Annotated in this window: 56 protein-coding genes and 1 riboswitch (1 of these 57 only partly in view); of the genes, 19 read left to right on the top strand and 37 right to left on the bottom strand. The window is 73.3% G+C overall.

Annotated elements, in window-relative coordinates; genetic code table 11:
* Positions 1-192, bottom strand: the 5' portion of a protein-coding gene (locus IEZ00_RS18275; protein WP_229795865.1) for a zf-HC2 domain-containing protein. 417 nt of this gene lie to the left of the window's left edge; only the first 192 of its 609 coding nucleotides appear in the window; its start codon is at positions 190-192; the stop codon falls past the left edge of the window.
* Positions 189-770, bottom strand: a complete 582-nt coding sequence (gene sigE, locus IEZ00_RS18270; RefSeq protein ID WP_189224477.1) for an RNA polymerase sigma factor SigE — start codon at positions 768-770, stop codon at positions 189-191. The genes IEZ00_RS18275 and sigE overlap by 4 nt, the downstream gene beginning before the upstream one ends.
* Positions 771-986: 216 nt before the next feature.
* Here sigE and IEZ00_RS18265 point away from each other — a divergent pair, with 216 nt between their 5' ends.
* Positions 987-1,613: an O-methyltransferase gene (locus IEZ00_RS18265; protein ID WP_189224476.1), complete on the top strand. Its 627-nt coding sequence runs from the start codon at positions 987-989 to the stop codon at positions 1,611-1,613.
* Positions 1,614-1,919: 306 nt separating this feature from the next.
* Here IEZ00_RS18265 and glgC read toward each other — a convergent pair whose 3' ends face one another.
* Positions 1,920-3,134 (bottom strand): glucose-1-phosphate adenylyltransferase, encoded by a 1,215-nt coding sequence (gene glgC / locus IEZ00_RS18260; RefSeq protein ID WP_189224475.1) that lies wholly within the window; start codon positions 3,132-3,134, stop codon positions 1,920-1,922.
* A 112-nt stretch (positions 3,135-3,246) separates the two neighbouring features.
* Between glgC and glgA the strand changes: the two genes are divergently transcribed.
* A complete protein-coding gene (glgA, locus tag IEZ00_RS18255) occupies positions 3,247-4,410 on the top strand; it encodes a glycogen synthase (protein ID WP_189224474.1) in 1,164 nt (387 codons plus the stop codon).
* 1,319 nt (positions 4,411-5,729) lie between these two features.
* Here glgA and IEZ00_RS18250 read toward each other — a convergent pair.
* Positions 5,730-7,013 carry an MFS transporter gene (locus IEZ00_RS18250; protein WP_189224473.1) on the bottom strand — a complete coding sequence of 428 codons (1,284 nt, stop codon included), beginning with the start codon at positions 7,011-7,013 and terminating at the stop codon, positions 5,730-5,732.
* A gap of 55 nt (positions 7,014-7,068) precedes the next feature.
* Between IEZ00_RS18250 and IEZ00_RS18245 the strand changes: the two genes are divergently transcribed.
* Positions 7,069-7,935, top strand: a complete 867-nt coding sequence (locus IEZ00_RS18245) for a LysR family transcriptional regulator (RefSeq protein ID WP_229795864.1) — start codon at positions 7,069-7,071, stop codon at positions 7,933-7,935.
* A gap of 66 nt (positions 7,936-8,001) precedes the next feature.
* Here the strand turns inward: IEZ00_RS18245 and IEZ00_RS18240 are convergent, their stop codons facing one another.
* Both IEZ00_RS18240 and IEZ00_RS18235 read right to left on the bottom strand, forming a co-directional pair.
* Complete coding sequence (locus IEZ00_RS18240; protein WP_372448513.1) at positions 8,002-9,462, bottom strand: leucyl aminopeptidase family protein; 1,461 nt, start codon at positions 9,460-9,462, stop codon at positions 8,002-8,004.
* A gap of 94 nt (positions 9,463-9,556) precedes the next feature.
* On the bottom strand, positions 9,557-9,724 hold the full coding sequence (locus tag IEZ00_RS18235; RefSeq protein ID WP_012783412.1) for a DUF3117 domain-containing protein: 168 nt from the start codon (positions 9,722-9,724) through the stop codon (positions 9,557-9,559).
* Positions 9,725-9,987: 263 nt separating this feature from the next.
* Between IEZ00_RS18235 and IEZ00_RS18230 the strand changes: the two genes are divergently transcribed.
* Entirely contained in the window at positions 9,988-10,767 is a 780-nt protein-coding gene (locus IEZ00_RS18230) for a PaaX family transcriptional regulator (RefSeq protein ID WP_189224471.1), read from the top strand.
* Positions 10,768-10,784: 17 nt separating this feature from the next.
* A complete protein-coding gene (locus IEZ00_RS18225) occupies positions 10,785-11,567 on the top strand; it encodes an enoyl-CoA hydratase-related protein (RefSeq protein ID WP_189224470.1) in 783 nt (260 codons plus the stop codon).
* A 48-nt stretch (positions 11,568-11,615) separates the two neighbouring features.
* Here the strand turns inward: IEZ00_RS18225 and IEZ00_RS18220 are convergent, their stop codons facing one another.
* The 6 genes from IEZ00_RS18220 to folP form a co-directional block, all read right to left on the bottom strand.
* Positions 11,616-12,155: a DNA-3-methyladenine glycosylase I gene (locus IEZ00_RS18220; RefSeq protein WP_189224469.1), complete on the bottom strand. Its 540-nt coding sequence runs from the start codon at positions 12,153-12,155 to the stop codon at positions 11,616-11,618.
* The gene (locus IEZ00_RS18215; RefSeq protein ID WP_189224468.1) at positions 12,152-12,568 is read right to left on the bottom strand and encodes an SRPBCC family protein; all 417 of its coding nucleotides are present in this window, start codon (positions 12,566-12,568) and stop codon (positions 12,152-12,154) included. The genes IEZ00_RS18220 and IEZ00_RS18215 overlap by 4 nt, the downstream gene beginning before the upstream one ends.
* Positions 12,555-12,926, bottom strand: coding sequence for a DivIVA domain-containing protein (locus IEZ00_RS18210; protein ID WP_189224467.1), 372 nt, complete (start codon positions 12,924-12,926; stop codon positions 12,555-12,557). Before IEZ00_RS18210 ends, IEZ00_RS18215 begins: the two co-directional genes overlap by 14 nt.
* A 72-nt stretch (positions 12,927-12,998) precedes the next feature.
* Positions 12,999-13,670 (bottom strand): permease prefix domain 1-containing protein, encoded by a 672-nt coding sequence (locus IEZ00_RS18205; protein ID WP_189224466.1) that lies wholly within the window; start codon positions 13,668-13,670, stop codon positions 12,999-13,001.
* Complete coding sequence (locus IEZ00_RS18200) at positions 13,658-13,990, bottom strand: PadR family transcriptional regulator (RefSeq protein ID WP_189224465.1); 333 nt, start codon at positions 13,988-13,990, stop codon at positions 13,658-13,660. Before IEZ00_RS18200 ends, IEZ00_RS18205 begins: the two co-directional genes overlap by 13 nt.
* A gap of 147 nt (positions 13,991-14,137) precedes the next feature.
* Positions 14,138-15,007 (bottom strand): dihydropteroate synthase, encoded by an 870-nt coding sequence (gene folP / locus IEZ00_RS18195; protein WP_189224464.1) that lies wholly within the window; start codon positions 15,005-15,007, stop codon positions 14,138-14,140.
* Between the two features lie 105 nt (positions 15,008-15,112).
* Here folP and IEZ00_RS18190 point away from each other — a divergent pair, with 105 nt between their 5' ends.
* Positions 15,113-16,591 carry a CocE/NonD family hydrolase gene (locus tag IEZ00_RS18190; RefSeq protein ID WP_229795863.1) on the top strand — a complete coding sequence of 493 codons (1,479 nt, stop codon included), beginning with the start codon at positions 15,113-15,115 and terminating at the stop codon, positions 16,589-16,591.
* A 115-nt stretch (positions 16,592-16,706) separates the two neighbouring features.
* Here IEZ00_RS18190 and IEZ00_RS18185 read toward each other — a convergent pair whose 3' ends face one another.
* The 3 genes from IEZ00_RS18185 to dapE are packed head-to-tail and all read right to left on the bottom strand — an operon-like array spanning position 16,707 to position 19,105.
* Positions 16,707-17,246 (bottom strand): LOG family protein, encoded by a 540-nt coding sequence (locus tag IEZ00_RS18185; protein ID WP_189224595.1) that lies wholly within the window; start codon positions 17,244-17,246, stop codon positions 16,707-16,709.
* A complete protein-coding gene (locus tag IEZ00_RS18180) occupies positions 17,246-18,016 on the bottom strand; it encodes an LOG family protein (protein WP_189224462.1) in 771 nt (256 codons plus the stop codon). The genes IEZ00_RS18185 and IEZ00_RS18180 overlap by 1 nt, the downstream gene beginning before the upstream one ends.
* 27 nt (positions 18,017-18,043) lie before the next feature.
* Positions 18,044-19,105, bottom strand: coding sequence for a succinyl-diaminopimelate desuccinylase (gene dapE / locus IEZ00_RS18175; protein WP_189224461.1), 1,062 nt, complete (start codon positions 19,103-19,105; stop codon positions 18,044-18,046).
* Between the two features lie 25 nt (positions 19,106-19,130).
* On the opposite strand from dapE, the gene dapD reads away from it, so the two are divergent.
* Positions 19,131-20,099, top strand: coding sequence for a 2,3,4,5-tetrahydropyridine-2,6-dicarboxylate N-succinyltransferase (dapD, locus tag IEZ00_RS18170; RefSeq protein ID WP_229795862.1), 969 nt, complete (start codon positions 19,131-19,133; stop codon positions 20,097-20,099).
* Between the two features lie 50 nt (positions 20,100-20,149).
* Here dapD and dapC read toward each other — a convergent pair whose 3' ends face one another.
* Positions 20,150-21,241 carry a succinyldiaminopimelate transaminase gene (dapC, locus tag IEZ00_RS18165; RefSeq protein ID WP_189224459.1) on the bottom strand — a complete coding sequence of 364 codons (1,092 nt, stop codon included), beginning with the start codon at positions 21,239-21,241 and terminating at the stop codon, positions 20,150-20,152.
* Positions 21,238-21,564 (bottom strand): ferredoxin, encoded by a 327-nt coding sequence (fdxA, locus tag IEZ00_RS18160; protein ID WP_189224458.1) that lies wholly within the window; start codon positions 21,562-21,564, stop codon positions 21,238-21,240. The genes dapC and fdxA overlap by 4 nt, the downstream gene beginning before the upstream one ends.
* Before the next feature lie 145 nt (positions 21,565-21,709).
* Here fdxA and IEZ00_RS18155 point away from each other — a divergent pair, with 145 nt between their 5' ends.
* Positions 21,710-22,483, top strand: a complete 774-nt coding sequence (locus tag IEZ00_RS18155) for a GNAT family N-acetyltransferase (RefSeq protein WP_189224457.1) — start codon at positions 21,710-21,712, stop codon at positions 22,481-22,483.
* On the opposite strand, the gene IEZ00_RS18150 is transcribed toward IEZ00_RS18155, so the two are convergent.
* The 10 genes from IEZ00_RS18150 to typA all read right to left on the bottom strand — a co-directional run bounded on the left by IEZ00_RS18150 (position 22,459) and on the right by typA (position 34,790).
* Positions 22,459-23,181, bottom strand: a complete 723-nt coding sequence (locus IEZ00_RS18150) for a hypothetical protein (protein WP_189224456.1) — start codon at positions 23,179-23,181, stop codon at positions 22,459-22,461. The two genes, IEZ00_RS18155 and IEZ00_RS18150, sit on opposite strands and share 25 nt — an antisense overlap.
* A 155-nt stretch (positions 23,182-23,336) precedes the next feature.
* Positions 23,337-23,717, bottom strand: a complete 381-nt coding sequence (locus tag IEZ00_RS18145) for a hypothetical protein (protein WP_189224455.1) — start codon at positions 23,715-23,717, stop codon at positions 23,337-23,339.
* Positions 23,707-24,561, bottom strand: a complete 855-nt coding sequence (mshB, locus tag IEZ00_RS18140; protein WP_189224454.1) for an N-acetyl-1-D-myo-inositol-2-amino-2-deoxy-alpha-D-glucopyranoside deacetylase — start codon at positions 24,559-24,561, stop codon at positions 23,707-23,709. Before mshB ends, IEZ00_RS18145 begins: the two co-directional genes overlap by 11 nt.
* A gap of 60 nt (positions 24,562-24,621) precedes the next feature.
* A complete protein-coding gene (locus tag IEZ00_RS18135; RefSeq protein ID WP_189224453.1) occupies positions 24,622-25,692 on the bottom strand; it encodes an ABC transporter ATP-binding protein in 1,071 nt (356 codons plus the stop codon).
* Positions 25,689-26,867 carry an ABC transporter ATP-binding protein gene (locus tag IEZ00_RS18130; RefSeq protein ID WP_189224452.1) on the bottom strand — a complete coding sequence of 393 codons (1,179 nt, stop codon included), beginning with the start codon at positions 26,865-26,867 and terminating at the stop codon, positions 25,689-25,691. Before IEZ00_RS18130 ends, IEZ00_RS18135 begins: the two co-directional genes overlap by 4 nt.
* Positions 26,864-27,811 (bottom strand): ABC transporter permease, encoded by a 948-nt coding sequence (locus IEZ00_RS18125; RefSeq protein ID WP_189224594.1) that lies wholly within the window; start codon positions 27,809-27,811, stop codon positions 26,864-26,866. The genes IEZ00_RS18130 and IEZ00_RS18125 overlap by 4 nt, the downstream gene beginning before the upstream one ends.
* Position 27,812: 1 nt before the next feature.
* The gene (locus tag IEZ00_RS18120; protein ID WP_189224451.1) at positions 27,813-28,811 is read right to left on the bottom strand and encodes an ABC transporter permease; all 999 of its coding nucleotides are present in this window, start codon (positions 28,809-28,811) and stop codon (positions 27,813-27,815) included.
* Between the two features lie 160 nt (positions 28,812-28,971).
* On the bottom strand, positions 28,972-30,792 hold the full coding sequence (locus IEZ00_RS18115) for an ABC transporter family substrate-binding protein (RefSeq protein WP_189224450.1): 1,821 nt from the start codon (positions 30,790-30,792) through the stop codon (positions 28,972-28,974).
* Positions 30,793-31,089: 297 nt separating this feature from the next.
* Positions 31,090-32,793, bottom strand: coding sequence for an ABC transporter family substrate-binding protein (locus IEZ00_RS18110; RefSeq protein WP_189224449.1), 1,704 nt, complete (start codon positions 32,791-32,793; stop codon positions 31,090-31,092).
* 95 nt (positions 32,794-32,888) lie between these two features.
* A complete protein-coding gene (typA, locus tag IEZ00_RS18105) occupies positions 32,889-34,790 on the bottom strand; it encodes a translational GTPase TypA (protein WP_189224448.1) in 1,902 nt (633 codons plus the stop codon).
* Positions 34,791-34,951: 161 nt separating this feature from the next.
* Between typA and IEZ00_RS18100 the strand changes: the two genes are divergently transcribed.
* A complete protein-coding gene (locus IEZ00_RS18100; RefSeq protein ID WP_189224447.1) occupies positions 34,952-35,161 on the top strand; it encodes a hypothetical protein in 210 nt (69 codons plus the stop codon).
* 72 nt (positions 35,162-35,233) lie between these two features.
* Here IEZ00_RS18100 and IEZ00_RS18095 read toward each other — a convergent pair whose 3' ends face one another.
* Complete coding sequence (locus tag IEZ00_RS18095; RefSeq protein ID WP_189224446.1) at positions 35,234-35,533, bottom strand: YciI family protein; 300 nt, start codon at positions 35,531-35,533, stop codon at positions 35,234-35,236.
* Between the two features lie 191 nt (positions 35,534-35,724).
* Here IEZ00_RS18095 and trpS point away from each other — a divergent pair, with 191 nt between their 5' ends.
* Positions 35,725-36,690, top strand: a complete 966-nt coding sequence (trpS, locus tag IEZ00_RS18090; RefSeq protein ID WP_189224445.1) for a tryptophan--tRNA ligase — start codon at positions 35,725-35,727, stop codon at positions 36,688-36,690.
* Positions 36,691-37,058: 368 nt separating this feature from the next.
* Here trpS and IEZ00_RS18085 read toward each other — a convergent pair whose 3' ends face one another.
* Genes IEZ00_RS18085 through IEZ00_RS18075 form a run of 3 tightly spaced genes read right to left on the bottom strand, consistent with a single transcriptional unit; the run spans position 37,059 to position 39,909 of the window.
* A complete protein-coding gene (locus tag IEZ00_RS18085) occupies positions 37,059-37,874 on the bottom strand; it encodes a (deoxy)nucleoside triphosphate pyrophosphohydrolase (protein ID WP_189224444.1) in 816 nt (271 codons plus the stop codon).
* 50 nt (positions 37,875-37,924) lie between these two features.
* Positions 37,925-39,193 carry an ATP-binding protein gene (locus IEZ00_RS18080; protein ID WP_189224443.1) on the bottom strand — a complete coding sequence of 423 codons (1,269 nt, stop codon included), beginning with the start codon at positions 39,191-39,193 and terminating at the stop codon, positions 37,925-37,927.
* Positions 39,190-39,909, bottom strand: a complete 720-nt coding sequence (locus IEZ00_RS18075) for a response regulator transcription factor (RefSeq protein ID WP_189224442.1) — start codon at positions 39,907-39,909, stop codon at positions 39,190-39,192. The genes IEZ00_RS18080 and IEZ00_RS18075 overlap by 4 nt, the downstream gene beginning before the upstream one ends.
* A gap of 143 nt (positions 39,910-40,052) precedes the next feature.
* Here IEZ00_RS18075 and IEZ00_RS18070 point away from each other — a divergent pair, with 143 nt between their 5' ends.
* Genes IEZ00_RS18070 through IEZ00_RS18055 form a run of 4 tightly spaced genes read left to right on the top strand, consistent with a single transcriptional unit; the run spans position 40,053 to position 43,547 of the window.
* Positions 40,053-41,180 carry a LolA family protein gene (locus tag IEZ00_RS18070; protein WP_189224441.1) on the top strand — a complete coding sequence of 376 codons (1,128 nt, stop codon included), beginning with the start codon at positions 40,053-40,055 and terminating at the stop codon, positions 41,178-41,180.
* Positions 41,177-42,193 (top strand): ABC transporter ATP-binding protein, encoded by a 1,017-nt coding sequence (locus IEZ00_RS18065; RefSeq protein WP_189224440.1) that lies wholly within the window; start codon positions 41,177-41,179, stop codon positions 42,191-42,193. Before IEZ00_RS18070 ends, IEZ00_RS18065 begins: the two co-directional genes overlap by 4 nt.
* Positions 42,190-43,029 carry an ABC transporter permease gene (locus IEZ00_RS18060; RefSeq protein WP_189224439.1) on the top strand — a complete coding sequence of 280 codons (840 nt, stop codon included), beginning with the start codon at positions 42,190-42,192 and terminating at the stop codon, positions 43,027-43,029. The genes IEZ00_RS18065 and IEZ00_RS18060 overlap by 4 nt, the downstream gene beginning before the upstream one ends.
* Positions 43,030-43,031: 2 nt before the next feature.
* Positions 43,032-43,547, top strand: coding sequence for a GNAT family N-acetyltransferase (locus tag IEZ00_RS18055; RefSeq protein ID WP_372448512.1), 516 nt, complete (start codon positions 43,032-43,034; stop codon positions 43,545-43,547).
* Positions 43,548-43,946: 399 nt separating this feature from the next.
* Here IEZ00_RS18055 and IEZ00_RS18050 read toward each other — a convergent pair whose 3' ends face one another.
* From IEZ00_RS18050 to IEZ00_RS18040, 3 genes are all read right to left on the bottom strand, one after another.
* Positions 43,947-44,915 carry an ABC transporter ATP-binding protein gene (locus IEZ00_RS18050; RefSeq protein ID WP_189224438.1) on the bottom strand — a complete coding sequence of 323 codons (969 nt, stop codon included), beginning with the start codon at positions 44,913-44,915 and terminating at the stop codon, positions 43,947-43,949.
* On the bottom strand, positions 44,915-46,546 hold the full coding sequence (locus IEZ00_RS18045; RefSeq protein WP_373293155.1) for an ABC transporter permease: 1,632 nt from the start codon (positions 46,544-46,546) through the stop codon (positions 44,915-44,917). Before IEZ00_RS18045 ends, IEZ00_RS18050 begins: the two co-directional genes overlap by 1 nt.
* The gene (locus IEZ00_RS18040; RefSeq protein ID WP_189224437.1) at positions 46,522-47,559 is read right to left on the bottom strand and encodes a thiamine ABC transporter substrate-binding protein; all 1,038 of its coding nucleotides are present in this window, start codon (positions 47,557-47,559) and stop codon (positions 46,522-46,524) included. Before IEZ00_RS18040 ends, IEZ00_RS18045 begins: the two co-directional genes overlap by 25 nt.
* Positions 47,547-47,663, bottom strand: a riboswitch (TPP riboswitch). Its footprint overlaps the gene before it by 13 nt.
* A gap of 33 nt (positions 47,664-47,696) precedes the next feature.
* Between IEZ00_RS18040 and IEZ00_RS18035 the strand changes: the two genes are divergently transcribed.
* A complete protein-coding gene (locus IEZ00_RS18035) occupies positions 47,697-47,990 on the top strand; it encodes a 4a-hydroxytetrahydrobiopterin dehydratase (RefSeq protein ID WP_189224435.1) in 294 nt (97 codons plus the stop codon).
* Here the strand turns inward: IEZ00_RS18035 and IEZ00_RS18030 are convergent.
* Complete coding sequence (locus IEZ00_RS18030) at positions 47,915-49,159, bottom strand: mannosyltransferase (protein WP_189224434.1); 1,245 nt, start codon at positions 49,157-49,159, stop codon at positions 47,915-47,917. The genes IEZ00_RS18035 and IEZ00_RS18030 overlap by 76 nt on opposite strands.
* A gap of 309 nt (positions 49,160-49,468) precedes the next feature.
* Between IEZ00_RS18030 and IEZ00_RS18025 the strand changes: the two genes are divergently transcribed.
* Positions 49,469-50,023 carry a Uma2 family endonuclease gene (locus IEZ00_RS18025; protein WP_189224433.1) on the top strand — a complete coding sequence of 185 codons (555 nt, stop codon included), beginning with the start codon at positions 49,469-49,471 and terminating at the stop codon, positions 50,021-50,023.
* 123 nt (positions 50,024-50,146) lie between these two features.
* On the opposite strand, the gene ychF is transcribed toward IEZ00_RS18025, so the two are convergent.
* Positions 50,147-51,226, bottom strand: coding sequence for a redox-regulated ATPase YchF (gene ychF / locus IEZ00_RS18020; RefSeq protein WP_189224432.1), 1,080 nt, complete (start codon positions 51,224-51,226; stop codon positions 50,147-50,149).
* Positions 51,227-51,305: 79 nt separating this feature from the next.
* Between ychF and IEZ00_RS18015 the strand changes: the two genes are divergently transcribed.
* From IEZ00_RS18015 to IEZ00_RS18005, 3 genes are read left to right on the top strand one after another with little or no spacing between them, the layout of a single operon-like run.
* Positions 51,306-52,568: an AlkA N-terminal domain-containing protein gene (locus IEZ00_RS18015; RefSeq protein ID WP_189224431.1), complete on the top strand. Its 1,263-nt coding sequence runs from the start codon at positions 51,306-51,308 to the stop codon at positions 52,566-52,568.
* Positions 52,565-53,062 carry a methylated-DNA--[protein]-cysteine S-methyltransferase gene (locus IEZ00_RS18010; protein WP_189224430.1) on the top strand — a complete coding sequence of 166 codons (498 nt, stop codon included), beginning with the start codon at positions 52,565-52,567 and terminating at the stop codon, positions 53,060-53,062. Before IEZ00_RS18015 ends, IEZ00_RS18010 begins: the two co-directional genes overlap by 4 nt.
* A gap of 41 nt (positions 53,063-53,103) precedes the next feature.
* Positions 53,104-55,038 (top strand): ABC transporter ATP-binding protein, encoded by a 1,935-nt coding sequence (locus IEZ00_RS18005; protein ID WP_189224429.1) that lies wholly within the window; start codon positions 53,104-53,106, stop codon positions 55,036-55,038.
* Between the two features lie 86 nt (positions 55,039-55,124).
* On the opposite strand, the gene IEZ00_RS36740 is transcribed toward IEZ00_RS18005, so the two are convergent.
* Positions 55,125-56,251, bottom strand: a 1,127-nt coding sequence (locus tag IEZ00_RS36740) for an SbcC/MukB-like Walker B domain-containing protein (protein ID WP_268248753.1), incomplete at its 5' end; no start/stop codon positions are given.

Below are 56,251 nucleotides of genomic sequence, written 5' to 3'. Positions count from 1 at the left end.
GGTCTCCGCGGAGCGCACCGCGGAGCGTGCCTGCTGCTGCGCGTACGCCTCGGCCGCGCAGAACGGGCAGCGCGACAAGTGCGCGGACGCCCGAGCGCGGGCCGACGGCGTGAGCTCGCCGTCGACGAAGGCGACCACGGCGTCGGGCAGCAGGTGCTGCTCGGGCAGTCCCCAACCACGCAGGTCGGTCATGCAGAGTCCTCCCGCAACTGCCCGCGACGGCGCTCCAAGGCGACCCTCAGGGCCTGCCTGCCCCGGTGGATCCGACTCCTCACGGTACCCAACTTCACCCCGAGGGTGGCACCGATCTCCTCGTAGGAGAGACCTTCGACGTCGCACAGCACCACCGCGGCGCGGAACTCCGGCGGCAGCTCGTCGAGCGCGGCCTGCAGGTCGGGGTCCAGGTGGGTGTCGGAGTAGACCTGCTCGGGGCTCGGGTCGTCGCCCGCCAGCCGGTCGGTGTCCTCGGGCAGGCCCTCCATGCGCAGCCGGGAGCGGCGCCGGGCCATGTCCAGGAACAGGTTGGTGGTGATGCGGTGCAGCCAGCCCTCGAAGGTGCCCGGCTTGTACGACGCCAGCGAGCGGAACACCCGGATGAAGGTCTCCTGGGTGAGGTCCTCGGCGTCGTGCTGGTTGCCGGTCAGGCGGTAGGCCAGCCGGTAGACCCGGTCAGCGTGATCGCGCACGACCTCGTCCCAGGTGGGCGGGGTCCACTCCGCCTCCTCGATCGGGGCGGTCGGCGCGGCGATGGAGATCGGCTGGGTTCGCATCGGGCGGTGTGGCACCTCCAGTGGGCTTGCTTGCCCTGTGCACGGGGTCAACGCCCGCGGCGGATCGTTTGTTCCCGTTGTCCTGCGCTGTCACCAGCGTGCCGGGTTCGCTTATAACGATGGTGAGAGTCGGCTGAGAGCACGCTGAGAATCCAGGGTTCCCACTTTCCCGCCGGGTTCACCCGATGCGGCCCCTCCGGCGCTAACCTCCTCGCTGTGGACGGGGCCCTGCGCGAGTACGTGGAGCGCTACCTGGTCGAGGACGAGGTCCTGCTCGCGGCCAGAGCCCGCGCCGAGGCGCTGGGCTGCCCGCCGGTCGGCGCGGGCGTCGGGGCGGCCCTGCGCTTCCTGGCGGCCGCGCTGCGGGCGCGGGCCGTGGTCGAGGTGGGCACCGGGGCCGGGGTCGGCTCGCTGCACCTGCTCAGCGGGATGCCCGCCAACGGGGTGCTGACCTCCATCGACGTCCAGCCCGAGCACCAGCGGGCGGCGCGGGTGGCGTTCGCCGAGGCCGGTGTGGCGGTCAGCCGCACCCGGCTGATCATGGGGCGGGCGCTGGAGGTGCTGCCCCGGCTCACCGACGGCGTGTACGACCTGGTGTTCGTCGACGCGGTCAAGCAGGAGTACCCCAAGTACCTGGTCGAGGCGGTGCGGCTGCTCCGGCCCGGCGGGGTGGTCGCGTTCGGCGACGTGCTGCGGCACGGGCGGGTGGTGGACCCGGCGCACCGCGACCCGGACACCCAGGCGGTGCGGGAGGTCGCGCGGGCGGTGCGGGACGACGACCGGCTCGTGCCGGTCATCCTGCCGCTGGGCGACGGCCTCCTGGTCGCCGCCAAGACGGACTGACCCCTCGCCCAGTGCGTCGGCAAGTACTACCCGGCGGGACTGAGAGGGCCGGTAACTACTACCCGGCGTGGCCGCCTGCCCTGGTGCGCGGGCAAGTACTACCCGAGGGGCGTCCGGAGGCCGGTAACTACTACCGGTGGACGCGAAAGTGCGGGTCGGGGTGCGTGAACGCTCGGTTCGTGGTGTCGGAACGCGCGACTCGCGGGGGCGACACGCCCGACACGCCCGCAACCGGGTGACACCGGGGCGGGCGTGGCCGTCCTGAGCGTTGAATTCGGGGGTCCTGAGGGTTCGACTCGCGGGGGGTTAGAAGGCTGTGACGCCCTTGCCGAGGACTGTGACGCCGCCCGCGCTCACCGTGTAGCGCTCGCGGTCCACCGCCGGGTCCACGCCGATCAGGGCGCCGTCGGGCACGATCACGTTCTTGTCCAGGATCGCCCGCCGCACCACGGCCCCGCGCCCGATCCGCACGCCGGGCAGCAGGACGCTGCCCTGCACCACGGACCCGTTCTCCACGACCACGTCCGAGCTGATCACCGACCCGTGCACGGTGCCGGAGATGATCGACCCCGGCCCGACCATGGAGTCCTCCGCGCTGCCGCCCGCGACGAACTTCGCGGGTGGCAGCGGCGGGGTGGCGGTGCGAATGGGCCACGCCTCGTTGTAGAGGTTGAACACCGGGTTCACCGAAACGAGATCCATGTGCGCCTCGTAGTAGGCGTCGATGGTGCCCACGTCGCGCCAGTAGCCGCGGTCGCGGTCGGTTTCCCCCGGCACGGCGTTGTCGGCGAAGTCGTAGACGTGCGCGCGGCCCTGGTCGACCAGCATGGGGATGATGTCGCCGCCCATGTCGTGGTCGGAATCCGGGTTCGCCGCGTCCGCGCGCAGCGCGTCGAGCAGCGCTTCGGTGGTGAACACGTAGTTGCCCATCGACGCGAAGGTGACCTCGGGGTCGCCGGGCACGTGCGGCGGGTCGGACGGCTTCTCCAGGAACCGGGTGATCCGGCCCCGCTCGTCGGAGTCGATGCAGCCGAACGCCTTGGCCTCGGCGCGCGGCACCCGGATGCCCGCCACGGTCACGCCCGCGCCGGTCTCCACGTGCTGGGCGACCATCTGGCCGGGGTCCATCCGGTAGACGTGGTCGGCGCCGAAGACCACCACGTGGTCCGGCCGCTCGTCGTTGACCAGGTTCAGCGACTGGAAGATCGCGTCGGCCGAGCCGGTGTACCAGCGCGGCCCCAGCCGCTGCTGCGCGGGCACCGGGGTGACGTACTGGCCCAGCACGTTGGACAGCCGCCAGGTGGTGGAGATGTGCCGGTCCAGCGAATGCGATTTGTACTGGGTGAGCACGCAGAGCCGGACGAATCCGGCGTTGACCAGGTTGGACAGCACGAAGTCGACCAGCCGGTAGTTGCCGCCGAAGGGCACCGCGGGCTTTGCCCGGTCGGCGGTCAGCGGCCACAGCCGCTTGCCTTCGCCACCGGCGAGGACAATTCCAAGTACGTGCGGTTGCCCTTTCACGGCAATGACCCTAACCGTGCGGGAGCCCGCCCACCAACGGCGGAGCAGGGGGAACGCCCGGCAGACCGCTCGTTCACCCGGCCGCCCCATTCCAGGGGGTTACGGTGAGGCCGTGCGAATTGGACTGCTGACACGGGAGTACCCGCCGGAGGTCTACGGCGGGGCGGGGGTGCACGTCGGTTTCCTGGTGCCGAGGTTGCGCGAACTGGTGGACGTGGAGGTGCACGCCTTCGGCGGGTCGCGGCCGGACGCCACCGCGCACGTGCCTGCGCCGGGCCTGGAGGGGGCCAACGCCGCCCTGGCCACGCTGTCGGTGGACCTGGGCATGGTCGCCGCGCTGGAGGGCGTCCAGCTGGCGCACTCGCACACCTGGTACGCCAACATGGCCGGTCACCTGGCGAAGCTGCTGCACGGCGTCCCGCACGTGGTCACCGCGCACTCGCTGGAGCCGCGCAGGCCGTGGAAGGCCGAGCAGCTCGGCGGGGGCTACCGGGTCTCCTCGTGGGTCGAGCGCACCGCCTACGAGGCGGCGGACGCGATCATCGCGGTCAGCGAGGGGATGCGGGCGGACGTGCTGGACTGCTACCCGGCGCTGGACCCGGCGCGGGTGCACGTGGTGCGCAACGGCATCGACACGGCGGCCTACCACCCGGTGACCGGGACCGACGCGCTGGTGCGCCACGGCATCGACCCGGACAAGCCGATCGTGGCCTTCGTCGGCCGGATCACCAGGCAGAAGGGCGTGGGGCACCTGGTGGCCGCCGCGCACCACATCTCCCCGGACGCCCAGGTGGTGTTGTGCGCGGGGGCGCCGGACACCCCGGAGATCGCCGAGGAGACCAAGGCCGCGGTGGACCGGCTGGCGCGGTCGCGGCCGGGGGTGTTCTGGCTGCAGCAGATGCTGCCCAACGAGGAGGTGCGCGAGGTCCTCAGCCACGCCGCGGTGTTCGTCTGCCCGTCGGTGTACGAGCCGCTGGGCATCGTGAACCTGGAGGCGATGGCGTGCGGCACGGCCGTGGTCGCCTCCGACGTGGGTGGCATCCCCGAGGTGGTCGAGCACGGCCGCACCGGGCTGCTGGTGCACTACGACGAGCGGGATGTCGAGGGGTTCCGGCGCGGGCTGGCGGAGTCGGTGAACGCGCTGCTGGCCGACCCGGAGCGGGCGCGGGCGTTCGGCGAGGCGGGCCGGGAGCGGGCGGTGCGGGAGTTCTCCTGGGCGAGCGTGGCCGAGCAGACGGTAGCCGTGTACGAAGCCGCGCTGAACAACGTTCAGTAATCGAGCGATTGCGGCATGTGACATTGCTCACAGGCCCCTCGGTGCAACTCAGGGCGTCTCCCACCGCCTTTAAGCAGTGGAGGACGAACTGCTGGGGGTCACATGCGGCACGCACTGCTCGTTGCGGGACTGGCGCTGGTCGCCGCCGTCGCGGGCTGCTCGACGCCACCCGCCAGGAGCGCTGAGCAGGTCAAGCTGACGATCAAGGGCCAGCCGGTGCTCGACGCCCAGGCGCTGCAGGCGCAGGCGGAGTCGGAGCTGAGCTACGCGCTCAACTTCGGCCTCGTCGCCCGCGCGGGCCGCACCGCCAGCTGCTGGTTCGCCCGCACCGGCGCGGAGTCCGAGGTGGACACCCGGCTGTGGTGCGGGCCGGTGCAGGTGCCCGGCACGGCCGCGGCGGGCGACTGGGTGCCGGTGCCGATGAAGGAGGTCGAGCGGAGCGAGGCGGGCGTGCGGCTGGTGGTCGAGCCCGCGCAGGTGCCCGAGCAGGGCAGCCGCAGCACGCCGGTGGGCAAGCTGGTGCGCACCGACGGCCTGGAGGCCGACCCGGCGAAGGAGGGCGTCAGCCAGGCCGGGCCGGACTTCCTGGCCGTGCTGCCCGACGACGGCCGCCCGCTCGACCCGGTGCCGGACGCCTGGATCAGGGACGACCAGCTGGAGGTGCGGGTGACCGGCTACGGCCGCCCGGAGTCGTGGCGCACCGAGCAGGGCGACCTGACCGCCGAGCACGGCGTGCGACTGCGGGTGCTGCGGCTGGAGGTGGACAAGCACACCGAGACCGACCCGGCGTTCGGCCAGTCCCAGTGGCACGGCTGGCAGCCGCAGCGGCCCGAGCTGGCGCTGGAGCTGCCGGGCAGGCACCACCCGCTGCCCGGTGACCGGCTGCCCGCGTCCGGCTCGGTGCTGGTGGTCTACACCGTGCCCGAGTCCGGCGGCACCGAGGCGCTGTCGCTGGCCACGGTGGGCGCGAAATCGCTGGAGCAGCGGGTCGAGGTGCCCTCGGGCAAGGCGCTGACCGACATCCCGCCCGCGCTGCGCCGCGCTCACAGCCCGGAGCGGCCGCCCACCGCCCGGCAGCAGGTGCGGGTGGGCGACAAGACCGGCTCGCTCGGGGTGAGCGGCCTCCGGCTGGGCAGGCAGCGGCCGGTCAGCTACGGCGCGCAGTACGAGCTGGTCACCGCCTCGCAGCCGGACCGGGCGCTGCTGGAGCTGCGGTTGGAGGGCCGGGACCTGCCTCGGGTGGCGGGCGCGGCGATCACCCAGGACCTGGTCGCCGTGACGCTGCCGGACGGCCAGCGCGCGCCGCTGGTCGGGGCCCGCTACGACGGCGACACCTTCCCGGTGGCCGTGGTGGTGGAGGTACCGGCGGACACGCGCTCGGTGACCGTCGGCGTCACCGGGGCCACGGTCGCGCTGCCGCAGCTGGGCACCGTGCCGGTCGCCGGCGAGGGCTCGCCCGTCGCCGTGCCGCTGGACTTCTGAGCGAGCACCGCCGCCGCCCCCGCGAGCGCCAGCCACCCGGTGACCACCGCGACCAGACCCGGCCAGCCCCACGCGCCGTACGCGGCGCTGCCCGCCGTGCCGCCCGCGCTGCTGCCCACGTAGAACGCGAACAGGTACACGCCCGACGCCTGGCCCCTGGCGTGCGCGGGGGCCCGCGCGCCCACCCAGCCGCCGGCCACCGCGTGCGCGGCGAAGAACCCACCGGTGAACAGGGCCAGCCCGGCGCACACCGCCGCCAGCGCGTCCGGCAGCGTGGCCAGCGCGCCCAGCACCGCCACGCCCAGCGAGGCCAGCACCACCGGTCCCCGGCCCAGCCGGTCGGCCAGCCGCCCGGCCACCGCCGAGCACACCCCGCCCGCCGCGTAGGCCAGGAACACCAGCGCGGCGAACCGGGCGGGCAGCTCCAGCGGTGGGCCCGCCAGCCGGAACGACACCACGTTGAACAGCGAGACGAACGCGGCCACGGCCAGCGCGGCGATCGCGTACTGGCACCACAGCACCCGGTCGCCCAGCGCCGCCCGCAAGCCGGGGCGGGGCGTCTGCGCCCGCCGCCGCCCGGCGGGCAGGAACAGCGCCGCGAGCACCGCGCACACCAGGCCGAACGCGCCCACCAGGGCCAGCGCGCCGCGCCAGTCCAGCCAGTCCGCGCCGACGCCCGCCACCAGCCTGCCGACCATGCCGCCCGCGCTGTTGCCCGCCACCAGCGCGCCGATGGCCGCGCCGACGCCCAGCGCGCCGACCTGCTCGGCCAGGAACGCCATCGCCACCGCGGGCACCCCAGCCGTGGCCACGCCCTGCAGCACGCGCAGCGCGAGGAACAGCGGGTAGCTGGGCGCGAGCGGCAGCAGCAGCCCGAGCACGGCGGCGGCCAGCACCGACCACACGATCACCCGCCGCCTGCCGATCCGCCCGGACAGGCTCGCCACCGGCACGACCACCACCGCCAGCGCGCCGGTGGCCGCGCTCACCGCGAGCGACGCCGAGCCGGGGCTGAGGTCGTACTCGGCGGCCAGTTGCGGCAGCACCGGTTGCGGCGCGTACAGCAGGGCGAACGTCGCGAAACCGGTCGCGGCGATGGACGTGGTCAACCGAGTGGGCACATACCGACGCTAACCAATACGTCCAATGCGCCAGTGGCGCACAATTGATGCTGTGATGGATGAGTTGGCACCGAAGTTGGCCGTGCTGCGCGCCTTGGCCGCCGACGAGCACGTGACGCGCGCGGCCGAGGCGGCGGGCGTGCCGCAGCCCACGGTCAGCCGCTGGCTGGCCGCCGTGGGCGCGCGGCTGGGCGCTCCGGTGGTGCGGCGGGACGGCCGCCGGGTGCGGCTGACCAGGGCCGGGCGGCTGCTCGCGGAGGCGGCGGACCGGGCCGCGGCGGTGCTGGAGGCGGGCTGGCGGGCCGCGGCCGAGGAGGTCGACCCGGAACGCGGGCAGGTGGCGCTGGGGTTCCTGCACCTGCTGGGCCGGTCGCTGGTGCCCGAACTGGTGCGCGGGTTCCGCGAGCGGCACCCGCACGTGCGGTTCCGGCTGGTCCAGGACTCGCGACAGGCCGTGCTGGACCACCTGGCGGCGGGCGTGGTCGACCTGGCGCTGGTGGCCCCGCCGCCGGAGGACCCGGAGTTCGCCTCGGCCGTGCTGTGGTCGCAGGAGGTGCTGCTGGTGGTGCCCGCCGATCACCGGCTGGCCCGGCGCGCGGGCGTGCGGGTGGCCGAGCTGGCCGAGGAGGAGTTCGTCGGCCTGGAGCACGGCTACGGGCTGCGGCAGATCACCGACGACCTGTGCCGGGCGGCCGGGTTCACGCCGAGGCTGGCGTTCGAGGGCCAGGAGACCGAGACCGTGCGCGGGCTGGTCGCGGCCGGGCTGGGCGTGGCGCTGCTGCCACCCGCCGAGCACCCGACGGGGCTGGTGGAGGTGCCGCTCACGCCGCCCGCGCGCAGGCAGATCGGCCTGGTGTGGCAGGCCGACCAGCCGCTGCCGCCCGCCGTGCGCGCCTTCCGCGACCACGCGCTGGGCAGCTGAGCCCCCGCACGGGTGGTGGTCAGCGGCCCGCGCGGGGGCGTCGGGTGGTACTTGCGGGCGCGGGGGTCAGCGGGTGTAGGTCTCGGCGAGTTCGACGAGGGTGCGGGCGGCGAAGCCGGTCGCGCCGGGGGCCACCTCGTCGTAGGGCTTCTCCGCCCTGGCCGGGCCCGCGATGTCCAGGTGCGCCCACGGCAGCCCGCCGGTGAACTCGCGCAGGAACAGCGCCGCGGTGATCGCGCCCGGCCCGCCGGGGGCCTGCTTGAGGTCGGCCAGCTCGCCGCGCACGTCGTCCACGTGCTCCTCCAGCAGCGGCATCCGCCACCACGCCTCGCCGACCCGCTGCCCCGCCTCGACCACCCGCCGGGCCAGCTCGTCGGAGCCGGTGAAGAACCCGCCGGTGCGCAGCCCGAGGCTGACCTTCATCGCGCCGGTCAGCGTGGCCACGTCCACCATCAGGTCGGGCGCCAGCTCGCGCACCGCGTAGGCCATCGCGTCGGCCAGCACCAGCCTGCCCTCGGCGTCGGTGTTGCCGATCTCGCTGGTCGTGCCGCCGAAGTGGCGCACCACGTCGCCGGGCCGGTAGGCCGAGCCGGACACGTGGTTCTCCGCGCACGGCACCAGGCCGGTCACCCGCAGCGGCAGGCCGCGCCGGGCCACCGCGATCAGCGCGGCGATCACCGCCGCGCCGCCGGACATGTCGGTGCGCATCAGGTGCATCCCGTCGGCGGGTTTGATCGAGATGCCGCCGGTGTCGAAGGTGATGCCCTTGCCGACCAGCACCAGGTGCGGCCCGTCGCCGCCGCGCCAGGACAGCTCCAGCAGCCGGGGCGGCCGGGCGGACCCGCCGCCCACCGCCAGCACCCCGCCGAAGCCGCGCGCGGCCAGCCACTTCTCGTCCCGGACCACGGCGTCCAGGCCGGGCACCGCGCGGGCCAGCTTGGCCGCCGTGGACGCCAGCCAGGCCGGGTCCTTGACGTTGGACGGCGCGTTGGCCAGGTCGCGGTTGAGCGCGGTGGCCGAAGCCAGCACGTGGGCCCGGCGGGCCTCCTCGGCCAGCACCTCGGTGTAACCGGGATCGGACACGACCAGCCGATAGGAGCGCACCCGTTCGGGGGTGGGCTGCTCGGTCACCTTGAACCGGTAGTCGCCCAGCACCGCGCCGAGCACGAACCCGCGCACCGCCTCGGCGTCGGCGTCCTCGGGCAGCAGCACGTCGCAGGAGGGCGTCGTGCCGTCCTCGCCCAGCGCCCTGGCCAGCGCCGCGCCCGCCCGCCGCCACTGCGCGGCCGTGCCGTCGCCGACGCCGAGCACCCACCGGTCGTCCACCCGGCGGGTCACCCCCGCCTGGGCGCTGACGTCCTCCGGAAGTCCCTCGCCGCCCGGTCCGAGCACCGGCGGTTCACCCGCCGCGACGAGCACGACCCGCGGCACGCCCCGTCGGGCGGAATCGGCCACCTCGACGGCGGCCAGCGGGGTGGGCAGCGGCAGGCGCACGGCAGCGTCCTCCAGGGTCTGGCTGGTGTTCACTCGGTCACGGCGGCGGTCACGGTGATGGCCGCACGTAGCGATGCCCCGGCTCCACTGTGGAACCGGGGCGTCTGGACTCCTGGGTTCCGGCTGGTCAGCCCGCGGCCGCCTTGAGTGCGTCGCCGAGCGCGTTGGCCTCGTCCGCCGACATCTCGACCACGAGTCGCCCACCGCCCTCCAGCGGAACGCGCATCACGATGCCCCGCCCCTCTTTGGTCACCTCAAGGGGACCGTCGCCGGTCCGGGGCTTCATGGCCGCCATAGCGTGCTCCCTCCGTCAACATCTTCCCCGCTCCGACCAGGGCCGGACACGAGGGCCATTCTCCCCTATGCGGACTCGACAGCGAAACCGAACCGATCTTTCGGCACGCCGGAAGGGGTGCCGATGATCTTGACGGGCGCGCCTGCCGGGTCCAGGACCGCCCAGCCGCAACGATTTTCCCCGACCGCGCCGACCGGCGCGCGTTCTCGACACGCCTCGGCGCTGTGGCGTGTCGCGGGGTCGCCCTGACAGACTCGGTCCTCGTGCGAGCCCGTTCCGCGCTCTTCGACGTCTACGGCGGCCACCTGCGCGAGCGGGGCGGCGCCGCGACAATCGCCGCCCTGGTCCGGCTGCTGGAGCCGTTGGACTTCGCCGCGCCCGCGGTGCGCACGGCGGTGTCGCGCACGGTCCGGCAGGGCTGGCTGACGCCCGTGCGGCTGCCCGACGGCCCCGGCTACGCCATGACACCCCGCGCGGAAAGGCGGCTGGACGAGGCCGCCGCCCGCATCTACCGCACCCGCCCGTCCACCTGGGACGGTCGCTGGCACGTGGTGGTGCCGCAGGAGCTGCCCGCCCGCGAGGCGCGCGAGCGGTTGTCCTCCTCTCTGCAACTGCTCGGTTACGGAGCGCTCGGACCGGTGACGTGGATCGCTCCCCGACCGTCCCCGGAGCTGGCCGACGTGCTGGCCGCCGAGGGCGTGACGGCCAGCACGTTCCACGGCGAGCACGAGGGCGACCCGGCCGAACTGGCCGCGCGGGCGTGGGACCTGGCCGAGCTGGGCCGCGACTACGCGCGCTTCGTGGCCGAGTGGGAACCGGCGGTGTCCGCAGTGGACGGTTCGTCGGCCGCGGAGGCGTTCGCCACGTCCCAGCGGTTCCTGCACGCCTGGCGCAAGTTCCTGTTCCGCGATCCCGGCCTGCCCCGCGAGCTGCTGCCCGAGGACTGGCCGGGCGCGGCGGCCGCGGAGTTCTTCGACCGGCACACCGCCCGCCTCGCGCCCGCCGCGCGCAAGTTCGTCGACGACTGCCTGGGCACCCACTGAGAACCGGAGGGCCTTTCGTGTCCGAACTCCTGACCGAGGACGCCGACGGCGTCCGCACCTTCACGCTGAACCGACCGGAGTCGTTCAACTCCTTCACCACCTCCCTCAAGGAGCGGCTGCTGGCGGCGGTCGAGGAGGCGGCCGGGGACGAGTCGGTGCGCGCCGTGGTGCTGACCGGGGCGGGGCGGGCGTTCTGCGCGGGGCAGGACCTCAAGGAGCACGTGAGCCTGCTGCAGGCGGGCGACCCCGCGCCGCTGCGCACCGTCGAGCAGCACTACAACCCGCTGATCAGGGCGATCACCGGGATGCCCAAGCCGGTGATCGCGGCGGTCAACGGCACCGCGGCGGGCGCGGGCGCCTCCCTGGCCTACGCCAGCGACCTGCGCGTGGTCGGGGAGTCGGCGAAGTTCCTGATGGCGTTCGCCAACGTGGGGCTGAGCGCGGACTCGGGCGCGTCGTGGACGCTGCCCCGGCTGGTCGGCCACGGCCGGGCGATGGAGATGATGATGCTGGCCCAGCCGGTGGACGCGGCGGAGGCGCTGCGCATCGGCCTGGTCAGCCAGGTGGTGCCCGACGGCGAGGTGGTGAGCACCGCGCAGGCGCTGGCCCGCAAGCTGGCGTCCGGCCCGACCACCGCCTACGCCAAGATCAAGGAGGCGCTGGGGGCCGCCTGGGGCTCCTTGGAGCAGTCGCTGGAGGTCGAGGCCCGCACGCAGGCCGAGGCAGGCGCGACGGCGGACCACCGCGAGGCGGTCGAGGCTTTCGTGGCCAAGCGCCCGCCCCGCTTCACCGGCCGCTGACCGCGCCCGGCAAGTACTACCCGACCCGCCGCGCGGGGCCGGTGACCACTACCCGGCGCGGAAGCAGGTGGCGATGTGGTCGTCCACCATGCCGGTGGCCTGCATCAGCGCGTAGCAGGTGGTGGGGCCCAGGAAGACGAACCCGCGGCGCTTGAGCTCCTTGGCCATGGCCTTGGACTCCGGGGTGGTCGCGGGCACGTCGGCCAGGGTGGCGGGGCGCGGGCGCGGACCGGTCGGCGCGAACGACCAGAGCAGCTCGTCCAGCGGCCGGTCCAGCTCGCCGACCGCGCGGGCGTTGGCGATGGTGGCGGTGATCTTGGCGCGGTTGCGCACGATGCCCGCGTCGGCCATGAGCCGGGCGAAGTCGTCGTCGTCGAACTCCGCCACCACCTCGGGGACGAACCCGGCGAAGGCGGCCCGGAAGTTCTCCCGCTTGCGCAGGATGGTCAGCCACGACAGGCCGGACTGGAACGACTCCAGGCACATCCGCTCGAACAGGGCCGTCTCGCCGTGCAGCTCGACGCCCCACTCCGTGTCGTGGTACTCGCGGTACAGGGGCGTGGTGTCGCCCCACGGGCACCGGTTCACCGGCGGTACTCCTTCGCAAAAGCGGCGAACTTGCGCAGCGACCACCGCACGCCGAGCAGGAAGGCGGGCCGGGCGAGGGCGGGCAGCGCGATGTCCTCGGACCAGACCAGTTCGCAGCGCTCACCCAGCGGGACGACGCGGAACTCGCCGGTGCCCCGCACCACCCGCCCGGTGTGCAGCACCGCGCAACGGGTGGGCGGCTCCCACGCGGTGACGCGCATGGTGTCGGTGAACCCGATGGGCCCGATGCCGGTGAACGCCGCCAGCCCGGTGCCGGTGCCGGTGCCGTCGCCGCTGGTGACCCGGACGGTGGTGGCGAGCATCCACTCGCCTTGGCGGGGCCAGTCGGTCAGCGCCGCCCAGGTCCGCTCGGCGGGCGCGGCCACCGGGACGCGCAGCTCAAGCGCGGTCACGACCCGCCTCCAGCGCGGACTCCGGCTCCGGCTCCGGCTGGGACTCGGGCTCCGGCTGGGGCTCCGGCTCCACGGCGGCCTCCAGCTCGGCCACCCGCTGCCGCAGCTGCCCGACCTCGTCGGCGAGCCGGTCCAGCGCCCAGTCGACCTCGGACATCTTGTAGCCGCGCAGCACGATCTGGAACTTCAGCCCGCGCACGTCCTCGGGCGACACGCCCTCGGCGGGCAGCCGGGTCGGCGACGCGCCGGGCGGCAGCGGCGCCATCTCCTCCCCCCGGCCGAAGACGAGCGAGGCCAACAGGAACACCACGGCCGCCACGAGCACCATGACGACGAGGTAGATGAGCGCGGTGGTCACACGACGATCGTGGCACACCCCACTTCCCGCCGTACCGCACTCCACCCGGAACCCGTGACCGGTGGGCGGGTGTCAGGAGGCGGGGGTGAGCAGGAGGCAGCGGCGGGCGAGGACGGCCAGTCGCAGGGCGATGGCCATCGGCACCAGGGTCGCGGCGGCGACCGGCGGCGGCAGCGCCAGCCGGGCGGCGTCGACCAGGGCGGTGGCCGTCATGATCGCCAGGTTGCCCGACAGCACCGCGGCCACCGACACCGCCGACACCGCCCCGGCCAGCCGCGCGAGTGTCCCCGCCGCCACTCCCCGGCGGACCAGCCACCGACCGGCCAGCAGCGACGCCACCGCCACCGCGGCCACCACCCACGCGGCCGAGTCGTTGGCCCGCGCCACCGCGAGGTACCAGTCCGGCGGCGGCACGTCGAAGCGCGGCCACGCGCCGACCCAGAACCCCCGGTTCAGCTCCCACCCCAGGTGCGCCACCGGCACCAGCAGCAGCGTCCGCAGCGTGCGCGCGCCGTGCGCCAGCGCCAGCAGCCCCTGGTACTCCCGCGCGATCACCGCCGCCGGGCCGAAGTCGGCCACCGCGCGCCGCTGCGCGGCCTCCTCGGCCAGCCCGCCGGACCGGTAGGCCGCCGCCGCGTCGTCCAGGCTGTCCCGCGCCTCGGCGAGCAGGTCCTCCTTGACGTGCTCGGGCCCGCGCAGCCGCTCGCGCAGCGACGTCACGTACTCGTCGATCACGCGGGCCACGGCCCGCCGCCCAGCACGCCCTCGATCGCGGTGGTGAACTCGCGCCACGCGGTCCGCTCGGCGGCCAGCGCGCGCTGGCCCGCCCTGGTCAGCCGGTAGGTGCGGCGCCGCCGTCCGCCCACGGTGCTCCACTCGCTGGTGACCAGCCCGGCCGTCTCCAGCCTGCGCAGCGCCGGGTACACCGTGCCGGTGGGCAGGTCGAGCACGCCGCCGCTGCGCAGCTGCAACGCCTCGATGATCGCGTACCCGTGCAGCGGCCCGCCGTCCACCGTGGCCAGCAGCAGCGCGTCGAGGTGGCCGCGCAGGGCGTCGGACTTCATGTACGCCGATTTTACGGACAACGGCCAGGTCCGACCGGCGCGTCCTCAGTGGACCGGCGCTGCCGAGCGTTCGACTCGCGGTACCCGAGCGTTCGACTCGCGGTGCCTGAGCGTTCGACTCGCGGGTGGGAGCGCTCTCGCGCGGGGTCAGGCCATGGCGCGCAGGACGCGGGCGGGGGGTCGGGTGCCCGCGATGCCCGCCACCATGTCGAGCACGTGGCGGGTGCGCCGGACCTGGTGGGCGCGGAAGACCTTGGCCCCGGTCCAGGCCGCGACGGCGGTGGCCGCGAGGGTGCCGTCCACCCGGTCGTCCACCCCCACCCCCAGCGTCTCGCCGACGAAGTCCTTGTTGGACAGCGCCATCAGCACCGGCCAGCCGGTGGCCACCAGCTCGTCCAGCCTGCGCAGCAGCTCCAGCCCGTGCCAGGTGTTCTTGCCGAAGTCGTGCGTCGGGTCGATCAGCACGCCCTCGCGCGGCACGCCCAGCGAGACCACGTGCTCGGCGCGGCGCACCAGTTCCTCGACGACCTCGGCGACCACGTCGGTGTAGCGGACCCGGTGCGGGTCGGTGCGCGGCGGCAGGCCGCCGGTGTGCGAGCACACGATGCCCACCCCGAACTCGGCGGCGACCACCGCCAGCTCCGGGTCCGCGCCCGCCCAGGTGTCGTTGATCAGGTCCGCGCCCGCCCGGCACACCGCGCGGCCCACCTCGTGCCGCCAGGTGTCGACGCTGATCACCAGGCCGGGGTGGCGCTCCCGCACGGCGGCCACGAACGGCACCACCCGGCGGGCCTCCTCGGCGGCGTCGACCACCTCGCCCTTGGCGCCCGCCTTGACCCCGCCGATGTCGACGATGTCCGCGCCCTCGGCGACCGCCCGGTCGACCGCGGCCAGCGCGGCGTCGTCGTCGAAGGTGGCCCCCCGGTCGTAGAAGGAGTCCCTGGTCCGGTTGACGATCGCCATGACCAGGGCGCGATCTTGGGGCACCTCGCGCTCGCCGAACCGCATGGTCCTCATCGTGCCACGGACGCGGCCGGCGTGAGCTGCGCCACAGGCCGTTGCTACTCGCCAGTAGGTACTGGTTCGATCACCGTGATCCCGGTCACGGTCGAGGAGGACCACGTGCGCCGATCCCCGCTGCTCGCGCTGCTCTGCCTGCTCCTGCTCGCCCCACCCGCGCACGCCGCGCCGGGGTTCCAGGTCAGCCACCACACCATCCCCGGTCAGGGCGGCACCCCGCTGCCCGCGTTCGTCGTCGAGCCCACCGGCCGAGGCGGCGGCCCGTTCCCGCTGCTGGTGCTCCCGTCCAGCTGGAGCATGAACGCCGTCGAGTACGTCGGCGCGGCGGCCAAGCTGGCCTACGAGTCCGGCTACGTCGTGGTCAGCTACACCAGCCGGGGCTTCCACGACGCGGGCGGCGAGATCGACGTGGCAGGTCCCGACACCGTCGCCGACGTCAGCCGGGTGATCGACTGGGCCGTCGCGCACGCGCGCGGCGACGCCACCAGGGTCGGCGTCGGCGGCATCTCCTACGGCGCGGGCCAGTCCCTGCTGGCCGCCGCGGCCGACCCGCGCGTCAAGGCCGTCGCGGCGCTGAGCACGTGGACCGACCTGGCCCGCTCGCTCTACCCGAACGAGACGGTCAGCGCGCAGGCCGTCGAGCTGCTGCTCGCCGCGGGCAAGCTCACCGGGCGCCCCGGCCCCGAGCTGCGCGAGGCCGAGGCCGCCTACCGCGCGGGCCGGTTCGCCGACGTGCTGCCCATCTCGCCGCCGCGCTCGCCCGCGACCAGGGTCGCCGACATCGACGCCGCGGTGCTGATCGGCAACGCCTGGAACGACGGCCTGTTCCCGCCCAGCCAGATCACCGACTTCTTCACCGCGCTGGACGCGCCCAAGCGGCTCATGCTCTCCCCCGGCGACCACGCCACCGCCGAGCTGTTCGGCGCGGCCGGGCTGCCCAACGAGATCTGGGCTTCGGTCGGCCGCTGGTTCGACCACCACCTGCGCGGCCTGGACAACGGCGTCGACCGGGAAGCGCCGGTGCAGCTCAAGCCGAACAACGGCGGCGGCTGGCGGTCGTTCCCGTCGTGGGGCGCGGTGACCACGCGGCGCGACACCGTGCCGCTGACCGCCGCCCGGATCGGCACGGGCAGGCCCACCCTCGCGGACAGCGGCGCGGTGCTGGTCAGCGGCGCGTTGCAGGGCTTCCTCCAGATCCCGACCGGCGTGGCGACGCCGTTGATCGACCGCACCGCGGCGGCCGTGTGGCACGGGCCCGCGCACAGCACCGCCACCACCGTCAGCGGCACCCCTCGGGCGCACCTCGCGGTGACCACCTCGGTCCCCGCCACGCTCCACGCCTACCTGTACGAGGTGAACGCGCTGGGCCTGGGCGCGCTGGTGACCCACAAGCCGGTCACCGTCGGCGCGGGCACCCACGCGCTCGACCTGGACCTGGAACCGGTGGTCTGGGAGGTCGCGGCGGGCAACCGGCTCGTGCTCGCCGTGGACACCGTCGACGCCCGCTACGGCGGGGTCAGCCGGTGGGGCGGCACGGTCGGCTTCGGCGCGGACTCGTGGCTGGAGGTCCCGCGACCCTGACAGCACCTGACGGGTATCGCCCGGTCAGGGAGCTCAAGGCGCCGCTCACCACCACCCGCCGGGACGGGACCGGCTGGGGCGGCGACGGGCGGGCGGGCCGCCTCGCCTGCCCGCGTCAACCGGCGCAGGCGTCCAGGGCCTCGGTCACGTCGCCGGTCACCACCAGCGAGTCCAGCGCGAACCGCGACACGAACCCGCGCTCGCGCAGCTCGTCCAGCCACGCCAGCAGGCCCCGGTAGTGGCCGTCCACGTCGAGCACCACCACGGGCTTGGCGTGCATCCCCAGCACCCGCGAGGTCCACACCTCGAACAGCTCCTCGCAGGTGCCGATGCCGCCGGGCAGCGCCAGGAACGCGTCGCCGTGCGCCTCCATCAGCGCCTTGCGCTCGCGCATGGTCTCGACCACCAGCAGGTCGTCGGCCTGGCCGTCGGCCAGCTCGCGGTCGACCAGCCCGCGCGGGATCACGCCCGTGGTGCGCGCCCCGCCCTCGCGGGCGGCCCGCGCCACCTCGCCCATCATCGACGTGCGCCCGCCGCCCCACGCCAGCGACCAGCCCCGCTCGGCGATGGCCGCGCCGACGCGGGAGGCCAGCTCCAGGTAGCTGCGCGGCACCGTCCTGAGCGATCCGCAGTACACCGTGACGGTCAGCGACATCAGTGCGCGTCCGCCCACGCCTTGTGCGCCTCGTTGACCACCCGCACCGCGTCGTCGATGTCGTCGGTCAGGTGCAGCAGCGCCAGGTCCTTCTCCCCGACCTTGCCGCTGGCCAGCACCGAGTCCTTGACCCAGTCGTACAGGCCCTGCCAGTAGGAGCGGCCGAACAGCACCACCGGGAACTTGGTGACCTTCTTGGTCTGCACCAGGGTCAGCGCCTCGAACAGCTCGTCCAGCGTGCCGAAGCCGCCGGGCAGGCAGATGAACGCCTGGGAGTACTTGATGAACATGGTCTTGCGGACGAAGAAGTAGCGGAAGTTCACGCCCAGGTCGACCCAGGGGTTCAGGCCCTGCTCGAACGGCAGCTCGATGCCGAGGCCGATGGAGAACCCGCCCGCCTCCGAGCAGCCCCGGTTGACCGCCTCCATCGCGCCGGGGCCGCCGCCGGTGATCACCGCGAACCCGGCCTCGGCCAGCGCGCCGCCCAGCTTGCGCCCGACCTCGTACTCGGGGTGGTCGCGGCCGGTGCGGGCGGAGCCGAACACGGTCACCGCGCTGGGCACCTCGGCCAGCGCGCCGAAGCCCTCCACGAACTCGGCCTGGATGCGCAGCACCCGCCACGGGTCGGTGTGCACCCAGTCGCTGGGGCCGCGCGAGTCCAGCAGGCGCTGGTCGGTGGTGGTCAGCTCGTCCCGGCGCTCGCGGCGCAGCACGACCGGTCCGCGCTGCTTCTCCCTGGGGTGCTCGTCCACGCCGTTGTGCTCGTCCACCCGGCCGAGTGTAGACGCGGCGGCCGGTCAGGCCACGAAGCGCCGCAACACTTCCAGGCACCGCCGGATCTCGTTCACCTGGACGTTCTCCTGCCGGGTGTGGGCCAGGGTCGGGTCGCCGGGGCCGAAGTTGACCGCGGGCATCCCCAGCGCGGCGAACCGGGCCACGTCGGTCCAGCCCAGCTTGGCCACCGGCTGCCCGCCCGCCGCCTCGACCAGCTCCCGCGCGGCCGGGGCGGACAGGCCGGGCAGCGCGCCCGGCGAGGAGTCGGTGACGGTGACCTCGTAGCCGTCGAACAGCTCGCGCAGGTGGGCCTCGGCGTCGGCCGGGGTCCGGTCGGGCGCGAAGCGGTGGTTGACGGTGAGCACGCACTCGTCGGGCACCACGTTGCCCGCCACCCCGCCGGTGATCCCGACCGCCTGGAGCCCCTCCCGGTAGGCGCAGCCGTCGATGTCGACCGTGCGCGGCCGGTACTCCTCCAGCCTGCGCAGCGCCTCCCCCATCGCGTGGATGGCGTTGACGCCCATCCACCCGCGCGCGGTGTGCGCCCGCACGCCCTTGGTGCGCACCTCGACCCGGATGGTGCCCTGGCAACCGGCCTCGATCACCGCGTTGGACGGCTCGCACACGATGGCCAGGTCGCCGCGCAGCCACTCCGGCAGCTCCCGCTCGATCCGCCCCAGGCCGTTGCGGACCGCCTCGACCTCCTCGCAGTCGTAGAACACGAAGGTCAGGTCGTGGCGGGGCTGGTCGACGGTGCCCGCGAGGGCGAGCATCACCGCGTCGCCGCCCTTCATGTCGACGGTGCCGCAGCCGTGCAGGACCTCCCCCTCGCGGCGCGACGGGTGGTTGTCGTTGATCGGCACGGTGTCCAGGTGGCCCGCCAGCACGACCCGCCGCTCGCGGCCCAGGTCGGTGCGGGCCAGCACGGTGTTGCCGGATCGGACGACTTCCAGGGAGGTCTGCTCGCGCAGGGACCGTTCGACCAGGTCGGCGATGCGCTGCTCGTCACCGGAGACGCTGGGCACGTCCACCAGCGCGGCGGTCAGGTCGACGGGATCGGCGGTGAGGTCCAGGGTCTCGGGCACGGCCCGCACGTTACCGTTGACAGCCGTGAGCACCGCAAACCACACCGGCGCGTACGGCGTCGGACTCGCCACTGTCACCCCCGACGGGTCTGTGCTGGACACCTGGTTCCCGGCGCCCCGGCTCGGGGCCGCCGAGGCGGGCACCACGCGGCTGTCCTCGGCCGAGGTCGCCGCGGAGCTGGGCGAGGCCGCGGCCAAGCAGCTCGGCTACGACGAGGACCGCGACGTCGAGGTGGTCGGCGTGCGGGTCGGCGTCGAGTCGCTGGCCACCGCCCCCGCCGACACCTATGACGTCTACCTGCGGCTGCACCTGCTGTCCGCGCGGCTGGTCCAGCCGCACGGGGCGAACCTGGACGGCATCTTCGGCCTGCTGTCCAACGTGGTGTGGACCAACTTCGGGCCGTGCGCGGTGGAGGGCTTCGAGCAGACGCGGCTGCGGCTGCGGGGGCGCGGGCCGGTCACCGTGTACGGCATCGACAAGTTCCCGCGCATGGTCGACTACGTCGTGCCCACCGGCGTGCGGATCGCCGACGCGGACCGCGTGCGGCTGGGCGCCCACCTGGCCAGCGGCACCACCGTGATGCACGAGGGCTTCGTCAACTTCAACGCGGGCACGCTGGGCTCGTCCATGGTGGAGGGCCGCATCTCCGCGGGCGTCGTCGTCGGCGACGGCTCCGACGTGGGCGGCGGCGCGTCGATCATGGGCACCCTGTCCGGCGGCGGCAAGCAGGTCATCTCCATCGGCGAGCGCTGCCTGATCGGCGCCAACGGCGGGGTGGGCATCTCGCTGGGCGACGACTGCGTGGTGGAGGCCGGGCTGTACGTGACGGCGGGCACCAAGGTGACCACGGCCGACGGCCAGGTGGTCAAGGCCGGTCAGCTCTCCGGCGTCCCCGGCCTGCTGTTCCTCCGCGACTCCACCACCGGCGCCGTGAAGGTGCTGCCCCGCAAGGGCAACGGCGTCGAGCTCAACGAGGCGCTGCACAAGAACTGAGCCACCTCGCGGGTGGGGGCGTGGTCCACCACACCCCACCCGCGGACCGCTCAGGCGGTCAGGCGCTCCACCGCGGCGGCGATCCGCTCGTCGGTCGCGGTCAGCGCCACGCGCACGTGCCTGCCGCCCGCCGGGCCGTAGAACGTGCCCGGCGCGGCCAGGATGCCGCGCTCGGCCAGCCAACCGACGGTCTCCCAGGCGTCCTCGCCGCGCGTGGACCACAGGTACAGGCCCGCCTCGGAGTGGTCCACCGCGAAGCCCGCCGCCCGCAGCGCGGGCAGCAGCGCCTCGCGCCGCGCCCGGTACCGGTCGCGCTGGGCGGTCACGTGCTCGTCGTCCTCCAGCGCCGCGGTCATCGCCGCCTGCACCGGTCGCGGCACGATCATGCCCGCGTGCTTGCGCACCTCCAGCAGGTTCTTCACCAGCACCGGGTCGCCGGTGACGAAACCCGCCCGGTAGCCGGCCAGGCTGGAGGTCTTCGACAGCGAGTGCACCGCCAGCACGCCGTCCAGGCCGCCGCCGCGCACCGCCGGGTCCAGCACCGAGACCGGGTCCGCCGACCACGGCAGGGCCAGGTAGCACTCGTCCGAGGCCACCACCGCCCCGACCGCGCGGGCCGCCGCGACCGCCTCGGCCATCCGCTCGGCGGACAGCACGCGCCCGGTCGGGTTGGACGGGGAGTTCAGCCACACCAGCCGGGTGCCCTCGGGCGGGGCCTCGCCGTCGGCCAGCCGGACCGGCGTGGCGCCCGCCAGGCGGGCGCCCACCTCGTAGGTCGGGTAGGCCAGCTCCGGGATGGCCACCACGTCACCGGGGCCCAGCCCCAGCAGCGCGGGCAGCCACGCGACCAGCTCCTTGGAGCCGATCGTGGGCAGCACCGCGTCCGGGTCCAGCTCCGGCAGGCCGTGCCTGCGGCGCAGCGCGCCGACGGCGGCCGCGCGCAGCTCGGGCGTGCCGTGGGTGGTCGGGTAGCCGGGCTGGTCGGCGACCGAGGCCAGCGCCTCCCGGATCACCCTGGGCACCGGGTCCACCGGGGTGCCGACGGACAGGTCGACCACGCCACCGGGGTGCGTGCGCGCCTTGGCGGCGTGGTCGGCCAACGTGTCCCAGGGGAAGTCCGGGAGCGTCCGGGACGAGGTCACTCGTGGGACGCCTGGGCGGGCAGCGCCTTGATGAAGGCCGGGTCGGCCGAGACCTTGCCGACCTTGGAGGCGCCGCCGGGCGAGCCCAGCTCGTCGAAGAAGTCCACGTTCGCCTTGGTGTACTCCTTCCACTCGTCCGGGACGTCGTCCTCGTAGTAGATGGCCTCCACCGGGCACACCGGCTCGCACGCCCCGCAGTCCACGCACTCGTCAGGGTGGATGTAGAGCATCCGGTCGCCTTCGTAGATGCAGTCGACGGGGCACTCTTCGATGCACGCCTTGTCGAGCACGTCCACGCACGGCTGGGCGATCACATAGGTCACTGCGCTCTCCTGCTCTGTCCTGGTCCACACCGCGCAAGCCGGAGAGTACGCGGCGAGTGCCATTGTCCTCCGGTGAGGCTCGCCTTAGCAGCCGGTTGTCCCAGCTCACAGAACGGACTTCGGGGAACTGGAGGATCATGGGCGGGTGACGACCGTGCTGGAGCTGGAGGAGCGCTGCGCCGACGCGTGGCCCGCGCTGGTGGACGAGCGGCTGGGCGGCTGGCGGCTGCGCGCCGCAGGCGGCTTCACCGGCCGCGCCAACAGCGCGCTGACCACGGGTGATCCCGGTGTGCCGGTGGCCGACGCGCTGGCCGCGGTGTCCGGTTTCGCCCGGCGGCACGAGATCAGGCCGCTGGCGCACGTGGTCGTGGGCTCCCCGCACGAGGACGCCGTGGCGCGGACCGGGTGGCGGGTCGACCTGGACCACCCCGGCGGCGCGGAGTCGCTGGTGCTCACCGGCCCGCTGGCCGCCTTCGCGACGCCGAAGCCCGAAGGGGTCGCGGAAGGGGTCACGGAAGGGGTCGCGGAAGGAGTCTCGGTGCCGACCTCGCCGTCGGAGGGCTGGTGGGAGCTGGCCGCGCAGGCCGAGCCGACGCCCGCGCAGCGGCACGTGCTGGGCTCCGGCGGTGTGGTGGGCTTCGGCCAGGTGGCGCGCGACGGGGTCGTGCTCGCGGCGGTGCGCGGCGCGGTGGTCGGCGACCTGCTGCACGTCGCCCGGCTGGCGGTGCGGCCGGAGGCGCGTCGGCGCGGGCTGGCGCGGGCGCTGCTGGGCGGGCTGGCGTCGTGGGCGCTGGGGCGCGGCGCCACCACGTGCGCGCTCCAGGTGGCCGAGCACAACACGCCCGCGCTGGAGCTGTACCGGTCGCTGGGGTGCGTGGAGCACCACCGGTACCGCTACTGGGCCCCGAACCACTCGTAGGCGGCCTTGCGGACGCGGCGCAGGCCGGACCGCTCGCCGAGGTAGTCGCCGACCACGCCGACGACGGGCAGCGCGCCCAGCGCCTGGTGGTAGAAGCGGCCGTGGGGGCGCTTGTCCAGCTCGTCCTCCAGCGACCACAGCACGCGGGCGAGCTTCCAGATGGTGCGGCCGATGGCCTTGAACGTGGAGCGGTCCAGCTCTTCGGTGAGCTCGGCGGTGCGGCGGTCCTCGTCCGGGTCCACCGCGCGGCCGTCCACCTCGCGCTGGAACAGCACGTGGGCGATCAGCCGGACGCGGTCCTCGGTGGCGGTGATGCCGCGCTCGCCCGCCAGCGCGGACAGCAGCAGCCCCTGGCCCGCCGCGCCCAGCGAGGACTGGATGGGCAGCCGGTCGGCCAGCGCGCCGCCGACGCCGGGGATCGCCGCCAGCAGCGACACCACCCGGCCGACCCGGTTGAGCCACCACTCGTCGCGCTGGTCCAGGTCCATCGCGGCCCAGCCCGCGGTGCCGGGGACCTTGACCCTGGCCAGCTGGTCCCACAGCTTGTCGACCACCTTGCGGTCGGCGCTCGCCTCCAGGGACCGGTCGCGCAGGCCGAGCAGGTTCACCTCGCGCAGCGCGTCCAGCACCGGCCCGGTGGCCCGCACGAACGGCCGCAGCGCCCGGACCACGTCCCGATCGCTGATCGCCTCACCCATCACGCCTCCCCAGCCACCACCCCCGACCACCGCGCGAGGCCGCGTCGGTCTGTCGAGTCGCCTTTCGGGAGGATCACGCTTTTCGATCCTCCCGAAACGCGGCTCGACTGGCCGACTTCCAGGCGGCCGAGCCGACCCGGCGGAGCCGGGTCAATTCAATGCGGTTTACCCATCAAGGCACCCACGGCAATCGCGCTGGGCAAAGCGCCGCCCGCGAACAGCAGCAGCGTGCGCCAGTCGTTGACCAGCACCACGTCGCCGCCGGGCCCGAAGGTGGCCAGCACCAGCAGCGTCCCCAGCCACACCAGCAGCGGCGAGGACGCCACGAGCAGGCCGCGCGCGTGCCGGGACGCGGCCAGCACCAGCATCGGGGTGGTCACGATCGCCACCACCACGCTGATCGGGAACGGCCAGTCGCGCACGTCGGGCAGCAGGGTGCCGTCCAGCCGCAGCGGCAGGAAGAACACCTCCAGCACCGCCAGCACGAACGCCTGGACCAGCACCGCCACCAGGGCGAGCCTGCGCTCAGCGGTCATCCAACCCCCCGAACAGATCGGTCTCCGCGCCCTCCGCGGAGCCCTTGGCCAGCACGTAGTGCTCGGTGGGCACGACCGGCTGGGCGATGCCGTTGGACAGCGCGTAGCTGGCCGAGCCCGCGCCGTCCTGCCACACGCTGACCTGGGTGGAGTGCGCCCGCAGGGCGCGCAGCTTGGCCACCAGGTGCTCGGAGACGTCGACGGTGGTGGTGATCTCGGCGTCGTCGGTCACCGGCAGCTCGCCCGGCTCGGGCAGCCGGAACGGCAGGTCGGGCAGCTCCGCCAGCGCCGCCGCGCCCGCCTCGGTGGCCGCGCGGGAGGTCACGGCGTGGAACACGCGGTCGACCTCCGAGGTGGCCGCGCAGGCGGCCGTGGTGATCTGGTGGGCGCGGATGTGGTCGGGGTGGCCGTAGCCGCCGAAGGCGTCGTAGGTCACCACCACCTGCGGCTTCACCGACGCGATGATGCCGGACAGCTCCTCGACCTGCTCGTCGAAGGAGCCCTGGACGAACGCGCGGGGGTGCTCGTTGGCCGCGACGCCCGCCATGCCGGAGTCGCGCCAGCGGCCCATGCCGCCCAGGAACCGGTGGTCGGTCACGCCCAGGGCGGTGCAGGCGGCGCGCAGTTCGGCCACCCGGTAGCCGCCGAGCTGGTCGGCCGCGTCGGCGGCGAGCTGGCGCAGCGCGGGCGGGATGATCTCGCCCTCCTCGCCGAGGGTGCAGGTGACCACGGTGACGTGCGCGCCGGAGGCCGCGTAGCGGGCGATGGTGCCGCCCGTCCACAGGCTCTCGTCATCGGGGTGTGCGTGTACCAGCAGCAACCGGGGCGGGGCAGTCAGCGTCACCGGATCAGCGTAGAGGCCGGTCGGGGCCGCCGTGGTGGGCGGCCCCGACCCTGGCGGCGCTCAGCCGACGGTCGTGGGCCGGACCTCGGCGAAGTGGCACGCCGAGAGGGTGCCGGACTCGGCCACCCGGCGCTCCAGCTTCGGCTCCTCGACCGCGCAGATGTCCTGCGCCTTCCAGCAGCGGGTGCGGAACCGGCAGCCCGAGGGCGGGTTCACCGGGGAGGGCACGTCACCGGTGAGCACGATGCGCTGGCGCTGCCGCTCCAGCTTCGGGTCCGGCACCGGCACCGCGGACAGCAGGGCCTGCGTGTACGGGTGGGTGGGCCGGTTGTAGATGTCCTCGCGCTCGCCGATCTCGATGATCTTGCCGAGGTACATCACCGCGACCCGGTCGGAGATGTGCCGCACCACCGACAGGTCGTGCGCCACGAACAGGTAGGCCAGGCCGAGGCGCTCCTGCAGCTCCTCCAGCAGGTTCACCACGCCCGCCTGCACCGACACGTCCAGCGCGGACACCGGCTCGTCGAGCACGATCAGCTTCGGGTTCAGCGCCAGCGCGCGGGCGATGCCGATGCGCTGGCGCTGGCCGCCGGAGAACTCGTGCGCGTACCGGTTGCGGTGCTCCGGGTTGAGGCCCACCAGCTCCATCAGCTCGTTGACCCGCTGCTGGACCGTGCGGCCCTCGCCGCCGCCAACGCCGTGGATCTTGAACGGCTCGGAGATGAGCTCGTTGATCTGCCAGCGCGGGTTCAGCGACGCGTACGGGTCCTGGAACACGATCTGCATGTCCCGGCGGATGCCGCGCAGCTGCTTGCCCTTGAGCGTGGTCAGCTCGCGGCCCTCGAACTTCACCGACCCGGAGGTCGGCTTGTGCAGCTGGAGGATGGCCCGCCCGGTGGTGGACTTGCCGCAGCCGGACTCGCCGACCAGGCCCAGCGTCTCGCCGGGGTAGAGGTCGAAGGTCACCCCGGAGACCGCCTGCACCTGCCCGACCGTGCGCGGGATGATGCCGCCGCCGCGCACCGGGAAGGACTTGACCAGGTCCTTGACCTCCAGCAGCGGCGCCTTGCCGTCGCCGCCACCGGAGGCGGCGCCCCCGGCCTGGGGGTTCACATCGGTCGAGGTGGTCATGAGGTGGGCTTCTCCTCTTCGTGCAACCGCGCCTCCACGTCGGCCAGGTCCTCGGCGACGGGGACGTCGGGATCGGCCGCCGTGAGCGACGCGGGGTTCTCCACGGTGCCGATCTCGTCGTGCGCGAACAGCCGCTGCGGCTGCTCGATGGTGGCCAGGTGGTCGGACCGGTGGCAGCGGGCGTAGTGGCCCGCCCGGTCGGTCTCCAGCAGCTGCGGCTCGGTCTCCCGGCAGATGTCGATGGCCAGCGGGCACCGGGGGGAGAACGGGCAGCCCTGGGGCAGGTTCATCAGCGAGGGCGGCGCGCCCTTGATCGGGGTGAGCCGCTTGCCCAGCAGGTTCGGGTTCGGGATGGACCCGAGCAGGCCGACCGTGTAGGGCATCCGCTGGGCCTCGAAGACCTCGTCCACGCCGCCCTGCTCGACGACCGTGCCGCCGTACATGACCTGCACGCGGTCCACCATGCCCGCCACCACGCCCAGGTCGTGCGTGATGATCATGATGCCCGCGCTCGTCTCGTCCCGGATGCGCAGCAGCGTGTCCAGGATCTGCGCCTGCACGGTCACGTCCAGCGCGGTGGTCGGCTCGTCGGCGATGATCACGTCCGGGTCGTTGATGATCGCCATGGCGATCATCACGCGCTGCCGCATGCCGCCGGAGAACTCGTGCGGGTACTGCTCCGCGCGCCGGTCCGGCTGCGGGATGCCCACCAGCTCCAGCGCCTCGACGGCCTTGGCCATGGCGGCCTTCTTGGACACGTCGTGGTGCGCCCGGTGCGCCTCGGCCAGCTGCCAGCCCACCGTGTAGACCGGGTTCAGCGAGGTCATCGGGTCCTGGAAGATCATCGAGATGCCGTTGCCGCGGACCGGCTGCATCTGCTTGTAGCTCAGGCCGACCAGTTCCTTGTCCTTGAACCTGATCGACCCGCTGATCTTCGCGGTCTTGGGCAGCAGGCCCATCACCGCCATCGACGAGACCGACTTGCCGGAGCCGGACTCGCCCACGATCCCGAGCACCTCGCCGCGCCCCAGCGTGAACGACACGTCGCGCACGGCGTGCACGGTCCCGTCGTCGGTGGGGAAGTCCACGGAGAGGTTCTCCACGCGCAGCAGCTTCTCGCCCGCGAGGCCGTCCGCCGCCGTTCCTGGTGCGCCCATCACGTCCAACTCGCTCATGCCTTGACCCTCCTCTGGCGCGGGTCGAAGGCGTCCCGGAGGCCATCGCCGATGAAGTTCACCGACAGCGAGATCAGCACGATGAAGGTGAACGTGGTGAAGAACAGCCACGGGTGCAGCGTGAGCTCGTTCTTGTTGAGGCTGATCATCAGCCCCAGCGAGGTGTCGGGCGACTGCACGCCGAGGCCGAGGAACGACAGCGCCGCCTCCAGCAGCACCGCCTGCGCGATGGCCAGGGTGGCGTTGACGACGATCACGTCGACGGTGTTGGGCAGGATGTGCCGGAACACGATCCGCCACGTCGAGGCGCCCAGCGCGCGGGCGGCCTCGATGAACTCCTTCTCGCGCAGCGAGAGGACCATGCCCCGGATCACCCGCGCGATGGACAGCCAGCCGATCAGGCCCAGGTACAGGGCCACGATGACCCAGTTGCTGCCGCCGCTGCCGCCCGCCACGGACACCACGAAGCTGTTGCGCACCAGCACCGCGGCGATGACCAGGCCGGGGATGACCAGCAGCAGGTCGATGAACCGGCTGATCAGCGTGTCGACCCAGCCGCCGAGGTAGCCCGCCAGCGAGCCGAGCACCACGCCGACCACGGTGGACAGCAGCGCCACCACCATCGCGATCTGCAGCGAGAACTGGGTGCCGCGGATCAGCTGGGCGACCATGTCGCCGCCGAGCCGGTCGGTGCCGAACGGGTGGTCGGCGCTGGGCGGCAGGTACCGGCGGAAGCCCAGGTCGGTGTAGGAGTACTTCCACAGCGCGCCGCCCAGGAAGGCGAACAGCACCAGCAGCACGAACAGCACCAGCCCGAACACGGCGGCCTTGTGCCGGAAGAAGCGGCGGGCGATGACCTGCCACTGCTTGCGGGTGTTCGAGGAGTCGAACTGGCTCGCCTCGCCCGAGGTGGGCGCCGGGGCCTGCGCCACGGGGGACGTCATCTCAGTCAAGGCGGATCCTCGGGTCCAGGAACGCGTACAGCACGTCCGCGATCAGGTTGAACACGATGATGAACACCGCGGTCAGCATCATGAAGCCCAGCACCTGGTAGGGCTCCAGCTTGGTGACCGCGTCGACCAGGAACTTGCCCATGCCCGACCAGCCGAACACCGTCTCGGTGATGACCGCGCCACCGAAGGCGGCGCCGAAGTTCAGCGAGGAGACCGTGATGATCGGGATCAGCGCGTTGCGGAAGGCGTGCTTGAAGATGGCGCGGCCCTGCGAGACGCCCTTGGCCTGCGCGGTGCGCACGTAGTCGGCGTTGAGCGTCTCCAGCATGGAGGCGCGCTGGAACCGGCTGTAGAGCGCGAACTGGATCATCACCAGGCAGATCGTCGGCAGGATGTACGCGCCGGTGTACTGGTAGATCTGCTGGCCCAGGGAGCCGCTGAAACCCTCGCCGGGCGGACCCGCCATGGTCAGCCAGCGGCCCGCGCCGATGGACTCCAGCCAGTTGTTGAACTCGATGCCGCCCGCCTTGATGATCAGGGCGACGCAGAACAGCGGCATGGAGAACATGACGAACGCTATGCCGGTGGCCGTGTAGTCGAACAGCGAGTACTGCCTGACCGCGCCGATGACGCCGACCGCCATGCCGAGCAGCAGCGCGATCAGCTCGGCGGCCACGATCAGCCGCAGCGTGACGCCGAACGCCTTGAGCAGTTCTTCCTTGACCGGCTTGCCCGCGTTGCCGGGGACGACGGTCTCGCCCCAGTCGCCGGTGACGAAGTCGCCCGCCCAGTCGACGTAGCGGTCGAGGAACGGCTGGTTGTAGCCCGTCCGCTCGTAGGCGAGTGCGATCTCTGCCTCGGACCGGGGCTTCTGCAGCTTCCACTCGGCCAAGGGGTCGCCCATGGCCGTGGTGAGGCCGAAGCACAGGAACGAGGCGACGATCAACAGCGGAATCGAGATCAACAACCGCCGGATTATGTAACGGAACATGACGAGGTCTCTAGTCTCCCTAGGGCCCCGCGCTCCGGGCGCGGCACCCTACCGGACGCGGACGCCGTACGGGGGGCCGGTGCTCGTGGCACCGGCCCCCCGGCCGGATGAGTCGTTCGTGGCGGGCCCCGAAGTGGTGCGCCGACCGCTCTCTACCTGCTTACTTCTTCTGCCAGGCGTAGAGGTTCCACATGATGCCGCCGCCGACGCCGATGTAGCCGATCGGACCGATGTTGGCGTCCGAGGCGGCGAAGTCGGTCAGCTGGAACAGCGGGATGCTGTGCAGGTCGTCGCGCATCTTCTTGTCGATGTCGTTGAGCATCTGGATGCGCTTCTGGTAGTCCAGCTCGCGGTTCGCGGCCAGCCACTCCTCCGTCACCGCGGCGGAGTCGTAGTTGTTGTAGTTGGCCGTGCCGCCCTTGTTCTTCTGGGCGTAGTTGCCGTACGAGCCCGCCTTGACCGGCTGGCCGACCCACGCGAACAGGGCCGCGTCGAACTCGCTGGCCGGGAGGCGCTTGTCGTTGAAGTCCGCCGACTGGTCGCCGATGATCTCGATGCCCGCCTGGCCGCACTTGTCCTGCAGGATGCGGACGGTGTCGGCGCGGCGCTGGACGGTCTTGTGGCTGAGCTTGAACGACGCGCGGAACTCACCCTTGGTGAAGATGCCGTCGCCGCCCTTGGTCCAGCCCGCGTCCTCGAGGGTCTTCTGCGCCGCGGCCACGTCACCGTTGCCGACGTCGCCGTAGTGGTCCTCGTAGCCGACCTCGTTGGGCATGAACATGAAGTTGCCCAGCGGCTTGGCGTTCGGGTCGACGTCGTTGATCAGCTTCTCGACCACGTCGGTGCGGTCGAAGCACTGCGCGATCGCCAGGCGCAGCTCCTTGTTCTGGGCGAACAGGGGGCGGGCCATGTTGAAGTCGACGTGCTCGTAGGTCTGGCCACCGGCGGCGTAGACGAAGAACGAGCTGTCCGCGCGCAGCTGCTGCGCCACCGCGGGGTCGGCCTGCGGCGCGATCGCGACGACTTCCTTGTTCTGCAGCTGCTGGGCCGCCGACTGGGCGTCGGTGTTGGTCTTGATGATGACCTTCGAGGCGGCGGGCGGGTTGCCCCACCACTTCGGGTTGCGCACCAGGACGGTCTGGTCCTTGAGGTCGGTGGACTCGATCACGTACGGACCGCCGGACAGGCCGGTCTCGGCGTTCCAGCCCAGCCAGCCCTTGGTGTAGAACTCGGCGGCCTTGCGGACCGTGTCGTCGTTCTGCGAGGGCAGGACCTTGGTGATGTCGGCGATGCCGGTCTTGCTCTCCAGGACGTGCGCCGGGAGCAGGCTGTCACTGCCGATCTGCGAGAACAGCGAGCGGTAGTCCGCGTACGGCTTGTCCTTGAAGAACGTCGTGGTGACCGTCTTGTCCTCGTCCGAGCACTCCAGCTTCTCGATGTCCTGGTAGCCGGTGGGCGTGGTGTCGAACAGGTTCGCCTCGCCGCTGCCGCCGGGCAGGGTGGCCTTGCTCGTGGCCGCCAGCCACTTCAGGTAGAAGTCGTCGCAGTCGATCGGCTGGCCGTCGGACCAGACGGCGGCCTTGTTGACCTTCCACTCGATCGTCTGCGGGTCGGTCGAGGTGACCTTGATCGACTCCATCAGGTCGCCGTCGACCTTGATGACGACCTTGCCGTCGACCAGGTCGGGGATGTACGGCGAGGGCTGCACGTTGAACAGCGCGATGGTGCTGGAGAAGTTGTTCGTCGCGCCGATGTTGTTGTTGTAGTTGTGGAAGCCCTCTTCGACCGCGACCGCGATCTCACCGATGTCGTCCACCTTCGGACGCTTCAGCAGCTCGTCCTGACCCCCGATGCTGCCGGGGTCGGCGTTCTGCTGACCGCCACCGCCCTCGTTCGTCGTGCCACCGCCGCTGCACGCGCTCAGCAAGAGCGCGGAGCTGGTCAGCAGCGCGAGCGCCGAGACAGCTTTTGATCTCCTCATCGACACGTGCCCTCCTAGCACTGGGTTGGAGCGGACCTGTGAACCGAACTCCACACCCATAACCGTGATGTGCCAAACGCGCCCCGAACCGACACACCGTTGCAGCACGATAAGAACCCACAACCAGCAGGGTCACGACCCGGGGGCCGATCGTGACCAAAGGGTGACACGCCGGTAGCAGGGTGCTACTTCACCGTTACGGCGCGGGAGCGATCGTTAACCCGACGCCGGGAATACTGTCAATAGTGCCCCACTTGCGCACGCCGATCCAGTGGCAACACGGATTTCACAGAGAGGCTAACGGCCTTCCCGGCGCCACAGCGGGGCCTGCGACAGCGGGCCCGCGAAGGGCGGCCCGGCGCTCACCCCCTGCGCCTCCGGGAGCGCAACCAGCAGGTCAGCCACCTGGAAGAGGGGCAGCACGACCGCTTGCTGCCACAGCAGCGGCTCCAGTTGGGCCAGCGCGTCGGACAGCAGCGACCGCCCGGTCAGCGCCGCGTCGATGACGGGCTGCAGGGACTGATCACAGAAACCCGACAGATTCGCCGGAATGGGTTCACCACCGTCCCCGGAAGGGGCACGGCACCCGAAAGTTGATGCCAGAACGGCCGCGGAATCGCCGGTGTCCACCTGCGGCACGACCGCAATGTCCACCACCCGGCCCTGTTCCGCATTGCCCGCCGAGGTGCCCGCGAGATCTTGGCCGAACAACTCATTGGGCGGCGTTGTAAGGAGGCGCACAGCGATTCCGGACAATGTCAGCTGACGTTGTAGCTGGTTGGCGATGGTCACGTACGGCTCGATCCCGGCGGGCGCGGCCACCGTCAGCTCCAGCGGCCTGCCGTCCCGCCCCCACTGACCGCTCTCCGAACGGGTGTAACCCGCCTCGGTGAACAGGGCCGCCGGGTCGACCGACGACCGCGGCATGGTCGGCCGGTAGCCCGCCTTCGACGGCGGCACCACCAGCGAGTCGGCGCGCAGCCCCGCGCTCGGACCGCCCCGGCTGCCCGCGGCGATCAGCTCGTCGCGGTTGACGCTCGCCATCACCGCGGCGCGCACCTTCGGGTCCGCCAGCCGGGGGGAAGCCGGGCGCAGCAGCAGCTGCACCACCTCCGGCCGGGGCACCTGCGCGGTGCTCAGCTGCCGGGACCGGGCCAGCTCGGCCAGCTCCTCGACCGCGGCGGCGTCCGGCCGGATCAGCGCCACCTGGTCGTCGCCGGTGCGCAGGGCCGAGATCGTCCCGGACTGGCTCGCCCGGCGCAGCACCACCCGGTCCAGCGCGGGCGGCTGCTCCCAGTAGCGGTCGCTGCGCTCCAGCACGATCTCGCCGCGCGGCTGGTCCAGGGTGCGCACCGCGAACGGGCCACCGGTGGCCGGGAAGCTGTCGGCCAGCGCCGCGCCCCAACCACCGGGGGCGTCCTTGAGCAGGTGGGCGGGCAGCAGGTTGGCGAACAGGCTGCGCCAGCCGGGGTAGGGCTGGTCGAAGACCACCTCCACCACCTTGCCGCCCTCGCGGGAGGTGATGTCGGAGATCAACCGGTAGCCCGCCGGGTCCACCACGCCCGGCTCGGAGCGCATCCGCTGCCACAGGTAGACGAAGTCCTCGGCGGCGATGGGCGCCGAATCCGACCACGAGGCGTCCCGGCGCAGCACGTAGGTCACCGTGTACGGATCTGCCCTGGTCACCTCGGCGGAGACCATCAGGTCCAGGTCCAGCCGGGGACTGCCGTCCGGGGCGGTGCGGAAGGTCGAGGGCAGCAGCAGCGACGCCAGCGCCGTGGTCACCGTCGACTGGCCCGCCAGGGTGTGCGGGTTGTAGCCGCCCCTGACGTCGTCGAGGCCGACCACGACCTCGTTCGCCTTCTCCTTGGGCACCACCGTCACACCGGGGGTGGAGGGCACCAGCGGGGGCGGCGGGGTGACCGTGCAGCCCGACACCACCAGCACCGCCGCCACCAGCGCGGCCAGCAGTCTCGCGAGCGTCCCCCCGGACCTAGTCATGCCCACGAGACTGCCACGCCCGTCCGGCGCCCCGAGCGCTGCCCCGTCCACCACCTGCGACGAGGGCGGAGCGCTCGGAGCCCCGAGAGCACCACTCAGCCCCGCAGCTTGGCGCGGTTGCGCTCGCGGCCGCGCTGGTTCGCGTCCAGCGTCACCTTCCGCACCCGCACGACCTCGGGGGCCACCTCGACGCACTCGTCGGCGGCGCAGAACTCCAGCGCCTCCTCCAGCGACAGCTTGCGCGGCCGGGCCAGCGTCTCCATCACGTCCGCGGTGGAGGTGCGCATGTTGGTCAGCTTCTTCTCGCGGCAGACGTTGACGTCCAGGTCCTCCGCGCGCGGGTTCTCACCCACCACCATGCCCTCGTAGGCGTCCGCGCCGGGCTCGACGAAGAACGTGCCGCGGTCGGCCAGCTGGATCATCGCGTAAGCGGTGATCGAACCGGACCGGTCGGCCACCAGCGAGCCGTTGTGGCGGGTGCGGATCTCCCCCGCCCACGGGCCGTAGCCCTCGGACACCGCGTTGGCGATGCCGGTGCCGCGGGTCTCGGTGAGGAACTCGGTGCGGAAGCCGATCAGGCCGCGCGAGGGCACCACGTAGTCCAGCTTGATCCGGCCGCTGCCGTGGCCGGACATGTTCTCCATCCGGCCCTTGCGGTTGGCCAGCAGCTGGGTGATCGCGCCCAGGTGCTCCTCGGGCGCGTCGATGGTCAGCCGCTCGAACGGCTCGTGCAGCTTGCCGTCGATCATCTTGGTGACCACCTGCGGCTTGCCCACGGTCAGCTCGAAGCCCTCGCGGCGCATCTGCTCGACCAGGATCGCCAGCGCCAGCTCACCGCGGCCCTGCACCTCCCAGGTGTCCGGGCGCTCGGTGGGCAGCACCCGCACCGACACGTTGCCCACCAGCTCGGCGTCCAACCGGGCCTTGACCAGGCGCGCGGTCAGCTTGGTGCCGCCACCGCGACCGGCCAGCGGCGAGGTGTTCACGCCGATGGTCATCGAGATGGCGGGCTCGTCGACGGTGATCCGGGGCAGCGGCTCCGGGTTGTCCACATCGGCCAGGGTGTCGCCGATGGTGATCTCCGGGATGCCCGCGATGGCGACCAGGTCGCCCGCGCTGGCCTGCTCGGCGGGCACCCGCTCCAGCGCCTCGGTGATCAGCAGCTCGGTGATCCGGACCTTCTGCACCGAGCCGTCCTCGCGGCACCAGGCCACCGTCTCGCCCTTGCGCAGGCGGCCCGCCGCGATCCGGCACAGCGCGATGCGGCCCAGGAAGGTGGAGGCGTCCAGGTTGGTCACCAGCGCGCGCAGCGGCGCGTCCGGGTCGCCGGTCGGCGCCGGGATGTGGTTGAGCAGGACCTCGAACAGCGAGTCCAGGTTCTCCTCGTCCGGCAGACCGCCGTCCTCGGGCTGGTTGAGGCTGGCCCGACCCGCCCGCGCGGAGGCGTAGACCACCGGCAGGTCCAGCACGGAGTCGTCCGCGCCGACCTCGGTGGCCAGGTCCAGCAGCAGGTCGTGGGCCTCCTCGACGACCTCGGCGATGCGCGCGTCGGGGCGGTCGACCTTGTTGACCACCAGGATCACCGGCAGACCGGCGGCCAGCGTCTTGCGCAGCACGAACCGGGTCTGCGGCAGCGGCCCCTCCGAGGCGTCGACCAGCAGCACCACGCCGTCGACCATGGACAGGCCGCGCTCGACCTCGCCGCCGAAGTCGGCGTGGCCGGGGGTGTCCACCACGTTGATGGTGACCACGCCGTCCGGCGTGTGCCTGCGCACCGCCGTGTTCTTGGCGAGGATGGTGATGCCCTTCTCGCGCTCCAGCTCGCCGGAGTCCATCACCCGGTCCACGGGCTCGGCCCGTTCGGAGAAGGCGCCTGACTGGCGGAGCATGGCGTCGACCAGGGTGGTCTTGCCGTGGTCAACGTGCGCGACGATCGCGACGTTGCGCAGGTCGTTGCGGACCAGCGTTTCCTTGATCGACGCGGTGGCCGTGGGCACGCGGAACTCCTAGAGCTGTCTTCGGGGGAGGCCGGGCGCCGGACGTGGGATCGCGCACAGCCTCTGTCGAGCTTACCGGTCCCGGCGCATTACCACACGGGCGCGTCGGGTGAGGTCAGCCTCACCTAGTCTGGGGACAGCCGGAGGAGCGGGGTGCCGACGTGGGCAAGTCGAAGGTCAAGCGGAAGTGCTGCCGTTCCACGCCGCGCTGCGGGAAGTGCCCGGTGGTGGCTTTGATCGAAGCCAAGGAGAAGGCCCGGCGGAAAGCGGCGAAGGCCGAGAAGAGGGCCGAGGAGAAGTCCGGGAAGAAGGCGGAGAAGGTGGAGAGGGCGGAGAAGAAGGCCGGGAAGGCTGGGAAGAAGGCCGCTTGACAGCGCCCGCCCGGTGTTTCCGGAACCGGGTGGTGGCGGTTGCGGGTGGCTCGCGGATCAGGTGAGCACGGATCAGGTGAGCACGGCCTCGTTGACCCTCGCCAGCTCCGGCGCCGTGCGAGAGGCCAGGAACTCCACCACCTCGTGCCGGGCCAGGTGCTTGACCGCGAACGGATCGGTCGCCAGCAGGGCGTCCAGCCTCCGACGCGGCATCGGCCGGGCGATGATCACGCAGCCGTCGCAGGGCACCTGGCGGCCGGAGGCGAGGAAGTGGCCCTCCTCGTAGTGCCGGTTCAGCCAGCGCACGTGATCGGGCAGGTAGCAGTCGACTTGGTCCAGGGGTTTGGTGTACCGCACCAGCACTATGTACATGCAAGAAATGTAGACCTGCCGGGCGCGGCGAAACCGCGCTAGCATCACGGCTATGCGCGTTCTTTACACGTTCTGGTGGTCCGCCTCCCGGCGGCCCTAGTTCTGCGCGCACACCACCGCAGGCCGCCCGCCAGGGGCGGCCTTCGTGCTTTCGGGGGCGGGTCCGGGCGGGCGCACCCGAAGGGAAGACGATGACCAGGCTGTCCGCGATCACCCCGTCCGGCCACGTCCAGCTGGGCAACTACCTCGGCGCCATCCGGCGGTGGGCCGCCGAGGGCACCGACGACGACGTGTACTTCATCAGCGACCTGCACGCCATGACCAGCTCGCACAACCCGGCCCGGCTGCGCGCGCTGACCAGGGAGCAGCTCGCCGTGCTCATCGCCGCCGGGGTGCCGCCGCGCAGCGTGGGGGTGCAGTCCGACCTGGTGCGCGAGCTGGGCGCGCTGACCTGGGTGCTGGAGTGCACCTGCACCTACGGCGAAGCCGCCCGCATGATCCAGTTCCGGGAGAAGTCCGTCGGGCGGTCCTCGGTGCGGCTGAGCCTGCTCACCTACCCCGTGCTGATGGCCGCCGACATCCTGCTCCAGGGCGCGCACGAGGTGCCCGTCGGCGACGACCAGGCCCAGCACGTGGAGCTGGCCAGGGCGCTGGCCCGGCGGTTCAACGGCACCTACGGCGAGGTGTTCGCGGTGCCGCGCGCGGTCGTGCCGCCCACCGCGGCGCGGGTGCGCGACCTGGCCGACCCGACGCGGAAGATGGCCAAGAGCGCCCAGGACGCGGCCGGGACGGTGTTCGTGCTCGACCCTCCGGACCTGGTGCGGCGCAAGATCAAGCGCGCGGTCACCGACGACCTCGGCGTGGTGCGGTACGCCCCCGACGAGCAACCCGGCGTGGCGAACCTGCTGGAGATCCTGGCCGCGTGCGCAGGCAAGGAACCCGCCGAGCTGGCCCCGGCGTTCGACTCCTACGCCGAGTTGAAGGAGGCCACCGCCGAGGCGGTGGTCCAGGAGCTGGCGGGTGTGCGGGAGCGCACCACGGCGCTGCTGGACGACCCGGCCGAGCTGGACCGCGTCCGGGCGCACGGGGCCGAGCGGGCGCGTGAGCGATCCCGGCACCGCCTCGACGCCGCCCTCCGCCTCTCCGGCCTCGGCTGACCCCACCCCCGTGAGTCGAACGCTCAGGACCCCTGAGTTCTACGTTCGGGTGGGTCAAGGGCGTGCGCTCGCCGCGCGGCAGGTCGCCAAGGATGGCGGGTCGCGCCGCCCCGGTGCGTGGGCAAGTACTACCCGAGGGGCGTGTGAGGGCCGGTAACTACTACCCGAGGGGCGTGGAAGCGCGGCCCAAGGCGCGGAAGTGCGGGCCGGGGTGCGTGAACGCTCGGTTCGTGGTGTCTGGGCGCGCGACTCGCGGGAGTGACACGCCCGACATGCCCATGGTCGGGTGACACCGGGGGCTGGCGTGGGCGTCCTGAGCGTTGAACTCGGGGGTTCTGGGCGTTCGACTCGCGGGGACGCGGGGCGGGTCAGGGGGTGAGCAGGGTGCGCAGGGCGGGGAGCAGGACGCGGTCGGCGGGCAGCCAGTCGAGGGTGTCGACCTCGGCCGGGGGCACCCAGCGGACCGCGCGGTGCTCCTTGGCCTCCGGCTCGCCCCCGGCCAGCTCCGCGGCGTAGACCCGCAGCAGCAGGTCGGCGCGCAGCGGCACGTCCGGACCGAGCTGCTCGCCTGGCGTGACGGCCACGCCCAGCTCTTCGGCGCACTCCCGGACCACCGCCGCGCGGTCGTCCTCCCCCGGCTCCACGCGCCCGCCGGGCAGCTCCCACCGGCCCGCCGCGTCGGCCGGGTAGTCGCGCTGCTGGGCCAGCAGCAGGCCGTCGCGGACCACCGCCGCGCCCACCACGACGCGGGCGGTCAGCAGCTGCGCCGACCGGCGGGCCACCGCGTCGGCCCTGGCCCGCAGCACCTTCAACGCCAACCCGCGCCCCACCACGACGTCGGCCAGCCCGCCCAGCGGGCCGCCGGGGCTGGTCCAGGCGACCGAGTCGATCACCACGGTGCCGCCGCGGGTGGGCCGCAGGTCCGTGGCCAGCGCGAGCCGGGGCAGCGGGCCGTCGACCAGCTCGGCGGCCACGCCGGTGGTGTCCGCCCTGGTCACCACGAGCGTGACGGTCACCGGGCCCACCGAACCGGTCAGCTCCGCGCCCTCGTGCAACAGGGGGCCGCCCGCCAACCGGACGCCCAGGCCGCGCACCGAACCCGCCAGCAGGGCGGTGTCCAGCAGCGCGGCCGCCACGGTGCGCGGAGGGGCGTCTACCAGGGTGGTCGCTCGAAGATCGGGCACGGGCGGCAATCTAGCGGCGTGCCGCCCGGACGCCCGGTTCGCGGGTGGGGTCAGCGGTAGGAGGGCCAGCGGACCTCGAAGCGGGCGCCACCTTCGGGGGACTCGGTGACCCGGACGCTGCCCCTGCGCCCTCGGACCAGGTGGGCCACCAGCGCCAGCCCCAGGCCGAAGCCGCCGGTGGCCCGGCCCCGGTCCGACTCGACCCGGTAGAAGCGGTCGAACACCTTCTCCCGGTGCTCCTCCGGCACGCCCCGCCCGTCGTCGTCCACCACCAGCCGCACGTCGCGCGCCGCGGGCAGCACCGAGACCCGGATGAACGAGCGCGCGTGCCTGGCCGCGTTGCGCAGCAGGTTGTCCACCACCAGCTCGACCTCGGACTTGGTCGCGGACACCATGCACGCGCTCATCGGCGCGGCGACCTGCACGAGCAGGTCCGTGTCCCCCAGCCGGTCCACCGCCGCCTGCGCCTGCAGCGCCAGGTCCACCGGTTCGGCCCTGGGCAGCTCGCCGGTGTCCGCGCGCGCCAGCAGCAGCAGCGCGTCCACCAGCGCGGACAGCCGCTCGGACTCCTCCACCACCGATTCCAGCACCTCGATGGAGAAGTCCGGGTCGGGGTGGGCCACCGCCACCTCGGCCTGCGCGCGCACCGACGTGACCGGTGACCGCAGCTCGTGCGCGGCGTCCCCGGTGAACCGGCGCAGCCGCTCGGTGGCCTCGTCGCGCCGGGACAGCAGGCCGTTCAACGCCACCGCCAGCGCCTGCAGCTCGTCCCGCGCCTCGGGCACCGGCAGCCGCTCGCCCCTGGGCAGCGCCCCGGCGGCCAGGCGCAGCCGCTCCACCGGGCGCAGCGACGAGCGCACCGACAACCACGTGGCGATCCCGACCAGGCAGGCCACCAGCACGGCGGCCAGCAGCAACCACCGGGTGCCCAGCCGGTTCGCGTGCTGGTAGCCGACCAGGGTGTCGCCCACGACGTGCAGCCTCGGCGTGCCGTCGGCGGTGAACACCACCCGCCCGACCCAGCGGTGCGCGCTGCCGCCGTCCAGCCGCAGCACCCGCTGCCCGGCCTTGAGCTCGCGCACCTCCCCCGGCGTCAGGTCCAGCCGAGGACCGCCGTCGAGCGGGTTGCCCGCGGTGTCGAGCACCCGCTCCGCGCCGACCCGCTCCAGCTCCGCGTCCACCGCCCGCACCTGCACCGCGCCGATCAGCCGCGGCGCCAGCAGGGTGAACGCCAGCAGGCACAGCAGGGCCACGCCGGTGGCCACCACCGTGATCCGGAACCGCAGGGTGCGCCGCAGCCACCACCGGCGCGGGTTCACCGACGCCTGCCCGCCGCCCCCAGCACGACGTCCAGGTCCGGGGTGGACGCCAGGTAGCCGTGACCGCGCACGGTGCGCACCACCTCGCCCGCGCCCACCGCGTCCAGCTTCCGGCGCAGGTAGCCGACGTAGACCTCGACCGCGTTGCGGGTGGCGGCCTGCTCGTCGCCCCACACCGCGCGCAGCAGCTCGTCCTTGGTGACCACCGAGCCCGCCCGGCCCGCCAGCACGTCCAGCACCGCGTACTCGCGCGGCGACAGCGGCACCGGCTCGCCCGCCCAGCTGACCTCGCGCACCGCCCGGTCCACCACCAGCTCGCCCAGCTTGAGCCTGCGCCGGACCAGCTCCGCGGCGTTGCGCCGCAGCAGCGCCCGCACCTGCGCCACCAGCACCACGAACGAGAACGGCTTGACCAGGTAGCCGTCGGCGCCCAGGTCCAGCCCGTCGGCCTGGTCCACCTCGCCGTCCTTGGCCGAGACCATCAGCACCGGGGTGCGCACGCCCTCCGCGCGCATCCGCTGCAGCACCCGGTAGCCGGACAGGCCGGGCAGCATGATGTCCAGCAGGACCACGTCGAACGCGCCGGTCAGCGCCACCCGCAGCGCGCTGGGGCCGTCCGCCGCGGTGACCACCTCCATGCCCTCCGCCGACAGCCCGCGCTCCAGCGCGCGGCGCACCCCCACCTCGTCGTCGACAACCAGCACCCGTGGTCTCACCCGCACAGCATGACCGTTCGGGGGGACAATCGGCAGCGGTTCCTCAGCGCTCTCTCAGACTCTCAGCTCCATCTCAGGAGGCCGGGGGGAGGGTCTGAGTTGTCGACGGGCACGAGGTCGGTCGACGCTGTGGAGGAGGGAACATGAACCGGAGAAGGGTCACCGTGGGTGTCGCGGCGGCCGGCGTTGTCGCCGGTGCCGCGGGCCTCGGGGTGCTCGCGATGCCCGCCGGTGCGGGGCCCGCCCCCGACCTGCCCGCGGTCAGCGCGGAGTCGCTGGTCGAGTCGGTGGTCACCGCCAAGCCCGCCGCGTTCGGCGGCACCGTCGAGGTCGCCAACGACCTGGGCATCCCGGCGCTGCCGGGGATGCCGCAGCTGTCCGACGGCGACAGCAAGGTGCGGATGTGGACCGACGGCGAGGGCCGCTTCCGGATGCAGCTGCCCGCGGGCAGCGCCGAGCGCACCGTCGTCGACGACGGTGCGCAGGTGTGGTCGTGGAACTCGGAGGACCAGACCGTCACCAAGCTGCCGCACGACGCCGAGGACAGGCGGCGGGTGGACGAGGCGGGCAAGTCCAGCGACCCGGTCGCGCTGTCCCGCGAGGTGGTCTCGGCGCTGCAGGAGTTCAGCGAGATCACCGTGGACGGCACCGCGCGGGTCGCCAACCGGCCGGTGTACGAGCTGGTCCTGACGCCCAAGCCCGCCGAGCGCACGGTGCTGCGCGAGGTGCGCGTGGCGGTCGACGCGGAGCTGCGGATGCCGCTGCGGGTGGCCCTGCTGACCAACGGCACCGCCGCGCCCGCCGCGCAGATCGGGTTCTCCGAGCTGAACGTCGGGCCGCAGGACGCGGGCCTGTTCAGCTTCACCCCGCCCGCGGGCGCCGAGGTGAAGGAGGAGACCGCCGCCGAGCCGACCGAGCAGGACAAGGCCAAGGCCGAGGAGGCGCTGGGCCAGATCTCGCAGCAGGTCGTGGGCACCGGGTGGGACACCGTGCTGGTGGCCAAGGCCACGCCCGAGCTGTTGACCCAGTTCGAGCAGTCGGGTCAGCGGCCGCAGACCGACCGCGGGCCGCGGCGCGCCGAGGGCGACGTCCCGCAGGGCGACATCCAGGAGATGATCAAGCAGCTGGGCAAGCCGGTCAGCGGTGACTGGGGCTCCGGCACGCTGATCACCAGCCGGGTCGGCGGCGCGCTGATCGCCGACGACGGCCGGGTGGCCCTGGGCGCGGTGCCCGAGCAGGTGCTGGTCGAGGCGATCGGCCAGGTGAAGTGACCGCCTCGACCAGCGCGCGGGAGTCGGCGGCCACCGCCGCCGGCTCCACGCCCGTCCTCGCCGCCCGGACGCGGGGACTGCGCAAGGTGTACGGGAGAACGGTGGCGGTGGACCGGGTGGACCTGGACGTGCCCGAGGGCGCGGTCCTGGGGATGCTGGGCCCCAACGGGTCGGGCAAGACCACCACCATCCGGATGCTGCTCGGGCTGGTGCGGCCGACCGAGGGGGAGGTCGAGCTGCTGGGGGAGGCGCTGCCCGACGGCGCCGCCACGGCGCTCCCGCACGTCGGCGCGCTGGTCGAGGGTCCGGGTTTCCACCCGTTCCTGTCCGGTCGGGAGAACCTGCTGCGCGCGGCGGCGTTCGAGCCGCTGCTGGCGGGCGGGGCGATCAAGCGGGCCGTGGAGGACGCGCTGGAGCGGGTGGGCCTGGCCGGTGCCGCGCACCGGCGCTACCGCGGCTACTCGCTGGGCATGAAGCAGCGGCTGGGCCTGGCCGCGGCGCTGCTGGTGCCGCGCAAGCTGATCGTGCTGGACGAGCCGACCAACGGCCTGGACCCGGCGGGCACCCGCGAGGTGCGCAAGGTGATCGCCGACCTGCACGGGGCGGGCAGCACGGTGCTGGTGTCCTCGCACCTGCTCAGCGAGATCGAGGCGACCTGCACGCACGTGGCGGTGCTGCACCGCGGCACCGTGGTCGCGCAGGGCGAGCTGGCCGAGCTGCTGCGGGCCGACAACAGCGCGCTGCTGGTCAGCACGCCGCAGGTGGACGAGGCGCTCAACGCGCTGCGGGCGGGCCGGATCTCGGCGCGGCCCAACGACGACGGCGTGCGCGTGGAGCTGATCGGCACCGACGCCCCCGAGGTGCTGCGGACGCTGGTCGAGGCCGGTGTCCCGGTGCACGAGGCGCGACGGGCCCGCACCGGCCTGGAGGAGCTGTTCGCCAGGCTGACCGAGGCCGAGGACGCCGACCACCACCTGTCGGCCGTCGACACGATCGAGGAGGGGACGCGATGACCACCGCGACCACCACCGCAGTCCGCGCTCCCCTCGGCAGGCAGCTGCGCTCGGAGCTGCGCTGGATCATCCGCAGGCCGCGCACGTTCTTCGGCCTGCTGTCGCTGTGCCTGGTCCCGATCGTCGCCGGGGTCGGCATGTGGGTGGCGATGGACGGCGACGGCCCGCTGGGACCGGGGCTGGCGGCGATCATCGCGGGCAACGGCCTGGTGCTGCCGGTGTTCACGCTGTTCCTGTCGCTGCCGCTGCTGCTGCCCCTGATCGGGGCGATCTGGGCGGCGGACGGCATCGCGGGCGAGGCCCAGCACGGCACGCTGCGCGGACTGCTGCTGGCCCCGGTCGGGCGCGTCCGGCTGCTGGCCATCAAGGCGTTCGGCGTGGCCGCGATGACGCTGATCGCGACCGCCCTGATGGCGCTGGTCGGCGCGGTCACCGGCGCGATCCTGTTCGGCGGCCAGGGGATGCTGACCCTGTCGGGCACGACCCTGCCGTTCGTCGAAGCGGTGGGCCGCATCGCGCTGACCGTGCTGCTGGTGACCGTCCAGGTGTGGGGGGTGGCCGCGGTGGCGCTGGCGATCTCCACCACGACCGAGCACCCGCTGGTGGTCATGGCCACCACGCTGGGCGGGGTGATCCTGTTCAACGTGCTGGGCGTGTTCGAGGCGCTGGACTGGCTGCACCCGTACCTGATCACGTCGTCGTGGAACAGCCTGGCGGACGTCATGCGCGACCCGCTGCCCACCGACCAGCTGTGGCGCAGCACGGCGCTGGCGGGTTGCTACGTCCTGATCGGCCTGTCCCTGGCGGCGATGCGCATGGCCACCAAGGACAACTGACGTTGTTCCTGGAGACCGAGCGCCTGGTGCTGCGCGAGTTCGCGGAGTCCGACCTGGACGACGTGGTGGCCCTCCTCGGTGAACCGGCTGTCATGCGGTTCATCGAGGACGGCAGGCCGGTGGACCGGGACCGGGTGGTGCGGGAGGTGCTGCCCAAGCTGCTCGGCAGGCCCACCGGCTGGTGGGCCGCGCACGAGAAGGCGTCCGGCGCGTTCGTCGGCTGGTTCGAGCTGAGCCCGGCGGGCGACGGCGTCGCCGAGCTGGGCTACCGGCTGCGCCCGGACTGCTGGGGTCGCGGCTACGCCACCGAGGGCGCCCGCGCCCTGGTCCGCAAGGGCTTCCAGGAGCTGGGCGTGACACGGGTCGTGGCCACCACCATGACCGTCAACACCGGGTCGCGGCGCGTGCTGGAGAAGGTCGGCCTGAAGCACGTCCGCACGTTCCACGAGCAGTGGCCCGTGCCCATCGAGGGGTCCGAGCACGGCGACGTCGAGTACGCCCTGGACCGCCCCACGTGACCGACCACGCCCACTCCCCGCGTCACCCGATCATGGGCGTGTTGGGCGTGTCGCCCCCGCGAGTCGAACGCTCAGACACCCTGAACTCAACATTCGCGCACCCGACCCGCACTTTCGCGCCCTGCGCCGCGCTTCCGCCGCACCTCGGGTAGTACTTGCCGACGCACCACGGACCCACCCACGTCGGGTAGTAGGTACCGGCCTTCCCGCCCTCGTCGGGTAGTACTTGCCGACGCACCAAGGCTGCGCGCGCGAAGCGGGGGGCCCGCGAGCGCCGTCCTTGGCGACCTGCCGCGCGGCGAGCGCACCCTTCGATGGATAACCCAACCCGAACGACGAACTCAGGGCACCTGAGCGTTCGACTCGCGCTACCTGAGCGTTCGACTCGCGGGGGTGGGGTCAGCCGATGATGGCTACGCCGTCGGGGTCCACGGCCAGCCGCACCCGCTCCCCCGGCTCCCAGCGGCCGCCCACCGGCCCCACCGCCTCGTACCGCTCCCCGTCCAGCTCGACCAGCAGCCGCACGTGGTCCCGTCGGTGCACGCGCTCCACCACCACCCCCGCCAGCGGCCCGTCGCCCGTCACCCGCAGCGCCGTGGCCCGCAACCCGACCCGCGCTCGCACCCCCACCAGCGCGTGGGCCGCCTCCGGTGGCAGCACCTTGCCGCACCCCAGGAACCGCGCCACTTCCACGTCCACCGGCTCCCGCCACACCTGCGACGGCGGTCCGACCTGCCGAATCCGACCGGTCCTCATCACCGCGACCCGGTCGGCCAGCGTGAACGCCTCGTCGTGGTCGTGCGTGACGACCAGGGCGGTCGTGCCGGTCTCCCGCAGCAGCCGCGCCAGGTCCAGCGCGAGCTGCTCCCGCAGGGCCCGGTCCAGCGCCGACAGCGGTTCGTCCAGCAGCAGCAGCCTCGGCTCGGGTGCCAGTGCCCGCGCCAGCGCCACCCGCTGCTGCTCGCCGCCGGACAGCTCGGTGACGCGCCGCCGCTCGTACCCGGCCAGCCCCACCAGCTCCAGCAGCCGCGTCACCCGCTTGGCGCGCTCCTCGCGCTCGACCCGCAGCATCCGCAGCCCGAACGCCACGTTGCCCGCCACGTCGCGGTGCGGGAACAGCTGCCCGTCCTGGAACACCAGGCCGAACCCGCGCCGGTGCACGGGGGTGCCCGCCAGGTCCGCGCCGTCCCACGACACCGCTCCGGCGCTGGGCCGCTCCAGGCCCGCGACCGCGCGCAGCAGGGTCGACTTGCCGCACCCGGACGGCCCGAGCAGCGCCACCACCTCGCCGTCGCCGATGGTCAGGTCCACATCGGACACCGCGGTCACGTCGCCGTAGCGCACGCCCAGCCCGGTCATCTCCAGCATCAGAACTCCCCGCCGCTGGGCACCCGCAGCCGCTCCACCAGCAGCACGGCCACCGCCGTCACCACCATCAGCAGCGCGCACGCCGCGTAGGCCATCTGGCTGTTCAACTCCCCCGGCCGCGACATCAGCCGGGCGATCACCACCGGCAGCGTGGGCGCGTCCGGTCGGGCCAGGAAGCTGGTCGCGCCGAACTCGCCCAGCGCCACCACGAACCCGAACCCGGCCGCGGCCAGCAGCGACCGCGCGGCCAGCGGGAAGTCCACCTCCCGCCACACCCGCCACGGGCTCGCGCCCAGCGCGGCGGCGGCCTGCCGCAGCCGGGTGTCCACCGCGCGCAGCACCGGCAGCACGATCCGCACCACCAGCGGCGTCACCACCAGGGCCTGGGCCAGCGGCACCAGCACCGGTGAGGTGCGCAGGTCGCCCGGCAGCGCGTCCATGGTGATCAGGTAGCCGAAGCCGACGGTGACCGCGGACACCCCCAGCGGCAGCATCAGCGCGGTGTCCAGCGCCTCGGCGAACCACGAGCCCGTCCGCCGCAGGCCCACCAGGACCACCGCCGACAGCACGCCCACCGCCAGCGCCAGCAGCGTGGCGTCGGTGGCCACGCGCACCGAGTTCACCGCCGCGTCCAGCCCGGACACCGCGAGCGTGCCGCGCTCCCCGGTGCCCGCGAGCGCGCGGTAGCCCGCCAGGCTCCAGCCGTCCACTGCGGACACCGAGCGGATCAGCAGTCCCACCACGGGGGTCAGCAGCGCCAGCACCACCGCCCACGCCGCCGCCACGACGGCCCACTCGCCGCCCGACGGCCTGCGCGGCGGCTCCACCCGCAACCGCAGCCCGGACTCGCGCCTGCGCCGCGCCACCGCGCCCAGCAGCAGCGCGGCGAGCACGGCGGCGAACTGGAGCAGCGACAGCGCCGCCGCGCCGGACAGGTCGAACAGCTCGACCGTGCGCAGGTAGATCTCCGTCTCCAGGGTCCGGTGCCGGGCCCCGCCGAGCACCAGCACGACGCCGAAGCTGGTGGCGCAGAACAGGAACACCACCGACGCGGCGGAGCCGACGGCGGGCGCCAGCGCGGGCAGCACCACCGACGTGAACGCCCGCAGCCGCGACGCGCCCAGCGCCCGCGCCGCGTCCTCGGCCCGCCGGTCCACCCGCGCCCACAGCCCGCCGACCGTGCGCGCCACCACGGCGACGTTGAAGAACGCGTTGGCCAGCACGATCGGCAGCACGCCGCCGTCGGGCCACAGCGCCCGGAACGCCAGCCCCACCACGACCGTCGGCAGCACGAACGGCACCATCACCGCCGCCCGCACCACCGCGGCACCGGGCACCCGGCAGCGGGCCAGCAGGAACGCCACCGGCATCCCGGCCAGCAGCGCCAGCGCGGTGGCCGCGGCGGCCTGGCCGAGGGTGAACGCGACCAGGTCCCAGGTGGCCGGGTCGGCCAGCGCGGGCAGCACGCCGCCCTCGTCCAGGCCGAGCCCGACGATCGCCAGCACCGGCCAGGCGAAGAACACGCCCAGGAACGCCAGCGGCACCAGCGCCGCGAGCGACCAGCCGACGCGCGCCCTCCCGGTCAGCCCCGCACCAGCGCGCGCGGTCAGCCCTGCACCAGCGCGCGCCACTGCTGCACCCACTGCTCGCGGCCCGCGTCCACCCGCTCGGCGGGCAGGGTGCGCGACGTGCCGGGCAGCGGCGCGGCCTTGGCCCACGCCTCGGGCAGCGCCACGCCCTCGCGCGAGGGGTAGACGTACATCTGCTCGGGCACGTCGGCCTGGAACCGCTCGGAGAGCAGGAAGTCCAGCACCTTCCGGGCGTCCTCGGGGTGCTTGGTGCCGTTGAGCACGCCCGCGTACTCGACCTGGCGGTAGCAGGTGTCCAGCAGCGCCTTGGTGCGCGGCACGCCGTCCTCGCCGATCTCGGCCGAGGGCGAGGAGGCGTAGGAGACCACGATCGGCCGCGGCCCCTTGCCGCTGGAGCCGGAGAAGTCCTGGCCGTAGGCCTCCTCCCAGCCGCTGACCACCTTGACGCCGTTGGCCTTGAGCCCGCGCCAGTAGTCCTGCCAGCCGGACTCGCCGAACTCGGCGATGGTGCCCAGCAGGAACGCCAGTCCGGGCGAGGAGGTGGCCGGGTCCTCGACCACCAGCATGTCCTTGTACTTGGGGTCGAGCAGGTCCGCGTAGGTGCGCGGTTCGCCCACCGCCGCCAGCGCGGCCACGTCGATGTTCAGACACACGTCGCCGACGTCGACCGCGTGCAGCAGGTTCGCGCTGTCGATCCGGTAGCGCTGCGCGCCCTTGTCCGCCTCCGGGCTGGCGTAGTCGGCGAACACGCCGCCCTCGACCGCGCGCGAGGCGAACGTGGAGTCCACGCCGAAGGCCACGTCGCCGATCGGGTTGCCCTTGGTGAGCACCAGCTTGTTGGTCAGCTCACCGGCGTCACCGCCGGCCAGCGTCTTGATGGTGATGCCGGTCTCGTTCTTGAACGCCTCCAGCGTCTCCGGCTTGGCGGCGAAGGAGTCGTGGGTCACCAGCGTCACCACGCGCTCCCCGGCGGCGGGCTCGGGGCCGCCGCCGGTCACCGAGCAGGCGGTGAGCAGCGCCAGCGAGCAGGCAGCGGTCAGCAGTGGTCGGAGCATCATCTCTCCCTACACCGGCATTACCCGGATCAGGTGCGGACGGTCGAGGGCTGGCGTGCCCTCCTCTCAGCCCGGCGCGACACCGGACTCCCGTGGTGATCGGGCATTTTACGGCATCCGGTGGCACGATCAGGCCCATGGCCGAGCTGCTGACCGACGACCAGCTCAACGCGGAGCTGGCGAAACTGCCGGAGTGGAGCGCCCAGGACGCCGCGCTGGTGCGCACCGTGGAGCTGGCGAGCTTCACCCAGGCGATCCAGGTGGTGAACCGGGTGGCCGAGATCGCGGAGAACGACGACCACCACCCGGACATCGACATCCGCTGGCGGACGCTGACGTTCCGGTGCAGCACCCACTACCTGGGCGGCATCACCGCGCTGGACGTCTCCCTGGCGGAGGAGATCGACGGCGTGCTCGACGCGCTGTCCTGACGCCCGCCCTGACGCCCTCTCAGCGCCACCGCGATGGCCACCAGCGTCAGCACGCCCGCGGCGGGGTAGACCCAGCCCAGCGCCGAGTAGTACCAGGGCCTGGGGATGGTCCAGATCGACGGCTGCACCCTGAGCAGGAACGAGATCAGGAAGCTGCCGATCGCCACCACCCAGACCCACGCGGCCACCGCGCACAGCCGGTGGCCGCCCCGGTACACCAGCCACATCAGCGCGGGCACCACCCACACCCAGTGGTGGCTCCAGGAGATCGGCGACACCAGCAGTCCCAGGAACTGCACGGCCACCACACCGGCGAGGGTGTCGCGCGCCCGCACGGCCGCGCGCAGCGCCCACAGCGCCAGCGCCGCCGCGACGGCCACGCCGAGCAGGAACAGCGGCCCGCTGCCCACGTCGTGGCCGACCGTGCGCGACAGCGCGCCGCGCAGCGACTGGTTGATCGCCGAGCCGACCGGCCCCACCCGTTCCGCGTCGCCCAGCAGTTGGAACCAGAACTGGTGCGACTGCGCGGCCGACACCAGGTAGCCCAGGCCGACGGTGACGCCGAACGCGACGAACGACCACACCGCCGCCGCCCACCGGCGGGTGGCCAGGAAGTACAGCCCCGAGATCGCCGGGGTCAGCTTCACCCCCGCCGCGACGCCGACGCCCGCGCCCGCCACCCACGACCGGGCGCTGACCACCGTGCCGATCAGCAGCGCGGCCAGCACGAGGTTGACCTGCCCGTAGTTCAGCGTGGTGCGCACCGGCTCGACCCAGACCAGCAGCCCGGTCCACAGCAGCACCCGGCGCGGCTCGGCCGAGCCGACCAGCCGCAGCGCGGCGCGGACCAGGAACCACAGGCAGGCCAGGCACAGCAGCTGCCAGAACCAGCGCGCCACGCCCCACGGCACCCAGGACAGCGGCACGAACACCAGCGCGGAGAACGGCGGGTAGGTGAACGGCAGCGCGAACTGGTCGGAGAACTCCTTGAGCCGCCACTGGTACAGCTGACCGGTGAACAGCTCGGGCGAGGCGTTGCGGTAGACCATCAGGTCGATCATGGTCATCTTCGCCTGGAGCGCGACCATCGCCAGGTGACCCAGCAGCGAGAGCCCGAAGATCCACGGCGCGAAGGCCAGCGCGCGGGCTTCCAGGGCACGCAGGTTCACAGCACTGCCTCCACGATGGTGTGAATTACGCGACTACCGGGGCACGAATCCGGGTACTCGTACGTCAAGAGGAGTGGGAGATCAACCGCAGCAAGGGGATATGCATGACCGCCGACATCGTCGTGTTCACCGTCGCCGCCTTCGGGATGCTGGCGACCGCCGGGGGCGTCTTCGCGCTCGCCCGGCACAGCCGCAACGAGGTCCGCTGACGCCGGGTGGGGCCTCCTCGACCGAGGAGGCCCCACGTCCCGGTGTACCGCCCCCAGGCGGCGACATGTCGACATCGCGACAGCACAGTAGCTTGACCTGATGCCACCTCCGCGCCCGGAAGGCCGGTTCGCGGACGATTCCGACCACTTCTCCGGAACACCGCGCCACGTCGAAGTGATCGACGGTGCCCCTTTCTCCCTGCGGCCCCAGCGGTCGTGGCACGGCCGGTTCATCACCGGACTCACGGTCGCGCTCATGGACCAGGCCCCGGACGGTTTCGAGGTGGAGCGCGAGATGACGATCCGACTCGACGCCCGCAACCGCCCGGAACCGGACCTGCTGGTGTCCACCGCGCGATACGACCCGAACCGAACGTGGTTCGAGCCCGCGGACGTCGCGCTGGTCGTCGAGGTGGTCTCACCGGAATCCGCCCACCGCGACTTCAACGTCAAGCTGCGCAAGTACGCCGAGGCAGGCATCCGGCACTACTGGTGCGTCGAGGACGAGGACACCACGCCCGTCGTGCACGTCTACGAGCTGGACACGCCCACGAAGGCATACGCGCCGGCGGGGATCTTCCGGCACTCGCTCCAGCGTTCAGTGCCGTTCGACATCAACCTGGACCTGGGCGCACTCGCCACCGGCCGCCGGTAGGGAGGTGGGCGCCACGCGCCCACCCCGCCTGCAAGTACTACCCGACGCGACCGTGAGGGCGCACAACTACTACCCGGCAACCCGGACGCTCGGTTCGCCCTACCCGGATGCGCGACTCGCGGGTCAGACGTTGAAGCGGAACTCGACCACGTCGCCGTCGGCCATGACGTAGTCCTTGCCCTCCATGCGGACCTTGCCCGCCGCCTTCGCCGCCGCCATGGAGCCCGCCTCGACCAGGTCGTCGAACGAGACCACCTCGGCCTTGATGAACCCGCGCTCGAAGTCGGTGTGGATCACGCCCGCCGCCTGCGGCGCGGTGGCGCCCTGCGGGATGGTCCAGGCCCGCGCCTCCTTGGGCCCGGCGGTCAGGTAGGTCTGCAGGCCGAGCGTGTGGAACCCCGCGCGGGCCAGCGCGTGCAGCCCCGGCTCCGGCTGGCCGATGGACTCCAGCAGCTCGCGCGCCGACTCCTCGTCCAGCTCCAGCAGCTCGGACTCGACCTTGGCGTCGAGGAACACCGCGTCGGCCGGGGCGACCATCTCGCGCAGCTCCTTACGCTTGGCCTCGTCGGTGAGCACGGCCTCGTCGGCGTTGAAGACGTAGAGGAACGGCTTGGTGGTGAGCAGGCTCAGCTCGCGCAGCAGCGAGGTGTCCACTTCGGACTGCGCGGCGAACAGGGTGCGCCCGCCGTCGAGGACCTCCTTGGCGCGCTGCGCCGCCTCCAGCGCGGGCCGCCGGTCCTTCTGGGTGCGGGCTTCCTTCTCCAGCCTCGGGACGGCCTTCTCCAGCGTCTGCAGGTCGGCCAGGATCAGCTCGGTGTTGATCGTCTCGATGTCGCTGGCCGGGTCGACGCGGCCGTCGACGTGCACCACGTCCTCGTCGTCGAAGACCCGGATGACCTGGCAGATGGCGTTGGCCTCGCGGATGTTGGCGAGGAACTTGTTGCCCAGGCCCGCGCCCTCGGACGCGCCCTTGACGATGCCCGCGATGTCGACGAAGGACACCACGGCGGGCACCTCGCGCTCGGAGCCGAAGATCTCGGCCAGCTTGCCGAGTCGCGCGTCCGGCAACGGCACCACGCCGACGTTGGGCTCGATGGTCGCGAACGGGTAGTTCGCCGCGAGCACGTCGTTGCGCGTGAGGGCGTTGAACAGGGTGGACTTGCCGACGTTGGGCAGGCCGACGATACCGAGGGTCAGGCTCACGGACCAGCAGTCTACGCGCTGCGCCCCCGTGTCCGATTTCCGCGAGACCTCGGACGTCCCCGCTGGCAGAGTGGTGTGCGTGCTGCTCGACACCGAACGCGCCTACCGGGCGGTCGCGGCCCGCGACGCCCGGTTCGACGGGTGCTTCATCCTCGCCGTCCGCACCACCCGGATCTACTGCCGTCCGTCCTGCCCGGCGGTGACGCCCAAGCGGCGCAACGCCGAGTTCTACCCCACCGCCGCCGCCGCGCAGGCCGCGGGCTACCGGGCGTGCCGCCGCTGCCTGCCCGACGCGGTGCCCGGCTCGCCGGAGTGGAACCTGCGGGCCGACCTGGCCGCGCGGGCCGTGCGGCTGATCTCCGACGGCGTGGTGGAGCGCGAGGGGGTGCCGGGCCTGGCCCGGCGGCTGGGCTACTCGGAGCGGCACCTGTCGCGGGTGCTCACCGCCGAGGTCGGCGCGGGGCCGCTGGCGCTGGCCAGGGCGCACCGGGCGCACTCGGCGCGGCTGCTGATCGAGACCACCGACCTGCCGTTCGCCGACGTGGCCTTCGCCGCCGGGTTCGCCAGCGTGCGGCAGTTCAACGACACCATCCGCGCGGTGTTCGCCTGCACGCCCTCGCGGATGCGCGCGGCCCGGTCGGCGGTGGGCACGACCGGCCGGATCACGCTGCGGCTGCCCTACCGGCCGCCGTTCGACGCCGAGGGGCTGCTGGCGTTCTTCCGCGCCGAGGCCATCCCCGGTGTGGAGGACGTCTCCGACGGCACCTACGCCCGCTCGCTGCGGCTGCCGCACGGCCCGGCCACGGTGCGCCTGACCCCCGCCGACGGGCACGTGTCGTGCTCGCTGCGGCTGGCCGACCTGCGCGACCTGGGCACGGCGGTGAGCCGGGTGCGGCGGCTGCTCGACCTGGACGCCGACCCGCAGGCGGTGGACGCCTTCCTGGGCCGCGACCCGGTGCTGCGCCCGCTGGTGCTGGCCCGGCCCGGCGTGCGGGTGCCGGGCAGCGTGGACGGCGCGGAGACGCTGCTGCGCGCACTGGGCCACGTCTCCCCCGGTGAGCCGCTGGAGGTCCCGGACGGGCCGATCACCCACCTGTACCCCGCGCCGTCGGCGATCGACTCGCCGGTGGCCCGCGCGCTGGCCGAGGGCAGGCTGGTGGTCGACGTCGGCCGCGACGCCGACGACCTGCGCGCCGAGCTGTCGGCGTTCCCCGGCATCGGGCCGGAGGTCGCCGACCACGTCGTGATGCGCGTGCTGGGCGCACCCGACGTACCGCTCACCCCCGACCACTGGCGGCCGTGGCGCTCCTACGCCGCCATGCACCTGAGGAGGACCGCGTGACCGCGTTCACGTCGACCGTCGAGACCCCGATCGGCCCGTTCACCGCGGTGGTGGCCGCCGACGGCGCGGTGCTGGCCAGCGGCTGGACCGCCGAGCTGGACGACCTGCTGCCGCAGGTCTCGCCGTCGCTGCGGCCGGACGCCGTCGCCCCGCGCCGCGACCTGGGCGCGGTGACCAGGGCGGTGCGCGCCTACCACGCGGGCGAGCTGGCCGCGATCGACGACGTGCCGGTGCGGCAGCGGTCCGGGGCGTTCCTGGAGCGGGCGTGGGAGGTGCTGCGCTCGGTGCCCGCGGGCAAGCCGGTCAGCTACACCGAGTACGCCCTGCTGGCGGGCCGCCCGGCGGCGGTGCGGGCGGCGGCGACGGCGTGCGCGCGCAACGCCGCGACGCTGTTCGTGCCGTGCCACCGGGTGGTGCGCACGGGGGGCGCGGTCGGCGGGTTCCGCTGGGGCCCGGACGTGAAGCGGTGGCTGCTCGACCACGAGCAGCGCTGAACCCGGTGGCGCGTCGCCGGTCCGAGCGGTTACCTGGACCGGTGACGGGGGTGCTGATCGGGGTCGAGAACGTCGCCACGCCGGAGTGGGCCAAGCGCAGCCGCAAGGCGGTGCGGGTCAGCCTGGGCACGGCGGTGCGCAGCCTGCCCAGGGCGATCCGGCTGGTGGGCGCGCTGGCCTGGCGCACGTCGCCGAAGCTGACCGCGCTGGCGGTCGCGGTGCACGTGCTGTCGGGGTGCGTCACCGCGTTCGGGCTGCTGGCCACCGCGGACGTGTTCGCCGCGCTGCTGCGCGAGGGGCCGACGCCGCAGCGGCTGGCGCAGTCGCTGCCCGCGCTGGCCGTGGTGGTCGGGTCCTACGCGCTGCGCGCGGCGCTGGACGCGGCGGTGGCGGCGGTGGAGAGCTCGTTGCAGCCGCGCGTCACGCGCGCGGCCAACGACGAGGTGACCGCCGCGCTGGTGCGGGTGGAGCTGCTGGCGTTCGAGGACGCGGACTTCCGGGAGCTGGCCAGGCAGGGCGGCAGGCAGGGGGTGCGCAGCCTGGAGACCAGCCTGCGCCAGCTGACCGCGCTGCTGTCGTCCACGATCACGCTGCTGGCCGCGGTGGTGACGGTGGCGCTGCTCAACCCGTGGCTGGCGCCCGCGCTGCTGCTGGCCGCGACGGCCAACGCGTGGGCGGCCGGGCGGATGTCGCGGCTGCGCTACGAGCACTTCCTGGACTCGGTCACCCGCACCATGCGGCAGCGCGTGGTGGAGGAGGTGGCCACCTTCCGCGAGTTCTCGCTGGAGCGGCACGCGCTGACGCTGCAGGAGCGGCTGCTGGCCGAGCACCGCCGGATCGCGGAGAGCCTGATGGCCGACCAGATCCGGATGGCCCACCGCACCAACGGCGTCCGGCTGCTGGGGCGGGCGCTGGCCGGGGTGGGCACCGGCGCGGCGTACGCGGTGCTGGGTCTGCTGCTGTACGCGGGGGCGCTGGACCTGGCGCTGGCGGGCACCGCGGTGCTGGCGATGCGGACCGGGTTCTCCGCGCTGTCGGCCACCACCGGCTCGGTGAACTCGCTGTACGAGGACTCGTTCTACATCGACTTCTACCTCAAGCTGATCGACGAGGGCGCCGCGCGGCGGCAGCGGTCCACCGGGGTCCAGGCCCCGCACGACCCCGAACGGATCACCCTGACGGGGGTGTCGTTCACCTATCCGGGCAAGGAGGAGCCCGCGCTGCGGGACGTGGACCTGACCGTCGAGCGCGGCGAGGTGATCGCGCTGGTGGGTGAGAACGGGTCGGGCAAGACGACCCTGGGCAAGGTGCTCACCGGCCTGTTCCCGGCGACCTCGGGCACGGTGCGGTGGGACGGCGTCGACCTGGCCGAGGCCGACCTGCGCTCGGTGCACTCGTCGGTGGCGGTGATCGCGCAGGAGCCCGCGCGGTGGCCGATGACCGCCCGGACCAACGTGACCGTGGGGCGGCTGGACCGGGAGGACCCGGACGGGGCGGCGTGGCGGGAGGCGGTGACCGGGTCGGGCGCGGACGAGGTGATCGCGTCGCTGCCCGCCGGGCCGGACACCGTGCTGTCGCGGCAGTTCAACGACGGGCAGGACCTGTCGGGGGGCCAGTGGCAGCGGATGGGCATCGCCAGGGGCACCTACCGCGACGCGGCGGTGCTGGTGGCCGACGAGCCGACCGCGGCGCTGGACGCCAAGGCCGAGGCGCGGGTGTTCGAGGGCCTGCGCCGGGCGACCGCCCGGCGCACCACGGTCCTGGTGACCCACCGCCTGGCCAACATCCGCAACGCCGACCGGATCGTGGTGCTGGACCGGGGCCGGATCGTCGAGCAGGGCACCCACGAGGAGCTGATGGCCGCCCGCGGCCACTACCACGAGCTGTTCGAGCTCCAGGCCTCCGCCTACCGCGGCGACCTGCTCCCCCCGTCCGCGTCGGCAAGTACTACCCGACCCACCGAAACCGGCCGTTGACTACTACCCGGCCCGTGCTCCTCACAGGCGCGGGTAGTAGTTACGCGCTCGGCGAGGGGGCACGGGTAGTACTTGCCGACGCGGGGTCAGCCGGTCACGAGTTGCAGCGTCGAGCCGGTGCGGGCCTTGCGGACCCTCAGCCGGGTCGGGATGCGCTGCCGCAGCTCCTCCACGTGCGAGACCAGCCCGACCACCCGACCGCCCTCGCGCAGCTCGTCCAGCGTGGTCATGACCAGGTCGAGGGTGTCCGCGTCCAGCGTGCCGAAGCCCTCGTCGATGAACAGCGTGTCCAGCACCGCCCCGGCGCCCACCACGTCCGCCAGGCCCAGCGCCAGCGCCAGCGAGGCCAGGAACGACTCCCCGCCGGACAGCGTCTTCGCGGGCCGCCGCTGACCGGAGTAGTCATCGAGCACGTCCAGCCCGAGCCCGCCGCGCGTCCCGCGCGGCCCGGCCTCGGTCGAGTGCACGAACCGGTAGCGGCCCTGGCTCATCCGCTCCAGCCGCGCGCTGGCCGCCACCGCGACCTCCTCCAGCCGCGCGGCCAGCACGTAGGTGCGCAGGGTCATGCTGCGGGTGTTCTGCCCCATGCCGTTGATCACGTCGGTCAGCGCGTGCAGCTCGGCGTACTCGGCCTCGACCGGCTCCAGCTCCGCCCACGCCGCGCGCAGCTTCCCGGCCAGCGCGCCGGTCCGCGCGGCCCGCTCGCGGGCCGCCGCCAGCTCGGCCGAAGCGCGCCTGGCCGCCTGGTCGGCCTCCCGGAACCGCTGCTCGGCCCCCTCGACGTCGACCTCCTCGGCCGGGTCGACCTCGGCCAGCTCCGGTTCGGCGAGCACCGCCTCGGCGGCGGCCCGGACGTCGTCGACCCGCCGCACCCGCTGCTCCAGCTCGGCCACGGCGGCCTCCTCGCGGGCCGCCGCCACCGCTTCGGCGACGTCGGCGAACCCGGCCTCGGCGGCCAGCCGCGACGCCTCGACGCGCTGCTCGGCCAGCCGCTCCGCGCAGTCGGCGACCGCGTCGCGGCGCTGGGCCAGCGCGGCCAGCGCGTCGGCCAGGTCGAGCAGGTGCGCCCGCCGCGCCACCACGTCCGCGAACTCCCCGCGCGCCGCCGCCAGCCGCTCGGCCCGCTCGCGCACCACCTCGGCCAGCTCGGCGCGCCGCGCGGCCAGGTCCGCGACCTGCTGGTCCAGCTCGGCGCGCCGCGCGGCCACCCGCT

The organism is Saccharothrix coeruleofusca, from assembly GCF_014648515.1.
Classification (GTDB): Bacteria; Actinomycetota; Actinomycetes; order Mycobacteriales; family Pseudonocardiaceae; genus Actinosynnema; species Actinosynnema coeruleofuscum.
The sequence above is the reverse complement of the archived record's forward strand: the minus strand, read 5'-3'. Positions and strand labels throughout refer to the sequence as shown.

What these genes read in the sequence shown, in the direction of transcription:
- sigE (WP_189224477.1), bottom strand. Translation starts at nt 770, where the DNA reads ATGCGAACCCAGCCGATCTCCATCGCCGCGCCGACCGCCCCGATCGAG.
- IEZ00_RS18245 (WP_229795864.1), top strand. Translation starts at nt 7,069, where the DNA reads ATGGATGAGTTGGCACCGAAGTTGGCCGTGCTGCGCGCCTTGGCCGCC.
- IEZ00_RS18235 (WP_012783412.1), bottom strand. Translation starts at nt 9,724, where the DNA reads ATGGCGGCCATGAAGCCCCGGACCGGCGACGGTCCCCTTGAGGTGACC.
- IEZ00_RS18200 (WP_189224465.1), bottom strand. Translation starts at nt 13,990, where the DNA reads ATGAAGTCCGACGCCCTGCGCGGCCACCTCGACGCGCTGCTGCTGGCC.
- folP (WP_189224464.1), bottom strand. Translation starts at nt 15,007, where the DNA reads ATGAGGACCATGCGGTTCGGCGAGCGCGAGGTGCCCCAAGATCGCGCC.
- IEZ00_RS18185 (WP_189224595.1), bottom strand. Translation starts at nt 17,246, where the DNA reads ATGTCGCTGACCGTCACGGTGTACTGCGGATCGCTCAGGACGGTGCCG.
- IEZ00_RS18150 (WP_189224456.1), bottom strand. Translation starts at nt 23,181, where the DNA reads ATGGGTGAGGCGATCAGCGATCGGGACGTGGTCCGGGCGCTGCGGCCG.
- IEZ00_RS18145 (WP_189224455.1), bottom strand. Translation starts at nt 23,717, where the DNA reads ATGACCGCTGAGCGCAGGCTCGCCCTGGTGGCGGTGCTGGTCCAGGCG.
- IEZ00_RS18135 (WP_189224453.1), bottom strand. Translation starts at nt 25,692, where the DNA reads ATGACCACCTCGACCGATGTGAACCCCCAGGCCGGGGGCGCCGCCTCC.
- IEZ00_RS18130 (WP_189224452.1), bottom strand. Translation starts at nt 26,867, where the DNA reads ATGAGCGAGTTGGACGTGATGGGCGCACCAGGAACGGCGGCGGACGGC.
- IEZ00_RS18125 (WP_189224594.1), bottom strand. Translation starts at nt 27,811, where the DNA reads ATGACGTCCCCCGTGGCGCAGGCCCCGGCGCCCACCTCGGGCGAGGCG.
- IEZ00_RS18120 (WP_189224451.1), bottom strand. Translation starts at nt 28,811, where the DNA reads ATGTTCCGTTACATAATCCGGCGGTTGTTGATCTCGATTCCGCTGTTG.
- IEZ00_RS18115 (WP_189224450.1), bottom strand. Translation starts at nt 30,792, where the DNA reads ATGAGGAGATCAAAAGCTGTCTCGGCGCTCGCGCTGCTGACCAGCTCC.
- IEZ00_RS18110 (WP_189224449.1), bottom strand. Translation starts at nt 32,793, where the DNA reads ATGACTAGGTCCGGGGGGACGCTCGCGAGACTGCTGGCCGCGCTGGTG.
- IEZ00_RS18095 (WP_189224446.1), bottom strand. Translation starts at nt 35,533, where the DNA reads ATGTACATAGTGCTGGTGCGGTACACCAAACCCCTGGACCAAGTCGAC.
- trpS (WP_189224445.1), top strand. Translation starts at nt 35,725, where the DNA reads ATGACCAGGCTGTCCGCGATCACCCCGTCCGGCCACGTCCAGCTGGGC.
- IEZ00_RS18070 (WP_189224441.1), top strand. Translation starts at nt 40,053, where the DNA reads ATGAACCGGAGAAGGGTCACCGTGGGTGTCGCGGCGGCCGGCGTTGTC.
- IEZ00_RS18060 (WP_189224439.1), top strand. Translation starts at nt 42,190, where the DNA reads ATGACCACCGCGACCACCACCGCAGTCCGCGCTCCCCTCGGCAGGCAG.
- IEZ00_RS18050 (WP_189224438.1), bottom strand. Translation starts at nt 44,915, where the DNA reads ATGCTGGAGATGACCGGGCTGGGCGTGCGCTACGGCGACGTGACCGCG.
- IEZ00_RS18040 (WP_189224437.1), bottom strand. Translation starts at nt 47,559, where the DNA reads ATGCTCCGACCACTGCTGACCGCTGCCTGCTCGCTGGCGCTGCTCACC.
- IEZ00_RS18035 (WP_189224435.1), top strand. Translation starts at nt 47,697, where the DNA reads ATGGCCGAGCTGCTGACCGACGACCAGCTCAACGCGGAGCTGGCGAAA.
- IEZ00_RS18025 (WP_189224433.1), top strand. Translation starts at nt 49,469, where the DNA reads ATGCCACCTCCGCGCCCGGAAGGCCGGTTCGCGGACGATTCCGACCAC.